The following is a 57,671-nucleotide window of genomic DNA, read 5'->3' on the forward strand; positions in this document are numbered from 1 at the left end:
CAGCGCGCCCGACAAGCGCACCCGGGCCCGAGCCCGGGCATGATCCACCGCCGAGCCCCCAGGCACGCACCCGTTCCGGTACGGACAGGACGCCGCGCCATTCCGTTGCGGCGGCAGGTCGGGAGACGGGGCAGCCAGCGTCCGACCGCGCAGCGCGCCCGACAAGCGCACCCGGGCCCGAGCCCGGGCATGATCCACCGCCGAGCCCCCAGGCACGCACCCGTTCCGGTACGGACAGGACGCCGCACCATTCCGTTGCGGCGACAGGACGCGAGACGGGGCAGCCAGCGGCCGACCGCGCGGCACGCCCGACAAGCGCACCCGGGCCCGAGCCCCGGCACGATCCGCCGCTGAACCCCCGGAGGGACGGGCACGGCGGTTCGAAAACGATCCACCGGGTTTTCATTGGCCCTTGCTGTGGCCTGCATCTCTCGCGTTTCCTCGGTACTGCAGAAACCCTCTTTCACCGAGTGAGGTCACCCCGTGTCCAGCACCCCCAGCTCCGCCCAGACTCCCGAGACCGGCACCGCGCGCGTGAAGCGCGGTATGGCCGAGCAGCTCAAGGGCGGTGTGATCATGGACGTGGTCAACGCCGAGCAGGCGAAGATCGCCGAGGACGCCGGTGCAGTCGCCGTCATGGCCCTGGAGCGGGTTCCCGCCGACATCCGCAAGGACGGCGGCGTGGCCCGGATGTCCGACCCGACGATGATCGAGGAGATCATCGAGGCGGTCTCCATCCCGGTCATGGCCAAGTCCCGCATCGGCCACTTCGTCGAGGCCCAGGTCCTGCAGTCCCTCGGCGTCGACTACATCGACGAGTCCGAGGTCCTCACCCCGGCCGACGAGGTCAACCACTCCGACAAGTGGGCCTTCACGACCCCCTTCGTCTGCGGTGCCACCAACCTGGGCGAGGCCCTGCGCCGCATCGCCGAGGGCGCCGCGATGATTCGCTCCAAGGGCGAGGCCGGCACCGGCAACGTCGTCGAGGCGGTCCGCCACCTGCGTCAGATCAAGAACGAGATCGCCAAGCTGCGCGGCTTCGACAACAACGAGCTGTACGCCGCCGCCAAGGAACTGCGCGCCCCGTACGAGATCGTCCGCGAGGTCGCCGAGCTCGGCAAGCTCCCGGTCGTGCTGTTCTCCGCCGGTGGCGTCGCCACCCCCGCCGACGCCGCGCTGATGCGCCAGCTCGGCGCCGAGGGCGTCTTCGTCGGCTCCGGCATCTTCAAGTCCGGCGACCCGGCCAAGCGCGCCGCCGCCATCGTGAAGGCGACCACCTTCTACGACGACCCCAAGATCATCGCGGACGCGTCCCGCAACCTCGGCGAGGCCATGGTCGGCATCAACTGCGACACCCTCCCCGAGGCCGAGCGCTACGCCAACCGCGGTTGGTAGTCACGTAGATGAGCGACACAACCCCTGTCATAGGCGTCCTGGCCCTCCAGGGCGACGTACGGGAGCACCTGATCGCCCTGGCCGCCGCCGACGCCGTGGCCAGGCAGGTCAGGCGCACCGAGGAACTCGCCGAGGTGGACGGTCTCGTCATCCCCGGGGGTGAGTCCACCACCATCTCCAAGCTGGCCGTCCTCTTCGGAGTGATGGACCCCCTTCGCGCACGCGTGCGTGCCGGTATGCCCGTCTACGGCACCTGCGCCGGCCTGATCATGCTCGCCGACAAGATCCTCGACCCGCGCTCGGGCCAGGAGGCGATCGGCGGCATCGACATGATCGTGCGCCGCAACGCCTTCGGACGGCAGAACGAGTCCTTCGAAGCCTCGCTCGACGTGAAGGGCGTTCCGGGCGATCCTGTGGAGGGCGTCTTCATCCGCGCCCCCTGGGTCGAGTCCGTCGGTGCCGAGACCGAGGTCCTCGCCGAACACGAGGGCCACATCGTCGCGGTCCGCCAGGGCAACGCGCTCGCCACGTCGTTCCACCCGGAACTGACCGGCGACCACCGCGTGCACTCGCTGTTCGTCGACATGGTGCGCGCGAACCTGGCTCCGGGGTCCTAGTAGGATCCCTGGGGTTCGTAAAGAGTTGGGTTACGCGAAGGAGACAGGCAGATGTCCGGCCACTCTAAATGGGCTACGACGAAGCACAAGAAGGCCGTGATCGACGCCAAGCGCGGCAAGCTCTTCGCGAAGATGATCAAGAACATCGAGGTCGCGGCCCGCACCGGTGGCGCCGATGTGTCCGGCAACCCGACGCTGTTCGACGCCATCCAGAAGGCCAAGAAGAGCTCGGTGCCGAACAAGAACATCGACTCCGCGGTCAAGCGCGGCGCCGGCCTCGAAGCCGGTGGCGCCGACTACGAGACGATCATGTACGAGGGTTACGGCCCCAACGGTGTCGCGGTGCTCATCGAGTGCCTCACCGACAACCGCAACCGCGCCGCCTCGGACGTCCGCGTCGCCATGACCCGCAACGGCGGGAACATGGCCGACCCCGGCTCCGTCTCGTACCTCTTCAACCGCAAGGGCGTCGTCGTCGTCCCCAAGGGCGAGCTGTCCGAGGACGACGTCCTGGGTGCCGTGCTCGACGTGGGCGCCGAGGAGGTCAACGACCTGGGTGAGGCCTTCGAGGTCATCTCCGAGGCCACCGACCTGGTCGCGGTGCGCAGCGCGCTCCAGGAGGCCGGTATCGACTACGACTCCGCCGACGCCAACTTCGTCCCGACCATGCAGGTCGAGCTCGACGAGGACGGTGCCCGCAAGATCTTCAAGCTGATCGACGCCCTGGAGGACAGCGACGACGTGCAGAACGTCTTCGCCAACTTCGACGTCAGCGACGAGGTCATGGAGAAGGTCGACGCGTAGCGCTGCCGCGAGCTGGGCCGAACAAGAGGCTCAACGGGCCGACGGGACACACCCGTCGGCCCGTCGCTTTGTCAGTGGGACCCGCTAGCCTGCACAAACAGGCGATCGAAGGGAGGGCTCGTGCGCGTACTCGGGGTGGACCCCGGACTGACCCGCTGCGGCGTCGGTGTCGTCGAAGGCGTCGCGGGCCGGCCGCTCACCATGGTCGGCGTCGGTGTCGTACGGACCCCGGCGGACGCCGAGTTGGCGCTGCGCCTCGTCGCCATCGAGCAGGGCATCGAAGCGTGGCTGGACGAACACCGGCCCGAATTCGTCGCCGTGGAGCGGGTGTTCAGCCAGCACAACGTGCGGACGGTGATGGGCACCGCCCAGGCCAGCGCCGTAGCCATGCTGTGTGCCGCACGCCGTGGCATCCCGGTCGCGCTGCACACCCCCAGCGAGGTCAAGGCCGCCGTCACCGGCAGCGGACGCGCCGACAAGGCCCAGGTCGGCGCCATGGTGACCCGGCTGCTGCGGCTCGACGCGCCGCCCAAGCCCGCCGACGCGGCCGACGCCCTCGCCCTCGCGATCTGCCACATCTGGCGGGGCCCCGCGCAGAATCGCCTCCAACAGGCCGTAGCCCAGAACCGACTTCAGCAGGCCGTAGCACTGCACGCGGCCAAGACTCCGAACGCATCGAAAGGCCGTACCGCATGATCGCCTTCGTCAGTGGCACGGTCGCCGCACTCGCTCCCGACGCGGCCGTGGTCGAGATCGGCGGTGTCGGCATGGCCGTCCAGTGCACGCCGAACACCCTGTCCACGCTCCGCCTCGGCAAGCAGGCCAAGCTCGCCACCTCGCTCGTCGTACGCGAGGACTCGCTCACGCTCTACGGCTTCGTGGACGACGACGAACGCCAGATCTTCGAGCTCCTCCAGACCGCGACCGGCGTCGGCCCGAGGCTCGCGCAGGCGATGCTGGCCGTGCACACCCCGGACGCGCTGCGCCGAGCCGTCGCCTCCGGGGACGAGAAGGCGCTGATGGCGGTGCCCGGCATCGGCAAGAAGGGTGCGCAGAAGCTGCTGCTGGAGTTCAAGGACCGGCTCGGCGCACCGGTGGGGTCCGCCCCGGCGATCGGCGCCCCGGTCACCAGCGGCTGGCGCGACCAGCTGCACGCGGCCCTCATCGGCCTCGGGTACGCCACCCGCGAGGCCGACGAGGCCGTGGCCGCCGTAGCACCGCAGGCCGAGGCCGCCGAAGGGGCGCCGCAGGTGGGGCAGTTGCTCAAGGCCGCCCTGCAGACCCTGAACCGCGCCCGCTAGGAGAACCGTCAGTGAACTGGGACGACACGACCGACGAGACCGCCGCCGAGCGGCTGGTGGGCTCGGTCGCCGACCGCGAGGACCAGGCCGTCGAGGCCGCCCTGCGCCCCAAGGACCTGGGTGAGTTCATCGGCCAGGAGAAGGTCCGCGAGCAGCTCGACCTGGTGCTGCGGGCCGCACGCGCGCGTGGCGCCACCGCCGACCACGTGCTGCTCTCCGGCGCCCCCGGCCTCGGCAAGACCACCCTCTCGATGATCATCGCGGCCGAGATGGAAGCCCCGATCCGCATCACCAGCGGCCCCGCCATCCAGCACGCCGGCGACCTCGCCGCGATCCTCTCCTCCCTCCAGGAGGGCGAGGTCCTCTTCCTCGACGAGATCCACCGCATGTCCCGGCCCGCCGAGGAGATGCTCTACATGGCGATGGAGGACTTCCGCGTCGACGTCATCGTCGGCAAGGGCCCCGGCGCCACCGCGATCCCGCTCGAACTCCCGCCGTTCACCCTGGTCGGCGCCACCACGCGCGCGGGACTGCTGCCACCCCCGCTGCGCGACCGCTTCGGCTTCACCGCGCACATGGAGTTCTACGAACCCACCGAGCTGGAGCGCGTCATCCACCGCTCGGCCAACCTCCTCGACGTGGAGATCGACCCCGCCGGCGCCGCCGAGATCGCCGGGCGCTCCCGCGGCACCCCCCGTATCGCCAACCGGCTGCTGCGCCGCGTACGGGACTACGCGCAGGTCAAGGCCGACGGCTACATCACCCGGGACATCGCAGGGGCGGCCCTCAAGGTGTACGAGGTCGACGACCGCGGCCTCGACCGGCTCGACCGCGGTGTCCTGGAAGCCCTGCTCAAGCTGTTCGGCGGCGGCCCGGTCGGCCTGTCCACGCTCGCGGTCGCCGTGGGGGAGGAGCGCGAGACCGTCGAAGAGGTCGCCGAACCCTTCCTCGTACGGGAGGGACTGCTGGCCCGCACCCCGCGCGGACGCGTCGCCACCCCCGCCGCGTGGGCGCATCTCGGCCTCACCCCGCCCCGCTCGTCAACGGGGGGAAACGGACAAGGGGACCTGTTCGGGGCGTGACGGCGGGGGCACTGGCCGGGTCAGGAACCCCGGTGCCATGCTGAGCGTTGTTCCATCAGCGTGGACTCGCTTAGACTCCGCCGATGCCGCCCTTGTGGGCGGCGCCGACCACCCCCATCCACCAGGCCGCTCACCGCCGCGGTCGTGCGAAGGAAATTCCGTCCCGTGAATATCGTGACCCTCCTCCCGTTCATCGTGCTCATCGGGGCCATGTTCCTGATGACCCGCTCTGCCAAGCGCAAGCAGCAGGCGGCCGCGTCGATGCGTAATGACATGCAGCCCGGCACCGGCGTCCGCACGATCGGGGGCGTGTACGCGACGGTCAAGGAAGTCAACGAGGAGACGGTCCTCCTTGACGCCGGCCCGGGCATCGAGCTTCTCTTCGCGAAGAACGCGATCGGCGCCGTCCTCACCGACGACGAGTACAACCGCATCGTCCACGGCATCGAGCACGACCTGAAGGACGACGCCGACATCGTCCCGGACGACGCCTCCTCCCTCACCGAGACCGACGAGCCCGCCGCCGACTCTTCCGACGACAAGCCCATCGACCTCGGCAAGAAGGACGCGGCCGACGAGCCGGCCGACGCCACCGAGGAGCCGGCTGAGGCCGCCGAGGCCAAGACGGACGAAGAGCCGAAGAAGACCGACGGCGACTCCGACGCGAAGTAGTTCACGTCCCGGGAGCGCGGCGCGACCCGCTCGCGCCCCGCGCACCCAGGGGACGTGCGTCGCTCGCACGGGATCCCGACACCATGTCATGGCCGCAGCCGCGCTGACCCGGCGCGGAGCGGCCCGAGAGGGAGTACGAGAAGGTGGCAGCACCTAAGAGGGGCCGTAGCGCGAGCGCCCAGAGCAAGCCAGGGCGCTCGCTGGCCCTCATCCTGATCGCCATCGTGGCGCTCACCGGTGGCATGTTCGCATCCGGGCACAACACTCCGCGTCTCGGCATCGACCTGGCCGGCGGCACGAGCATCACCCTGCGGGCGGTGGCCCAGCCCGGCGAGGCATCGTCGATCAACAAGACCAACATGGACACCGCGGTCGACATCATGAACCGCCGTGTCAACGGTCTTGGTGTCTCGGAGGCCGAGGTCCAGACCCAGGGCGACAAGAACATCATCGTCAACATCCCCAAGGGCACGAACTCGGAGGAGGCGCGGCAGCAGGTCGGTACGACCGCCAAGCTGTACTTCCGCCCGGTCCTGGCCACGGAGGCCTCCGTGGGCGCCGCGACGGCGACCCCGTCGCCGAGCGCGTCCGGCAGCGCCTCCAGCAGCCCGTCGAGCTCGGCGAGCCCGAAGACGACCGCCTCCTCGTCCAAGACCGGCTCCGGGACCCCGTCGGCCTCCGCCACCTCGCAGGGCCGTGCCCTCAGTGACGCCCTGAAGGCCGACGCCTCCTCGTCCGCGAGCCCCAGCGCCTCGGCCTCCGCCAGCACCACCCCGTCGGCGACCAGCAGCGCCGCCGCCAGCGCGGCGGCCGCCAAGCTGGAGGCCCAGTACACCGCGCTCGACTGCTCCAAGAAGTCGGTCCAGAACACCGCCGGCAAGAACGCCAAGGCCGAGGACGCGACCGTGGCCTGCGGCCAGGTCTCGGGTGTCTGGTACAAGTACGTGCTCGGCCCCGCCGCCGTGGACGGCACCGACGTCAAGAAGGCCGCGGCCGTCCTGAACACGACGACCGCCGCCGGCTGGCAGGTCACCATGGACTTCACCGGCAAGGGCGGCGACAAGTTCGCCAAGGTCACCGGTGAACTGGCGAAGAACACCGCCCCGCAGAACGAGTTCGGCATCGTCCTCGACGGCCAGGTCGTCTCCAGCCCGTCCGTCAGCTCGTCGATCACCGGCGGCAGCGCGGAGATCTCCGGCAGCTTCACCCAGGAAGAGGCCCAGAGCCTCTCCAACATGCTGTCGTACGGCGCCCTGCCGCTGACCTTCAAGACGGACAGCGTCACCACGGTGACCGCGGCGCTCGGCGGTGAGCAACTGCACGCCGGTCTGATCGCGGGCGCGATCGGCCTCGCGCTGGTCGTCATCTACCTGCTGATCTTCTACCGCGGTCTGTCGGTCATCGCGATCCCCTCGCTGCTGGTCTCCGCCATCCTCACCTACGTGATCATGGCGCTGCTCGGCCCGGGCATCGGCTTCGCGCTGAACCTGCCGGCCGTCTGCGGCGCGATCGTCGCGATCGGTATCACCGCGGACTCGTTCATCGTGTTCTTCGAACGCATCCGGGACGAGATCCGCGAGGGCCGCTCGCTGCGCCCGTCCGTCGAGCGGGCCTGGCCCCGCGCGCGGCGCACCATCCTGGTCTCCGACTTCGTGTCGTTCCTCGCCGCCGCGGTGCTGTTCATCGTCACCGTCGGCAAGGTCCAGGGCTTCGCGTTCACGCTCGGTCTGACCACCGTGCTCGACGTCGTCGTGGTCTTCCTCTTCACCAAGCCGCTGATGACGATCCTCGCCCGCCGGAAGTTCTTCGCGAACGGCCACAAGTTCTCCGGCCTCGACCCGAAGGCACTCGGCGCCAAGGCGCCCCTGCGCCGCACCCGCCGTCCCGCCGGTTCCGCCGCGGGCCCTGTCGACCCGAAGGAGGCGTGAGATGTCGAAGCTCGGCAACCTCGGCGCCCGACTGCACCGTGGCGAGGTCGGGTACGACTTCGTCGGCAATCGCAAGATCTGGTACGGCATCTCGATCCTGATCACCATCACGGCCATCCTCGGCCTGACGGTGCGCGGCCTGAACATGGGCATCGAGTTCCAGGGCGGCGCCGCCTTCACCACGCCGAAGAACATGAGCGCCTCGGTGAGCCAGGCGGAGAAGTATGCCGAGGACGCCTCCGGCCACGACGCGGTCGTCCAGAAGCTCGGCGACGGCAGCCTGCGCATCCAGATCGCCGGCATCGACACGGACCAGTCCGACAGCATCAAGAAGCAGCTGTCGAAGGACCTGAACGTCAGCTCCGAGAACATCGCCGCGGACCTGGTCGGCCCCAGCTGGGGTGACCAGATCGCCAACAAGGCCTGGGAGGGCCTGGCGATCTTCATGGTGCTGGTCGTGATCTATCTGGCGATCGCCTTCGAGTGGCGGATGGCGCTGGCCGCGCTCGTCGCCCTGATCCACGACATCACCATCACCATCGGCATCTACGCCCTGGTCGGCTTCGAGGTCACGCCCGGCACGGTGATCGGTCTGCTGACCATTCTCGGTTACTCGCTCTACGACACGGTCGTCGTCTTCGACAGCCTCAAGGAGCAGACCAAGGACATCACCAAGCAGACCCGGTGGACCTACAGCGACATCGCCAACCGGTCGATCAACGGCACGCTGGTGCGGTCCATCAACACCACGGTCGTCGCGCTGCTGCCGGTCGGGGCCCTGCTGTTCATCGGTGGCGGTTTCCTCGGCGCGGGTGTCCTCAACGACATCTCGCTGTCGCTGTTCGTCGGCCTCGCGGCCGGTGCGTACTCCTCGATCTTCATCGCCACGCCGCTCGTCGCCGACCTCAAGGAGGCCGAGCCGCAGATGAAGGCGCTCAAGAAGCGCGTCCTCGCCAAGCGTGCTCAGGCCGCCGCGCAGGGCGAGCCGGCCGAGCCCGAGGTCAGCGACCACTCGGACGACGACTACGACGACGAGCACGAGGACGCGGCGGTCGTGGGTCCGCGCACGCAGCCCGCGTCGCGTAACCGCGGCCGTGGCCGCCCCTCGGGGAAGCGTCGATGACGGACATTCAGGAGCTGCTGCTCAGCCGTATCCGCGATGTGGCCGACTACCCGGAGCCGGGCGTGATGTTCAAGGACATCACCCCGCTCCTGGCGGACCCGGCCGCGTTCACGGCACTCACGGACGCGCTCGCCGAGTTCGTCGTGAGCACCGGTGCGACGAAGGTCGTGGGCCTGGAGGCCCGCGGCTTCATCCTCGGCGCCCCGGTGGCCGTCCGCGCGGGCGTCGGCTTCATCCCCGTACGCAAAGCGGGCAAGCTCCCCGGAGCGACCCTCAGCCAGACGTACGACCTGGAGTACGGCTCCGCCGAGATCGAGGTGCACGCCGAGGACCTGAGCGCCGGTGACCGCGTCCTGATCGTCGACGACGTCCTCGCCACCGGCGGCACCGCCGAGGCCTCCCTCCAGCTGATCCGCAGGGCGGGCGCCCAGGTCGCCGGCCTCGCGGTCCTGATGGAACTGGGCTTCCTCGCGGGCCGAGCCCGCCTGGAACCGGCCCTGGACGGCGCCCCACTGGAAGCGCTGCTGGTGGTCTGAGCCCACAGCACGTCCTGCCGCGACTCGAGAACGGCCGCCCCGGTAACACCGGGGCGGCCGTTTCCGCGCTCGTCAGGGTCGCGGGGTTGTATCAATGCGCGGCTCCGCCGCGCGGACGCGACGATCCATGACGGTGCCGCGGTCGGCCGGGCGCCTCCGGCTCTCCGTCGCCCGCGTCCCCGAGCTGGGAGCGGGGGGGGGTGTATTCATGCACGGCTCCGCCGCGTGGCTACGACGACCCGTGACGGCGGCCGCCGTCGGCCGGGCGCCTCCGGCTCCCCGTCGTCCGCCCCGACCACCACCACCCCCCCCGCGTCGGGAGCGCGAGGCAGTATCAATGCGCAACCAATGCGCAGCTCCGCCGCGCGGGCCCGACGGGCGATGACGGCGCCACCGTCGGCCAGGAGCCGCCGCCCTCGTCCCTCCGCCCTCGTCCCCCGCCCCGAAACACCCCCGCCCGCCACCTTCAAGGCGCCCTCACGTCATCTCCGGAATGCCGGCGGCAGCCTCTCGTGTTTCAGCGGTAGACGGCCCTCACATCGGCCTGAAGGCGATCCCCGAGCCCAGGATCGCTACCATGGGCACTCCGGAGCCTGACCGGGGGACCCGGATCGCGCACGAGGAGTCCTCTTGGCAGACGAGGCCCAGCCCCTGACCGCCGCCAAGCCCGAGCCCACCCCGGGCCCCGCGGCGGAGCCCGCGCCCAGTGCGACGAACGCGCAGAGCGAACCGAGCGGGACGGCGGAGCATGCCCAGACGGCCCCCGCCGACAAGGCGGCCGAGCCCGCGCGTCCCAAGCCGGACCAGCCCGAGCGCCCGGCGGCTGCCCCCGCGCCCCGGCCCACGGCCGGTCAGCCCGCCCGCACCGGTGGCGGCTCCTCCAACCGCGTCCGCGCCCGCCTGGCCCGCCTCGGCGTGCAGCGCTCGAACCCGTACAACCCGGTCCTGGAGCCCCTGCTGCGGATAGTGCGCAGCAACGACCCGAAGATCGAGACGGCCACCCTCCGCCAGGTCGAGAGCGCCTACCAGGTCGCCGAGCGCTGGCACCGCGGCCAGAAGCGCAAGAGCGGCGACCCGTACATCACCCACCCGCTCGCCGTCACCACGATCCTCGCCGAGCTGGGCATGGACCCGGCGACCCTCATGGCCGGGCTGCTGCACGACACCGTCGAGGACACCGAGTACGGCCTCGACCAGCTCCGCCGCGACTTCGGCGACTCCGTCGCCCTCCTCGTCGACGGCGTCACCAAGCTCGACAAGGTCAAGTTCGGCGAGGCCGCGCAGGCCGAGACCGTGCGCAAGATGGTCGTCGCCATGGCCAAGGACCCGCGCGTCCTGGTCATCAAGCTCGCCGACCGCCTGCACAACATGCGCACCATGCGCTACCTCAAGCGCGAGAAGCAGGAGAAGAAGGCGCGCGAGACCCTCGAGATCTACGCGCCGCTCGCCCACCGCCTCGGCATGAACACCATCAAGTGGGAACTGGAGGATCTCGCCTTCGCGATCCTCTACCCCAAGATGTACGACGAGATCGTCCGGTTGGTGGCCGAGCGGGCACCGAAGCGTGACGAGTACCTGGCCATAGTGACCGACGAGGTCCAGACCGACCTGCGCGCCGCCCGTATCAAGGCGACGGTCACCGGCCGCCCGAAGCACTACTACAGCGTCTACCAGAAGATGATCGTCCGAGGTCGCGACTTCGCGGAGATCTACGACCTGGTGGGCATCCGCGTCCTCGTGGACACCGTCCGCGACTGCTACGCGGCCCTCGGCACCGTGCACGCGCGATGGAACCCGGTCCCCGGCCGGTTCAAGGACTACATCGCGATGCCCAAGTTCAACATGTACCAGTCGCTGCACACGACGGTGATCGGCCCCAACGGCAAGCCCGTCGAGCTCCAGATCCGTACGTTCGACATGCACCGCCGCGCCGAGTACGGCATCGCCGCGCACTGGAAGTACAAGCAGGAGGCCGTCGCCGGCACCTCCAAGGTGCGCGCGGAGACGCCCAGGACCACCGGCAAGGACGACCACCTCAACGACATGGCGTGGCTGCGCCAGTTGCTCGACTGGCAGAAGGAGACCGAGGACCCGGGCGAGTTCCTGGAGTCCCTGCGCTTCGACCTGTCCCGCAACGAGGTCTTCGTCTTCACGCCCAAGGGCGACGTGATAGCGCTGCCGGCGGGCGCCACCCCGGTGGACTTCTCGTACGCGGTGCACACCGAGGTCGGCCACCGGACCATAGGAGCACGGGTCAACGGGCGGCTCGTACCGCTCGAATCCACCCTGGACAACGGCGACTTGGTGGAGGTCTTCACCTCCAAGGCACCCGGTGCGGGCCCCTCCCGCGACTGGCTCGGCTTCGTCAAGTCGCCGCGCGCCCGCAACAAGATCAGAGCCTGGTTCTCCAAGGAGCGCCGCGACGAGGCGATCGAGCAGGGCAAGGACGCCATCGCCCGCGCGATGCGCAAGCAGAACCTGCCGATCCAGCGCATCCTCACCGGCGACTCCCTCGTCACGCTCGCGCACGAGATGCGCTACCCCGACATCTCCTCGCTGTACGCGGCGATCGGCGAAGGCCATGTCGCCGCGCAGAACGTCGTACAGAAGCTGGTGCAGGCGCTCGGCGGCGAGGAGGCGGCCACCGAGGAGATCGACGAGAGCGTGCCGCCGACGACCGGCCGGGGCCGCAAGCGCCGGTCGAACGCCGACCCCGGTGTCGTCGTCAAGGGCGTCGACGACGTGTGGGTCAAACTGGCCCGCTGTTGTACGCCCGTCCCCGGCGACCCCATCATCGGTTTCGTCACCCGGGGTAGCGGCGTATCGGTTCACCGCAGCGACTGCGTCAACGTGGAGTCACTGTCCCGCGAACCCGAGCGCATCCTGGAGGTCGAGTGGGCGCCCACCCAGTCCTCGGTCTTCCTGGTCGCCATACAGGTGGAGGCACTGGACCGCTCCCGGCTCCTCTCGGACGTCACCCGCGTCCTGTCCGACCAGCACGTCAACATCCTCTCCGCGGCCGTCCAGACCTCCCGCGACCGCGTCGCCACCTCCCGCTTCACCTTCGAGATGGGCGACCCCAAGCACCTGGGCCACGTCCTGAAGGCGGTCAGGGGCGTGGAGGGGGTCTACGACGTCTACCGCGTGACGTCGGCGCGCAACAAGTCGTAGCGGACACCACGCAGACGAAGAAGGGGCTCCCGTACGCGATGTACGGGAGCCCCTTCTTCATGCCCACGAGCCTACGACGTGTGCCTACGACCGTGTCAGCCGCCGAACTCCTGGAGGCCCTTCAGCGCCTGGTCCAGCAGGGCCTGGCGGCCGTCCAGCTCGCGCTGGAGCTTGTCCGCCCGGGAGGTGTTGCCCTGGGCGCGGGCCTGCTCGATCTGGCCCGTGAGCTTGTCCACGGCGGCCTGGAGCTGGCCGGTCAGACCCTCGGCACGCGCGCGTGCCTCCGGGTTCGTCCGGCGCCACTCGGTCTCCTCGGACTCCTGGAGGGCCCGCTCGATCGTGTGCATCCGGCCCTCGACCTTCGGGCGGGAGTCACGCGGCACATGACCGATGGCCTCCCAGCGCTCGTTGATCGAGCGGAAGGCCGCGCGGGCCGCCTTCAGATCGGTGACCGGCAGGAGCTTCTCGGCCTCTTCGGCCAGCTCCTCCTTGAGCTTCAGGTTCTCCGTCTGCTCGGCGTCCCGCTCGGCGAAGACCGAACTGCGGGCGGCGAAGAAGACGTCCTGGGCACCGCGGAAGCGGTTCCACAGATCGTCCTCGTGCTCGCGCTGGGCGCGGCCCGCCGCCTTCCAGTCGTTCATCAGCTCGCGGTAGCGCGCGGCCGTGGGACCCCAGTCCGCCGAGGCCGACAGACTCTCGGCCTCCGCGACCAGTTTCTCCTTGGTCTTGCGGGCCTCCTCGCGCTGCGCGTCCAGCGACGCGAAGTGCGCCTTGCGGCGCTTGGAGAAGGCCGACCGGGCGTGCGAGAAGCGGTGCCACAGCTCGTCGTCCGACTTGCGGTCCAGGCGCGGCAGACCCTTCCAGGTGTCCACCAGCGCGCGCAGCCGCTCACCGGCCGCCCGCCACTGGTCGGACTGCGCCAGCTCCTCCGCCTCGACGACCAGCGCCTCCTTGGAGTGCCGGGCCTCGTCGGACTGCTTGGCGCGCTGCTGCTTGCGCTCCTCGCGGCGCGCCTCGACGGTCTCCACGAGCTTGTCCAGCCGGACCCCGAGCGAGGCCAGGTCACCCACCGCGTGGTGGGCGTCGACCTGCTCACGGAGATGGTCGACGGCGGCCTGCGCGTCCTTCGCCGACAGATCGGTGGTCTTCACGCGCTTCTCGAGGAGGCCGATCTCGACAACCAGGCCTTCGTACTTGCGCTCGAAGTAGGCCAGCGCCTCCTCGGGGGAGCCGGCCTGCCAGGAACCGACGACCTGCTCGCCGTCGGCCGTACGCACGTACACGGTCCCCGTCTCGTCGACGCGGCCCCACGGGTCGCTGCTCACAGCGCCTCCTCCACATGATGCCTGCACAGGGCCTCTGTGCCCCCGGGCATCGTCCACAGTTTCGTCACGGCCAACATAGGCGACCGGCGGGTTGCCTGTCCGCATCCCGCGCGACCGAAATTTCGCTGTTGACGGTCAGGATTTAGTGACAGTCGCCTTGTTGATCACGACCGTCGCGTTCGGTGCTCCGTCGCCCGCGCCCGTGCTCTCACCGGCCGCCGCGATCTTGTTCAGGACCTTCATCCCGGAGGCCGAGATGGTACCGAACGGGGTGTAGCTGGCCGGAAGCGTACTGTCCTTGTACACGAGGAAGAACTGGCTGCCGCCGGTGTGCTTCTGACCGGTGTTGGCCATCGCGATCGTGCCCGCCGGGTAGATCCCGCCCTTGAGGCTGGTGTCCTTCAGGTTCTCGTCCGGGATCGTGTAGCCGGGACCGCCGCTGCCCGCGCCCGTCGGGTCACCGCACTGCAGCACGTAGATGCCGCTGGTGGTGAGCCGGTGGCACTTCGTGTGGTCGAAGTAGCCCTTGGCGGCGAGGAAGTCGAAGGAGTTGACCGTGTGCGGCGCGGCCTTCGTCTTCAGCGCGATGTCGATGTCGCCGCAGGTCGTCGCCAGCTTCATCGTGTACGCGGCCGACGTGTCGATCGTCATCGCCGGCTCTTTCTTCCAGGTCGCCGTCTTGATCTTGCCCGCGGCCGGCTTCGCGCACGGGTCCGGCGCCTTGCTCGTCGCCGAGGCGCTGGGCGTCACGTCCGCGCTCGCGTTCGACTTGTCGTCGTCGTTCTTCAGGACGCCGGTCGTGTAGAGCGCCACACTGCCGATCACGATCACGCCGAGCACCGACGCGATCACCGAGTTGCGCATACGCGCCTTGCGTCGAGCGGACGTACGCCGCTGCTGCTGCCGCAAGAACTTCTCCCGCGCGAGCTGCCGCTTCCGCTGTTCCTGGGTGACCACCGGATTCTCTCCTCATGCGTCTCGTACGTCGACTGGGACGCGTGCGTCTTGTGAGCCGACCGCCTGCGTGTGCCCCGTACCGTATATGGGTTCGCTGAGGATTCGGCAGCGCCGGTAGGCTCTGACCACTGACGCAGGGATCCTTATCCCCACCCGTATCGACACAACGAAGGACGATCGTGCTCATTGCCGGGTTCCCCGCCGGGGCCTGGGGGACGAACTGTTATCTCGTCGCCCCCGCCGCCGGTGAGGAGTGCGTGATCATCGACCCGGGCCATCTGGCCACCGAGGGAGTCGAGGAAGCGCTCAGGAAGCATCGGCTCAAGCCCGTCGCGGTCGTCCTCACCCATGGCCACATCGACCATGTGGCCTCGGTCGTCCCGGTGTGCGGCGCGCACGACGTGCCGGCCTGGATCCACCCCGAGGACCGCTACATGATGAGCGACCCCGAGAAGGCGCTCGGCCGCTCGATCGGGATGCCGCTGATGGGCGAGCTGACCGTGGGGGAGCCGGACGAGGTCAAGGAGCTGACCGACGGCGCGCGGCTGGAGCTGGCGGGCCTGGAGTTCTCGGTCGCGCACGCGCCGGGCCATACGAAGGGGTCGGTGACGTTCCGGATGCCCGAGAACACGGAGATCCCCTCCGTGTTCTTCTCCGGAGATCTGCTCTTCGCCGGCTCCATCGGACGCACCGACCTGCCCGGCGGCTCCCACGCCGAGATCCTCGACTCGCTGGCCCGTGTGTGCCTGCCGCTCGACGACTCGACCGTGGTGCTGTCCGGCCACGGCCCCCAGACGACCATCGGCCAGGAGCGCGCCACGAACCCGTATCTGCGGGAGGTGGCCTCCGGCTTCGGGAGCTCGGACGCTCCCCGACGAGGAATGTGACGAGAGACTTTCGTGAGCACCTTTCAGGCCCCCAAGGGCACGTACGACCTGATTCCGCCGGAGTCGGCCAAGTACCTCGCCGTGCGCGAGGCGATCGCGACCCCGCTGCGCAACTCCGGCTACGGCTACATCGAGACGCCCGGCTTCGAGAACGTCGAGCTGTTCGCGCGCGGTGTCGGTGAGTCCACCGACATCGTGACCAAGGAGATGTACGCCTTCGAGACCAAGGGCGGCGACCAGCTCGCCCTGCGCCCCGAAGGCACGGCCTCCGTACTGCGCGCGACACTTGAGGCCAACCTGCACAAGCTGGGCAACCTCCCCGTCAAGCTCTGGTACTCGGGCTCCTACTACCGCTACGAGCGCCCCCAGAAGGGCCGTTACCGCCACTTCTCCCAGGTCGGCGCCGAAGCGATCGGTGCCGAAGACCCGGCGCTGGACGCCGAGTTGATCATCCTGGCGGACCAGGCGTACCGCTCCCTGGGCCTGCGCGACTTCCGCATCCTCCTCAACAGCCTGGGCGACAAGGAGTGCCGTCCGGTGTACCGGGCCGCGCTCCAGGACTTCCTCCGTGGCCTCGACCTCGACGAGGAGACGCTCCGCCGCGCGGACATCAACCCGCTCCGGGTCCTCGACGACAAACGCCCGGATGTCCAGAAGCAGTTGACGGACGCGCCGCTGCTGCGCGACTACCTGTGCGACGCGTGCAAGGAGTACCACGAGGAGGTCCGCGAACTGATCACGGCCGCGGGTGTCTCCTTCGAGGACGATCCGAAGCTGGTCCGCGGCCTGGACTACTACACCCGTACGACCTTCGAGTTCGTCCACGACGGTCTGGGCTCCCAGTCCGCGGTGGGCGGCGGCGGTCGCTACGACGGCCTCTCCGAGATGATCGGCGGTCCCGCGCTGCCCTCCGTGGGCTGGGCGTTGGGCGTCGACCGTACGGTCCTCGCCCTGGAGGCGGAGGGCGTCGAACTCCAACTCCCCGCGTCCACCAGCGTGTTCGCCGTCCCGCTCGGCGAGGAGGCCCGCCGCGTCCTCTTCACCAAGGTCACCGAACTCCGCAAGCTGGGCATCGCGGCGGACTTCTCCTACGGCTCCAAGGGACTCAAGGGCGCGATGAAGAGCGCCAACCGCAGTGGGGCCCGCTACACGATCGTCGCCGGCGAGCGGGATCTCGCCGACGGGGTCGTGCAGTTGAAGGACATGGAGTCCGGGGAACAGTCGGCGGTCGGGGTGAACGAGATCGTGGCGGAGCTGGAGTCGAAGCTCGGCTGAGGACGGGGTTTCTTTCGCCCCCGCCGCCCCTACCCGTCCCATCCTTCTGGGGCTCCGCCCCAGGCCCCGCTCCTCAAACGCCGGAGGGGCTGAGTTGTCGCCGGCCGGGCCGGATTTTCAGCCCGTCCGGCGTTTGAGGACGAGGCCGTTCAGGCCGAAGCGGGGGTCTGGGGGCGGCAGCCCCCAGGGACGGGTAGGGGCGGCGGGGGCGAAGAATCCTCAGTCCAGCAACCCGTACCGCATCGCACTCGTCACCGCCGCCGTCCGGTCGTCCACCCCCAACTTCCCGAACACCCGCAGCAGATGAGTCTTCACAGTCGACTCCCCGATGTACAACCGCCGCCCGATCTCCGCGTTGGTGCACCCCTCCGCCACCAACCGCAACACCGCGATCTCCCGCGCGGACAACCGCGGCCGCTCCGGCTTGGTCCGCAACTGGTCGACCAACCGCGCTGCCACCGAAGGCGCCAACACGGTCTCGCCCCGCGCGGCGGCCCGTACCGCGTTCGCCAGTTCGCCCCGCGGCAGATCCTTCAGCAAATAGCCGGCCGCCCCCGCCTCCACCGCCCGCAGGATGTCCCGGTCGGTCTCGTACGTCGTGAGGACGATCACCCGGCACGGCAGCCCGGCCGCGCTCATCCGCACGATGGAGTCGACGCCTCCGCCGCCCGGCATGCGCAGGTCCATCAGTACGATGTCGGGCCGGAGTTCAGCGGCCAGTGCCTCCGCCTGCGGTCCGCTGGACGCGTCGGCGACGACGTCGAGGTCCGGTTCGGCGCTGAGCATGGCGCGCAGGCCCTCGCGTACGACGGGGTGGTCGTCGGCCAGGACGATCCGGATCATCGGGGACTCCTCACGGGTGATACGGGCGATGTCGGCGACACCGGGAGCCGGACCGTCACCGTCGTTCCCGCACCCGGCGCGCTGCGCACCACCGCCGTCCCGCCCACCTCCGCCGCCCGGGTCCGCAGTCCCGCCAGACCGTAACCGCCGTACACCGCACCGGGATCGAACCCGCACCCGTCGTCCCGTACGGACACGGTCAGCGTCTCGTCGGCGTACGTCAGCGCGAGGCTCACCGTCGCCGAACTCCCCGCGTGTTTGCGGGCGTTGGCGAGGGCCTCCTGGCAGGAGCGCAGGGCCACCACCTCGGGCCCGGCGGGCAACGCGCGTACCGGGCCGCTGACTTGGAGTGTCGCGTCATGGCGGGCGGCGAGCCGGCGCAGCGCGTCCTGGAGCGAGGCGCCCTCCAGGTCGGCCGGTGTGCCGCCGGTGACCAGGGCGCGGGCCTCGGCGAGGTTCTGCCGGGCGGTCTCGTCCATCAGGGCGAGATGGCGGCGGGCCTGCGGGAGGTCGTCGTCCAGCTCGGCCTCCACCGCCTGGACCAGCATCAGCAGGCTGGTGAAGCCCTGGGCGAGGGTGTCGTGGATCTCGCGGGCCATGCGTTCCCGCTCGGCGAGGGCACCGTGGGCCGAGGACAGGCGGGAGACCTCGTGGCGGCTCGCGTCCAGTTCGGCGATCAACTCGGCGCGCTCCTGGCTCTGTTCGATGACGCGGATGATCCAGGTGCCCAGCGCCATCGAGAAGACCAGGGTCACCAGCGCGAACACCGAGTTGAAGAACACGTCCTGGGCGCTGGGCCACCACAGCAGCGCCCAGCCGATCACCGGCGCGATGTTGATCACGGTCACCGCGATCAGCGCCCAGCGCAGCCGCAGCACCATGAAGCACGGCGGGACCAGCGCGAAGCCCATCAGCCGGGTCTCGCCGACCAGCACCGCGGAGGGCAGGAACAGCGCCATCTGCGCCACGAGGTAGCCGATGGCCCGGTGCTCGTCCGGTGGATCGCCCTGGAGCACCGGGCGTCCCACCCAGACGTAGAGCGGGACGAGGGGGGCGAGCAGTCCGGCCGCCACCACCCGCACCGGCCACCCCGGCTCGTCCGTGCCGAGCACGAACACCAGGGTGGCCAGCCAGATCAGGGCGAAGTACGTGTCCCAGAGCCGGAAGGAGCGGTCCCAGGTGTACGAGCCCGACGGTCCGTGCGGGGAGGTCATCCGTCGCGCCGGTTCTTCCACCGGAAGGTCAGCAGGCACAGCAGCAATCCTCCGACGCACCACGCCCCGAGCACCAGCGCGATCTTCCCGAACTCCCAGCTCCCGGCCTGCTCCAGCACCTGCGCCGACGAGGGCAGGAACACCCCGCGCAGCCCCTGGCACATCCACTTCAGCGGGAACAGGGCCCCGATGTTGAGCATCCAGTCCGGGATCGTGTCGATGGAGATGTACACCCCGGAGATGAACTGCAGGACCAGGAAGGGCAGGACGACCACGGAGGTCGCGCTCTTGCCGGACTTCGGGACCGAGCTGACCGCGATGCCGAGCAGGGCACAGGCCGTCAGACCGAGCACGAAGATCCACCCGAAGTCCAGCCACTTCACCGCCGACGAGGGCAGATCCACGTCGTAGAGGGTGGTGCCGACCAGGAGCAGGATCGCCGTCTCCATCAGGCCGGTGACCAGAACCAGCCAGATCTTGCCGAGGAAGTACGCGGCCGGCGGCATCGGTGTTCCGCGCAGCCGGCGCAGCACCTTCTCGTCGCGTTCGATCGCGATCGAGATGCCGAGGGACTGGAAACTCGTCGACATGATGCCGGCGGCCATCATGGCCGGGACGTAGAGCTGGGAGGCGTTGACGCCCGCGCCCCGGACGTCGTCCTTGAAGATCGACGCGAACAGGAACAGGAAGACGACCGGGAAGGCGAAGGTGAACACCACCTGGTCGCGCTGGCGGAAGAACTGCTTGAGTTCCAGCACGCCTCGCTGGAGACCGAGCCCCCAGGCGCTGGGCAGCCGTTCCTGGGAGGCCCGTGTCCGGGTCCGTACGGCCGTCGTCGTCGTGCTCATCGGGCGTCCTCCTGTCCGGTCAGCCGGAGGTAGACGTCCTCCAGGGTGGGGCGGTTCACCAGCAGCCCGGGGATCTCGCCGTCGAAGCGATGCATGAGCTCGGCTACGACCTTGGTGGGAGTGTCGGTGTGCTCCGCGCGCGGGGTGCCGTCGGGCTCGGTCCACTCGACGGTGGCTCCGGTGCCGTGGCGCTCGCGCAGCGCGGCCGGTTCGCCCTCGGCTACCACGTGGCCCTTGGCGACGATGGCGAGGCGGTCGGCGAGGTTCTCCGCCTCCTCCAGGTAGTGCGTCGTGAGGAGGATGGTCGTGCCCTCGTCGGCGAGCTTGCGGATCAGGTCCCAGAACTGGCGCCGGGCCGCCGGGTCGAAACCGGTCGTCGGCTCGTCCAGGAGCAGGAGTTCCGGGCCGCCGATCACCCCCAGGGCCACGTCGAGACGCCGGCGCTGGCCGCCCGAGAGCGCCTTGATCCGGCTGTCCACCTTGGCTTCGAGCCCCACCAGGCCGATGACCTCCTCCGGGTCGCGCGGCCGGGGGTAGTAGCGGGCGAAATGCCGTACGGTCTCGCCGACCGTCAACTCCGCGGGTGCCGATTCGTCCTGCCAGACGATGCCGACCCGTGAACGCCACGCGCGTGTGCCCGTCGCCGGGTCCGACCCGAGCACCGACACCTCGCCGGCGTCCCGGCCGCGGTTGCCCTGGAGGATCTCGACCGTGGTGCTCTTGCCCGCCCCATTGGGTCCGAGCAGCCCGAACACCTCTCCCGTACGGATTTCGAGGTCGATTCCGTCCACGGCGGTCACGTCCCCGTACTGCTTGCGCAGCCCTCGCACATCCACTGCGAGTTCGTTCGCCTGTGTTGTCATGCCACGAGCATCGTCCGGAATCGAGCGCTCAGGGACGACCGTGCGTACTTCCTTATGTCCACCGAACGGTGGACAGGCGGGTGCGTGCGGCACAATGGCCCTGCCCGAAGAAGGTCCAACTCTCAAGTGACGGATCGGCGTGATGAGCAAGACGACAGTGAAGGACGTCTCCACCGACTCCGAGCCGGAGCACACGGCGGCGGAACCGCGCACGGTGGGCAGCAGCCGCGCCTTCGCCGTGCTGCTGGTGATCACCGGAGCGGCCGGACTGCTCGCCGCGTGGGTCATCACGATCGACAAGTTCAAGATCCTTGAGGGCAAGCTCGCGGGCAAGACGTTCACCCCGAGCTGCAGCATCAACCCGATCGTGTCCTGCGGCAGCGTCATGGAGAGCAAGCAGGCGGCCGCCTTCGGCTTCCCGAACCCGATGCTCGGCCTGGTCGCCTACGGCATCGTGATCTGCGTCGGCATCAGCCTGCTGACCCGGGTCCAGTTCCCCCGCTGGTACTGGCTGACCTTCAACGTCGGCACACTCTTCGGAGTGGCCTTCTGCACCTGGCTCCAGTTCCAGTCGCTGTACCGGATCAACGCGCTGTGCCTGTGGTGCTCACTGGCCTGGGTCGCCACGATCACCATGTTCTGGTACGTCACCTCGTTCAACATGCGCAACGACTTCCTGAAGGTCCCGCGCCCGGTCAAGAACTTCCTGACCGAGTTCACCTGGGTCCTCCCGGTCACCCACGTCGGCATCATCGCCATGCTGATCCTGACCCGCTGGGGCACCCAGCTCTGGGCGTAATCCCGCCCCGACTGGATTGTCAGTGCGGTGACATAGGGTTTTGGACGTGGAGCCCGACCTTTTCACCGCCGCAGCCGAAGAACGCCAGGAGAAGGACCCGTCCAGCAGTCCCCTGGCGGTACGGATGCGCCCGCGCACCCTCGACGAGGTCGTGGGCCAGCAGCATCTGCTGAAGCCCGGCTCCCCCCTGCGCCGACTGGTCGGCGAGGGGGCGGGCGGCCCGGCCGGAGCGTCCTCGGTGATTCTCTGGGGGCCGCCCGGCACCGGTAAGACGACCCTCGCGTACGTCGTCTCCAAGGCCACCGACAAGCGGTTCGTGGAGCTGTCCGCGATCACCGCGGGTGTCAAGGAGGTCCGTGCGGTCATCGAGGGCGCGCGTCGCGCCACCGGGGGCTTCGGCAAGGAGACCGTCCTCTTCCTCGACGAGATCCACCGCTTCAGCAAGGCCCAGCAGGACTCCCTGCTCCCGGCCGTGGAGAACCGCTGGATCACCCTGATCGCGGCGACCACGGAGAACCCGTACTTCTCGGTGATCTCCCCGCTCCTGTCCCGCTCCCTCCTCCTCACCCTCGAACCCCTCACGGACGACGACCTGCGCGCCCTGCTGCGCCGGGCACTGTCCGACGAGCGCGGGCTCAGGGGCGCGGTCACCCTCCCCGAGGACAGCGAGAACCACCTGCTGCGCATCGCCGGCGGCGACGCCCGCCGCGCGCTGACCGCCCTGGAGGCCGCGGCCGGGGCCGCCCTCGACAAGGGCGAGCCGGACATCACCCTCCAGACCCTGGAGGAGACGGTCGACCGGGCCGCCGTGACGTACGACCGTGACGGCGACCAGCACTACGACGTGGCCAGCGCCCTCATCAAGTCCATCCGGGGCTCGGACGTCGACGCGGCCCTGCACTACCTGGCCCGCATGATCGACGCCGGCGAGGACCCCCGCTTCATCGCCCGCCGCCTGATGATCTCCGCGAGCGAGGACATCGGCCTCGCCGATCCGAACGCGCTGCCGATCGCGGTCGCCGCCGCCCAGGCCGTGGCGATGATCGGCTTCCCGGAGGCCGCGCTCACCCTCAGCCACGCCACCATCGCCCTCGCTCTGGCGCCCAAGTCGAACGCGGCGACCACGGCGATCGGCGCCGCCATGGAGGACGTGCGCAAGGGGCACGCGGGCCCGGTGCCGATGCATCTGCGGGACGGGCACTACAAGGGCGCGGCCAAGCTCGGGCATGCCCAGGGGTACGTCTATCCGCACGATCTGCCCGAGGGGATCGCCGAGCAGCGGTACGCCCCGGAGGAACTGAAGGACCGCGAGTACTACGAGCCGACCCGGCACGGGGCCGAGGCGCGGTACGCGGACGCCGTGGAGTGGACCCGGAAACACCTTGGTCGTAAGCGGTCCTGAGCAGCCTGTAGAATCCCTCGCAGTGCTGTGTCCCGTGCTGTCAGAACGGGACGGTCAGCCGGAGCCAGTCGGAGAACCCAGTTTTCGGACCGGCTCCAGGAGCGTCGCGCACCGTTCGAATGGTGTCGCGGGCAGCCCACCACCATCCGTCGCAAGGCGGGACCGGTCGGTGGGCCACTCGCGTGCTGCACGTAGTGCCCAGATCAGGGGAGCGGCTGCCCACCACGGTCCCGCAAGGGACTCGGCGGGTCTCCCCGGCTGCGGATGCGACCTCTCTCACCACCCTGACAAGCCGATAACCAGGAAAGAGACATCGTGGCGAATCAGTCCCGCCCCAAGGTCAAGAAGTCGCGTGCCCTCGGCATCGCGTTGACCCCGAAGGCCGTCAAGTACTTCGAGGCCCGTCCCTACCCGCCGGGTGAGCACGGTCGTGGCCGCAAGCAGAACTCGGACTACAAGGTCCGTCTGCTGGAGAAGCAGCGTCTGCGCGCGCAGTACGACGTGTCCGAGCGCCAGCTCGTCCGCGCCTACGAGCGTGCCTCCAAGGTCCAGGGCAAGACCGGTGAGGCCCTGATCATCGAGCTGGAGCGTCGTCTCGACGCGCTGGTCCTTCGTTCGGGCATCGCCCGCACGATCTACCAGGCCCGCCAGATGGTCGTGCACGGCCACATCGAGGTCAACGGCCAGAAGGTCGACAAGCCGTCCTTCCGCGTCAAGCCCGAAGACGTCGTCATGGTCCGCGAGCGCAGCCGCGCCAAGACGCTGTTCGAGGTCTCCCGCGCCGGTGGCTTCGCCCCCGACGGCGAGATCCCGCGCTACCTCCAGGTGAACCTCGGCGCCCTGGCGTTCCGCCTGGACCGCGAGCCGAACCGCAAGGAGATCCCGGTGATCTGCGACGAGCAGCTCGTCGTCGAGTACTACGCCCGCTGATCACCTCACGGACGTAGCACCACCCGCATCACGTCAGCCCGCCGTCTCCCCGCCCTTCCGGGTGGGCGAGGCGGCGGGTTTTCGCATGTCCACGCCCAGGGGTGCATGCCGTACGGGCCCGCGTGGCAGCGGTACGGCGCCGAGGGGCCGTCGCTGTCCCAACGCCCGCGCCACGGTGGCCTCCTGGCCGAGCCGCGCTCCGTCCCGTACGCACTCCGCGTACCGCTCGTCGCCCAGCCGCTCGCGGGCCATCGCCTCGCACAACTCGTGCGGCGCGTTGTAGTACGCCGAACCGAACAGCGGCAGACCCACCGACGGCCACATCCCGCCCGCCGCGCCCTGCAACAGCGCGGCCTCGGCGACGTCGCCCTCCGACGCCGTGACGAGGGCCAGCAGTTCGACCGCGAGCACCGAGCCCAGCAGATCGCGGAAGCCGTGCGCGCTGCCCAGGCAGTCCGCCAACAGGTCGCGCGCGAGCGGGAGTTCGCCCTCGCTCCAGGCGACGTAGGCCAGGACGTACAGCGCGTACGCCCGGGTCCACCGCTCGCCGTGGTCCTCGCACACCCGCCGGACGTCCTCGCACAGCTTCACCGCGTCCGCCAGATCGCCCTGGAACGCCCGCGTCATCGCCAGCTCGACCTGGCCCATCAGCACATTGCTGTTCAGCTCGCCGATCTGCTGATAGCGGGCGAGCGCCGAGCGCAGCAGGGCCTCCGCGCGCGGCATGTCGTCCGTGACCAACGCCAGGCAGCCGGTGCGGTGTTCGGCGTACGCGACCGCCGTGAGGTTCGCCGCGTGGTCGGCCTCCTCGCGGCACTCCTGGAGCGCGGCCAGCGCGGGCACGGTGTCGCCCTGGAGGATCGCCACATAGCCGAGCACCCACAGGGCCTTGAGCCGCGACTGGTCGTTGGCCGTGTCCTCGGCGTCCAGCTGCACGGCCTGCTCCAGCCAGTGCCGGCCCTCCGCGAGGCGCCCGCAGCCCGCCCAGTAGAACCACAGGGAGCCCGCCAGGTACTGGCCCAGATGCGTCTCGTCCGGCTCGGTCAGGCAGTACTCCAGGGCGCCGCGCAGATTCGGCAGCTCCGCCTCCACGCGCGCGGCGACCTCACCCTGGCGCGGCGAGAACCAGTCCAGCTCGCACCAAGTGGCAAGCCCCAGATACCAGTCGCGGTGCCGGCGCCGCAGCCGGGCCGCGTCCCCGGCCGCCTCCAGCCAGTCGGCGCCGTAGGCCCGGATCGTGTCGAGCATCCGGTAGCGCACGCCCGTCGGTGTCTCCTCGCGGACGACCACGGACTGCGCGAGCAGTTCGGACAGCACGTCGAGGACGTCGTCCGAGTGCAGTCCGTCGCCGCCGCACACGTACTCGGCGGCCTCCAGGTCGAAGCGCCCGGCGAACACCGAGAGCCGCGCCCACAGCAACCGCTCCTCGGGCGTGCACAGTTCATGGCTCCAGCCGATCGCCGTCCGCAGCGTCTGATGCCGGGGCAACGCGTCCCGGCGCCCACCGGCCAGCAGCCGGAACCGGTCGTCGAACCGCGCCAGCAACTCCCCGGGAGACAAGGCCCGCAGCCGCCCCGCCGCCAGTTCGACGGCGAGCGGAATCCCGTCGAGCCGCCGGCACAACTCCCGTACGTCCGGATCGTCCTCCCCGAGGACGACTCCTTGCTGCGCGGCCCGGTCGGCGAACAGCTCCACCGCCTCGTCCTCGCCCAACGGCGCCACCGCGACGACCCGTTCACCCGCCAGCTCCAACGGCCGCCGCCCCACCGCGAGCACCCGCAACCCCGGCACCCGCCCGAGCAACTCGGCCACCAACGAGGCACACACCTCCACCAAATGCTCGAACCCGTCGAGCACCAACAGCAGTTGACGCTCCGCCAGATGCGCGAGCAACGCCTCGCGCGGTAACCGCGCGGTGTGATCCGTCAGTCCCAGCGCCTCTACGACGGCGAAGTCCACGAGTTCCGGGTCGCGCACCGGCGCCAGCTCCACCCGCCACACCCCGTCCGGGAGCGTGGACCGGGCCGCCGCGTGGGCCGCGAGCCGGGACTTGCCGACCCCGCCGGGCCCGGTCACCGTGACCAGGCGCGAGGCGTCGAGTGCCCGCGCCAGTTCGGTGAGTTCGGCCGAGCGGCCCACGAACCGGTCGGGTTCGAGGGGCAGATTGCCGTGCGCGGTGGCGCCGCCGCGATGGGAAGCTCGCATGGAACACGGAGCGTACTGAACCGTATTCAGTCCGTACAATCGCTTCGCGCAACTCCACCGTGCGCGGGGCGCCAATGCGGTACGGACCGCCGCCCCCGGCGCGATAGGCTCGGCAGGAGTCATCAACAGGTGTTCATGAGAGCGGGTGTCAGGTGTCCGGTGGAGAGGTGGCCGGGATCCTGGTGGCCGTCTTCTGGGCGATCCTGGTCTCGTTCCTCGCCGTCGCACTGGTGAGGCTGGCCCAGACGCTCAAGGCGACCACCAAGCTGGTCGCGGACGTGACCGACCAGGCCGTGCCGCTGCTGGCCGACGCCTCCTCGGCGGTGCGCTCCGCGCAGACCCAGATCGACCGGGTCGACGCGATCGCCTCCGACGTCCAGGAGGTCACCTCGAACGCCTCCGCACTGTCCACCACCGTCGCCTCCACCTTCGGCGGCCCCCTCGTGAAGGTCGCGGCCTTCGGCTACGGCGTCCGCCGGGCCCTGGGCGGCCGCCGCGAGGACGTGCCCGCGCCGTCCGGGGCGTCCCGTCGTACGGTGATCGTGGGCCGTACCGTCCCGGCCGGACGGCGGGGCAAGCGCACCCGGAAGAAGGACTGACCGAGCGATGTTCCGCCGTACGTTCTGGTTCGGCACGGGCGTAGCCGCCGGTGTCTGGGCGACCACCAAGGTCAATCGCAAGCTGAAGCAGCTGACCCCCGAGCACCTCGCCGCGGTCGCGGCCAACAAGGCGCTCGAAGCGGGCCACCGGCTCAAGGACAGCGCGGTGCACTTCGCGCTCGACGTCCGCGCGGGCATGGCCCAGCGCGAGGCCGAACTCGGCGACGCGCTGGGGATCAACGCCCCGGTCGACCCCGAACTCCCCGGCGCCCGGCAGTACATGGCCATCGAGAACCGCGACACCCCCAGCTCTGTCGAAAGAAGCGACAGGACGACGTACTCGTACAACCGGAATGAGGACCACTGATGGAGTCGGCTGAAATCCGCCGCCGCTGGCTGAGCTTCTACGAGGAGCGCGGCCACACTGTCGTTCCCTCGGCGTCGCTCATCGCGGACGACCCGACTCTGCTCCTGGTCCCCGCCGGCATGGTCCCCTTCAAGCCGTACTTCCTCGGCGAGGTCAAGCCGCCGTGGCCGCGCGCCACCAGCGTGCAGAAGTGCGTGCGCACGCCCGACATCGAAGAGGTCGGCAAGACCACCCGGCACGGCACGTTCTTCCAGATGTGCGGCAACTTCTCCTTCGGCGACTACTTCAAGGAAGGCGCCATCACCTACGCCTGGGAGCTGCTCACCTCGCCCCAGGACAAGGGTGGTTACGGCCTCGACCCCGAGCGGCTGTGGATCACGGTCTACCTTGACGACGACGAGGCCGAGACGATCTGGCGCGACAAGATCGGCGTCCCGTCCGAGCGCATCCAACGCCTCGGCAAGAAGGACAACTACTGGTCGATGGGCGTCCCCGGACCCTGCGGCCCGTGCTCCGAGATCAACTACGACCGCGGCCCCGAGTTCGGCGTCGAGGGCGGCCCGGCCGTCAACGACGAGCGGTACGTGGAGATCTGGAACCTGGTCTTCATGCAGTACGAGCGCGGCGAGGGCATCGGCAAGGAGGACTTCGAGATCCTCGGCGAGCTGCCCAGCAAGAACATCGACACGGGCCTCGGCCTGGAGCGCCTCGCGATGATCCTGCAGGGCGTGCAGAACATGTACGAGATCGACACCTCGATGGCCGTCATCAAGAAGGCCACCGAGCTGACCGGCGTCGAGTACGGCGCCGCGCACGACTCGGACGTCTCGCTGCGCGTGGTCACCGACCACATGCGTACGTCCGTGATGCTCATCGGCGACGGCGTGAGCCCCGGCAACGAGGGTCGCGGCTACGTCCTGCGCCGCATCATGCGCCGCGCCATCCGCAACATGCGCCTGCTCGGCGCGAGCGGCCTGGTCGTCAAGGAGCTCATCGACACGGTCATCGCGATGATGGGCCAGCAGTACCCGGAGCTGGTCACCGACCGCCGGCGGATCGAGACCGTGGCCCTCGCCGAGGAGGCCGCCTTCGTCAAGACGCTGAAGGCCGGCACCAACATCCTCGACACGGCCATCTCCGACACCAAGGAGTCCGGCGGCAAGGTCCTCGCCGGCGACAAGGCGTTCCTGCTCCACGACACCTGGGGCTTCCCGATCGACCTCACCCTCGAAATGGCCGCAGAACAGGGCCTTTCCGTGGACGAGGACGGCTTCCGGCGCCTGATGAAGCAGCAGCGCGACCAGGCCAAGGCCGATGCCCAGGCGAAGAAGACCGGGCACGCCGGCGTCGGCGCCTACCGCGAGATCGCGGACAAGGCCGGCGAGACCGACTTCATCGGCTACGCGGACACCCAGGGCGAGTCCACCATCGTCGGCATCCTCGTCGACGGCGTCTCCTCCCCGGCCGCGACCGAGGGCGACGAGGTCGAGATCGTCCTCGACCGCACCCCCTTCTATGCCGAGGGCGGCGGCCAGATCGGCGACACCGGCCGGATCAAGGTCGAGTCCGGTGCCGTGATCGAGATCCGCGACTGCCAGAAGCCGGTCCCGGGCGTCTACGTCCACAAGGGCGTCGTCCAGTACGGCGAGGTCACCGTCGGCGCCAAGGCCGAGGCCGCGATCGACATCCGCCGCCGTACCGCCATCGCCCGCGCCCACTCGGCCACCCACCTCACCCACCAGGCGCTGCGTGACGCGCTGGGTCCGACGGCCGCGCAGGCCGGTTCCGAGAACCAGCCGGGCCGCTTCCGCTTCGACTTCGGTTCGCCGTCCGCGGTTCCCACCGCCGTGATGACCGACGTCGAGCAGAAGATCAACGAGGTGCTCGCCCGCGACCTGGACGTGCACGCCGAGATCCTCAGCCTCGACGAGGCCAAGAAGCAGGGCGCCATCGCCGAGTTCGGCGAGAAGTACGGCGAGCGGGTCCGCGTCGTGACCATCGGCGACTTCTCCAAGGAGCTGTGCGGCGGCACCCACGTCCACAACACCTCCCAGCTCGGTCTGGTGAAGCTGCTCGGCGAGTCGTCGATCGGCTCCGGAGTCCGTCGTATCGAAGCGCTCGTCGGTGTCGACGCCTACAACTTCCTCGCCCGTGAGCACACGGTCGTCGCCCAGCTCCAGGAGCTGATCAAGGGGCGCCCGGAGGAACTTCCGGAGAAGGTCTCCGCCATGCTCGGCAAGCTGAAGGACGCCGAGAAGGAGATCGAGAAGTTCCGCGCCGAGAAGGTGCTCCAGGCCGCCGGCGGTCTCGTCGACTCCGCCAAGGACGTGCACGGGATCGCCGTCGTCACCGGGCAGGTCCCGGACGGCACGACCCCGGACGACCTGCGCAGGCTGGTTCTCGACGTGCGCGGCCGGATCCAGGGCGGACGGGCCGCCGTCGTAGCCCTGTTCACGGTCAACAACGGCAAGCCGCTCACCGTCATCGCCACCAACGAAGCCGCCCGCGAGCGCGGCCTCAAGGCCGGTGACCTGGTGCGCGCCGCCGCCAAGACCCTCGGCGGCGGCGGTGGCGGCAAGCCGGACGTGGCCCAGGGCGGTGGCCAGAACCCGGCCGCCGTCGGCGACGCCGTCGACGCCGTCGAGCGCCTTGTCGCCGACTCGGCCAAGTAAGAAACGGCCGAGAACATGCGCAGAGGACGTCGACTCGCGATCGACGTCGGGGACGCCCGGATCGGGGTCGCCTCGTGCGACCCCGACGGGATCCTCGCCACTCCCGTCGAGACGGTCCCCGGCCGCGACATCCCGGCGGCGCATCGCCGGCTGAAGCAGCTCGTCGAGGAGTACGAACCGATCGAAGTCGTCGTCGGCCTCCCACGCTCGCTCAAGGGCGGCGAGGGACCGGCCGCCGTGAAGGTCCGGGCCTTCGCCCAGGAGCTGGCCACGGGCATCGCCCCGGTACCGGTCAGACTGTTGGACGAACGGATGACCACGGTGACGGCCAGTCAGGGACTGCGCGCCTCCGGCGTCAAGTCCAAGAAGGGCCGCTCGGTCATCGACCAGGCGGCCGCGGTCATCATCCTCCAGCAGGCACTGGAATCCGAACGGGTGTCAGGTAAACCACCCGGCGAGGGCGTCGAAGTGGTCATCTGATCGCGATACGGTAACGTTCCGCGCGATGCGATGGTGTTCGAACAGCCATGGCACAGCAAGAGGCGGTACGGGAGCCGGAGACCCAAGCGCCGCGACCGCCGCCTCGCGGCTCTAGGGGATCGATGACTGAGTATGGCCGGGGCCCAGGCTCCGAACCGTGGCATCCGGAGGACCCGTTGTTCGGGGACCTCGGATGGGAAGGACAGCAGCCCCAGGAGGGGCAGCAGTCCTCCTACGGCGGCCAGCCGCAGCACTATCCGGAACAGCCGCAGCAGCCGCAGTACGGCGACTGGGGTCACGGCCAGCAGGCGGATTACGGTCAGGCGCAGCAGCAGTACCAGGTCTACGACGAACAGGGCAACCCGCAGTACCCCGACCAGCAGCAGTGGGCGGACCATCAGCAGTACGCCGATCAGAGCCATCAGCAGTACGCCGGTCAGCAGCAGCAATACCAGCAGGGCGGCTGGGACGGCACCCACGCGCAGGGGCAGGTCCCGTACGCCGCGGACCCCGGCGACCCGTACGCGCTGCAGGCCGCCGCCTATGGCGAACAACAGCCTGATTTCTACGGCACGCCCGACGCGTTCCCGCCGCCGGAGCCGCCCGGCAAGCGCCGCACGGAACCCGAACCGGAGCAGACCGACTGGGACCCGGGCCCCGATCAGGGCGAACACGCGTTCTTCGCGGGTGGCGGCGACGACGATGACGAGGCCGACGACGACGAGCCGGAGGACGGGCGCGGACGCGGTGACCGCCGGGGCAAAGGCGGCAAGGGCAAGGGCGGCAAAGGCAAAGGCGGCAAGGAGAAGAAGCGCCGCAACGGCTGCGCCTGCCTGGTCGTCGTCATGGTGTTCGGCGGCGGCCTGGCCACGGTCACCTACTTCGGCTGGCAGTTCTACCAAAATCGTTTCGGCACGGCCCCCGACTACGCGGGCGACGGCACCGGTTCCGTGAGTGTCACCATCCCCAAAGGGGCGGGCGGCTACACCATCGGCCAGGAGCTGAAGAAACAGGGCGTCGTGAAGAGCGTCGACGCGTTCGTCGCCGCCCAGTCGCAGAATCCGGACGGGAAGAAGATCCAGGCGGGCGTCTTTCTGCTGAAGAAGGAAATGTCCGCCGCGGCCGCCGTCAAACTCATGCTCGACCCCGCGAGCCAGGACAACCTGATCGTCGCCCCGGGCTGGCGGGACTCCAAGGTCTACGACGCGATCGACAAGAAACTAGAGCTTTCCGCAGGTACCACCAAGGCCGTCGCGAAGAAGGAATACAAGAACCTCGGGCTGCCCAGCTGGGCGAACAGCAACAAGGACATCAAGGACCCGCTGGAGGGCTTCCTCTACCCGGGAACCTATGGCGCGGCAAAGGGCATGAAGCCCGAAGCGGTCCTCAAACAGCTGGTTGCCCAGGCCGTCGACAAATACAGCGCGATCGACCTTGAGGCGAAGGCCAAGGCGCTCAATCTGGAAAGCCCGCTGCAGGTCATCACGGTCGCGAGCCTCGTCCAGGCGGAGGGCAAGACGCACGAGGACTTCCGCAAGATGGCCGAAGTCGTCTACAACCGTCTCAAGACCACGAACACCGAGACAAACCGATACCTGCAATTCGACTCGACCTTCAATTATCTGAAGGGCCAGAGCAACATCCGTATCAGCGAGTCCGAGATCAACAGCAACAAGGACCCGTACAACACCTACACCCAAAAGGGCCTGCCGCCCGGTCCCATCGACAACCCCGGTGACGAGGCCCTGGCGGCGGCGCTGAATCCGACTCGCGACGGCTGGATCTACTTCGTGGCGACCGACGGCGAGAACAAGACCGAATTCGCCAAGACGTATGCCGAATTCCAGGCACTCAAGGACAAATTCAATGCCAGCTCGGGCAACTGACGCCCGCCGTGCCGCCGTGCTCGGTTCACCCATCGCCCACTCCCTCTCCCCGGTGCTGCATCGCGCGGCGTACGGGGAGTTGGGGCTCGACGGCTGGTCGTACGACCGCTTCGACGTCGACGAGGCGGGCCTGCCGGGCTTCTTCGAGGACCTGGGTCCGGAGTGGGCGGGCCTGTCGCTGACCATGCCGCTGAAGCGGGCGGTGATACCGCTGCTCGACGAGATCAGCGAGACGGCGGCGTCGGTGGACGCGGTCAACACGGTCGTGTTCACCGAGGACGGCCGGCGCGTCGGCGACAACACCGACATCCCCGGCATGGTCGCCGCCCTCCGCGAACACGGCATCGAACAGGTCGACTCGGCCGCGATCCTCGGCTCCGGCGCCACGGCCTCCTCCGCGCTCGCCGCCCTCTCCCGGATCTGCACCGGCGAGGTCGTCGCGTACGTCCGCAGCGAGGCCCGCGCCGCCGAGATGCGCCAATGGGGCGAGCGGCTCGACGTGGAGGTCCGCACGGCGGACTGGTCCGACGCGGCGGAGGGCCTGCGCGCCCCACTGGTCTTCGCCACCACCCCCGCCGGCACGACAGACACCCTCTCCTCCGCCGTACCCGAACGCCCCGCCACCCTCTTCGACGTCCTCTACGACCCCTGGCCCACCGACCTCGCGGCCCGCTGGTCCGGCTACGGCGGCGCGGTCGTCAGCGGTCTCGACCTGCTGGTGCACCAGGCGGTACTCCAGGTGGAACAGATGACGGGCTGTCGGCCGGCGCCGGTGAACGCGATGCGGAGGGCGGGGGAGAAGGCGCTGGCGGATCGCTGAGGTGGGTTTCGCGGGGTGGGTGAGAAGGCGGCGGCCGACTGCTGACCTCAGCTGGAAGGGCGGGCCGGCGGACCGTTGCCGCGGATGCGGCAATGCGGCGAGAGGCTGCGCCCGGCTGCCGACCCGGACCCCCTAGGGCATCCGGAAGCATTCCAGTCGGCGTTGCTCAACTCCCGGCCCAGCCCCCGTTACCGCAGTCGAAAAGCCCCCGACCCCTGCAAGGCACCCAAGCGCCCATCACCGCCCCCTGGCTTCACCCCACCCCCCGACAGCCCGGCGCGAAAACCCGCCCCCGCTCCAAGGCCCCGCGTCCGTTCCCTGGACCGCGGGCCAGGTGTATGCCCCGGACGTGGGAGGATCGGGGGCGGCGGGCCAGGGCCGCGCACCCGGTTTCGCCGTCGCCGTACGCGAGGACGCGCGTGCGCAGGGCAGTACCAGGGCGCGAGCATGAGGAGCACCGTTGAGCAGGTTGCGCTGGCTGACCGCGGGGGAGTCCCACGGCCCCGCACTCGTGGCGACGCTGGAGGGCCTTCCCGCCGGCGTGCCGATCACCACGGACATGGTGGCGGACCACCTGGCCCGGCGCCGGCTCGGCTATGGACGCGGTGCCCGCATGAAGTTCGAGCGTGACGAGGTCACCTTCCTCGGCGGTGTGCGGCACGGTCTCACCCTCGGTTCGCCGGTCGCCATCATGGTCGGCAACACCGAGTGGCCCAAGTGGGAGCAGGTCATGGCGGCCGATCCCATCGACCCGGAGATCCTGGCCGGGCTCGCCCGCAACGCCCCGCTGACCCGGCCGCGTCCCGGTCACGCCGACCTCGCCGGTATGCAGAAGTACGGCTTCGACGAGGCCCGCCCGATCCTGGAGCGCGCCTCCGCGCGGGAGACCGCGGCGCGGGTCGCGCTGGGCGCGGTAGCCCGGTCTTACCTCAAGGAGACGGCCGGGATCGAGATCGTCTCGCACGTCGTCGAGCTGGCCTCGGCGAAGGCTCCGCAGGGTGTCCTGCCCACGCCCGCCGATGTCGAGAGGCTGGACGCCGACCCCGTGCGCTGCCTGGACGCGGACGCGTCGAAGGCGATGGTCGCGGAGATCGACCAGGCCCACAAGGACGGTGACACCCTCGGCGGGGTCGTCGAGATCCTCGCCTACGGCGTTCCCGTGGGGCTGGGTTCGCACGTCCACTGGGACCGCAAGCTGGACGCCCGCCTCGCCGGTGCCCTCATGGGTATCCAGGCCATCAAGGGCGTCGAGATCGGCGACGGTTTCGAGCTTGCCCGTGTCCCCGGTTCGCAGGCGCACGACGAGATCGTGAGGACCGACGAGGGCATTCGGCGGGTCTCCGGGCGCTCCGGCGGTACCGAGGGCGGGCTGTCCACGGGTGAACTGCTGCGCGTGCGTGCCGCGATGAAGCCGATCGCGACCGTGCCGCGCGCCCTCCAGACCGTCGACGTGGTCACCGGTGAGGCCACCCAGGCCCACCACCAGCGCTCCGACGTCTCCGCGGTCCCCGCCGCGGGCATCGTCGCCGAGGCGATGGTCGCGCTGGTCCTCGCGGACGCCGTGGCCGAGAAGTTCGGCGGCGACTCGGTGCCCGAGACCCGCCGCAACGTCCGCTCGTACCTCGAGAACCTGGTGGTCCGGTGACCGCGACCCCGCTCGTCGTCCTGGTCGGTCCCATGGGCGTCGGCAAGTCCACCGTCGGGCAGCAGCTCGCCGAACGGCTCGGCGTCGTCTACCGGGACACCGACGACGACATCGTGGCCGCCGAGGGCCGCACGATCGCCGAGATCTTCGTCGACGAGGGCGAGCCGGTCTTCCGCGCGATCGAGAAGCGTGCCGTGCGGCAGGCACTCGCCGGGCACGAGGGCGTCCTCGCGCTCGGCGGCGGCTCGATCCTCGACGAGGACACGCGCGCGCTGCTCGCGACCCACCGCGTCGTCTACCTCTCCATGGACGTGGACGAAGCGGTCAAGCGCACCGGCCTCAACGCGGCCCGCCCGCTGCTCGCCATCAACCCGCGCAAGCAGTGGCGCGAACTGATGGAAGCCAGGCGCCACTTGTACGCCGAGGTCGCACAGGCCGTCGTACCGACCGACGGCCGCACCCCCGAGGACGTCACCCAAGCCGTCCTGGACGCACTGGAGTTGAAGGAAGCATGAGCGAGTCAGTGACGCGGATCCAGGTCGGCGGCACGGCGGGCAGCGACCCGTACGAGGTCCTGGTGGGCCGTCAACTCCTGGGCGAACTGGGCGGGTTGGTCGGTGACCGGGCCAAGCGGGTCGCCGTCATCCACCCCGAGGCGCTCGCCGAGACGGGTGACGCGCTGCGCGCCGACCTGGCCGGGCAGGGCTTCGAGGCCGTCGCCATCCAGGTGCCGAACGCGGAGGAGGCCAAGACCGCCGAGGTCGCCGCCTACTGCTGGAAGGCGCTGGGCCAGTCCGGCTTCACCCGCTCCGACGTCATCGTGGGCGTCGGCGGTGGCTCCACCACAGACCTGGCCGGATTCGTCGCCGCGACCTGGCTGCGCGGGGTCCGCTGGATCGCCGTACCGACGACCGTGCTCGCCATGGTCGACGCGGCGGTCGGCGGCAAGACCGGCATCAACACCGCCGAGGGCAAGAACCTGGTCGGCTCCTTCCACCCGCCGGCCGGTGTGCTCTGCGACCTCGCCGCGCTGGACTCCCTCCCGGTCAACGACTACGTCTCCGGGCTCGCCGAGATCATCAAGGCCGGCTTCATCGCCGACCCGGTGATCCTCGAACTCATCGAGTCCGACCCGGAGTCCGCCCGCACCCCGGCAGGACCGCACACCGCCGAGCTCATCGAACGCTCCATCAAGGTCAAGGCCGAGGTCGTCTCGGCCGACCTCAAGGAGTCGGGCCTGCGCGAGATCCTCAACTACGGCCACACCCTCGCGCACGCCATCGAGAAGAACGAGCGCTACAAGTGGCGGCACGGCGCCGCAGTCGCCGTAGGCATGCACTTCGCGGCCGAACTGGGCCGTCTCGCGGGCCGGTTGGACGACGCGACGGCCGACCGTCACCGCACGGTCCTCGAATCGGTCGGGCTCCCGCTCAGCTACCGCTACGACCAGTGGCCCAAGCTCCTGGAGACCATGAGGGTCGACAAGAAGTCCCGCGGCGACCTGCTCCGCTTCATCGTCCTCGACGGCCTCGCCAAGCCGACGGTCCTGGAGGGCCCCGACCCGGCCGTCCTGCTCGCCGCGTACGGCGAAGTGGGCGAGTAAGTCCCGCCCAAGACCCATCCACCCGATTTGCCTTACGGGGATGGGCACTTGGGCCCCTCCCCGGCCGTTCACCAAATGGCGGCCGGGGAAGGTACCGTTCGGTAGGGAGCGGGGTTTCGGGCCCGCTGCCAGCGCCAATTGCCTTGTACGAGACGGAGTGGCACCGGATGCAGCACGCAGTGGGGTCTCCGCTGCCGCCGCCCCACCAGCCGGGGCAGGGACCGACCGCCGGTTGGTCCCCGGCCGGACAGCACTCGGGCGGCCCGCACCACCCGGGCCCGGCACCCGTTCCACCCCCGCCACCGGCCCCGGGCTTCGCCCCCACCCCACCGGCCCCGCACACGCTCCCGCGCCGCGCACCGGACACCACCGGCCACGTCCAGCTCCCGCCGGGCGGCCCCGTGCCCATGCCCAGCGCCCCGCCCGCCACGGCGGCTCCCGACCCGACGTCCACGACCCTCGCGGTGCTGCTCATCGGCCCCGCCGGCGCGGGCAAGACGAGCGTCGCCAAGTACTGGGCGGACCATCGCCGGGTCCCCACGGCCCACATCAGCCTCGACGACGTCCGCGAATGGGTCCGCTCGGGCTTCGCCGACCCGCAGTCCGGCTGGAACGACCACTCCGAGGCGCAGTACCGCCTGGCCCGCCGCACCTGCGGCTTCGCCGCCCGCAACTTCCTCGCCAACGGCATCTCCTGCATCCTCGACGACGCTGTCTTCCCCGACCGCCCGGTCGTGGGCCTCGGCGGCTGGAAACGCCACGTCGGCCCCGGCCTCCTCCCGGTCGTCCTCCTCCCGGGCCTGGAGATCGTCCTGGAACGCAACGCCGAACGCTCCGGCAACCGCCGCCTCACCGACGAGGAGGTCGCCCGCATCCACGGCCGCATGGCCGGCTGGTACGGCTCGGGCCTCCCGATCATCGACAACTCCCAGATGGACGTACAGCAGACGGCCCAAGTGCTGAACGACGTCCTGGCACGATCAATAGCAAGCCCCCCGAGCTGGTAATCACCGGGAAGCCGTCCCACCCAGGGGCGCGGGGAACTGCGCGCTCAGCCCCCACGCAGCCGCTCCCGAAACTCATCCCGAGTCCCCCGAACGGCACCCTCCCAACCAGCACAATCCAGCCACCGCTCCTACGCTCATCTCATGTCAGAGGTCTACGCAGCCCGCCGAGCAAGGCTCAGGGAACGAGCCCAGGCCGGCGGCAGCCAATCCGCGCTGGTCACCAAGCCGGCGAACGTGCACTACTTGGCCGGCCCAGTCCCGCAGGGCACCGTCCTGCTCCTGGGCAAGCGCGAAGACCTCCTGGTCTGCACCGGCCCACCGGAAGAGCGCCCCGCAGAAGGCCGCCCCGACGAGGCCCTCCGCATCCACGCACTCTCCACCCCGGGCGGCGACCCCGCCGTAGCCGCCGCAGACCTCGCGACGGCGCACGGCGCGGAATCCATGGCCGTAGAGGAACACCACCTCACCGTGACCCGCCACCGAGCCCTCCGCTCGGTCGCGCCGACGCTGCGCCTCACCGACATCGGCGGCGCGGTCGAGCAGCTGCGGGTCGTCAAGGACGAGGCGGAGATCTCCTGTCTGAGAATCGGCGCCGAGATCGCCGACCAGGCCCTCGGAGAGCTGCTGGAGTCGATCCTCGTCGGCCGCACCGAACGCCATCTCGCCCTCGAACTGGAGCGACGGCTCGTCGACCACGGCGCGGACGGCCCGGCCTTCGCCACCTCCGTCGCCACCGGTCCGCACTCGGGGAAACGCGGCCACCGGCCGACCGATCGCCGGGTCGAGGAAGGAGATTTCCTTTCTGTCTGCCTCGGCGCCACCTATCGCGGATACCGCTGCGAGATCGGCCGTACGTTCGTCATCGGCACCTCTCCCGCGGACTGGCAGATCGAGCTCTACGACCTCGTCTTCGCCGCCCAGCGCGCCGCACGGGAGTCTCTGGCCCCCGGTGCCGCCTACCGCGATGTGGACCGCGCGGCCCGCCAGGTACTGGACTCCGCAGGGCATTCCGAGGGCCTCGCGGCCCTCACCGGGCACGGTGTCGGGCTCGAAATCGACGAGGAGCCGCAGTTGGCCCCCGCGGCCATGGGTAAACTGGACGCTTGCGTGCCGGTCACCGTCGAACCGGGGGTTCACCTCCCGGGCCGGGGCGGTGTCCGGATCGATGACACGCTCGTCGTACGCCCTGAGGCGGACGGCGGACCCGAGCTACTCACCATCACGACCAAGGAGCTGCTCGCGCTCTAGCTTTCCGAGCTGTGCGCGTGCCCCGGGGTCGTCCACGTCAGTCCAGGAGATTCCGCAACCGTGGCTTCCACGAACGACCTCAAGAACGGCCTGGTGCTCAAGCTCGACGGGGGCCAGCTCTGGTCCGTCGTCGAGTTCCAGCACGTCAAGCCCGGCAAGGGCCCTGCCTTCGTGCGCACCAAGCTCAAGAACGTGCTCTCCGGCAAGGTCGTCGACAAGACGTTCAACGCCGGCGTCAAGGTCGAGACGGCCACTGTCGACAAGCGCGACATGCAGTTCTCGTACATGGACGGCGAGTACTTCGTCTTCATGGACATGGAGACCTACGACCAGCTCATGGTCGACCGCAAGGCCGTCGGCGACGCCGCCAACTTCCTGATCGAGGGCTTCACCGCCACGGTCGCCCAGCACGAGGGCGAGGTGCTCTTCGTCGAGCTGCCGGCCGCCGTCGAGCTGGTCATCCAGGAGACCGAGCCCGGCGTCCAGGGCGACCGCTCCACCGGTGGCACCAAGCCCGCCACCCTGGAGACCGGCTACCAGATCCAGGTCCCGCTCTTCATCACCACCGGTGAGAAGATCAAGGTCGACACCCGCTCGAGCGACTACCTCGGCCGGGTGAACAGCTAACCGTGGCTGCCCGCAATACGGCCCGCAAGCGCGCCTTCCAGATCCTCTTCGAGGGCGACCAGCGCGGAGTCGGCGTCACCACGGTCCTCGCGGACTGGATCCGGCTCTCCCGGGACGACACCCGGCAGCCGCCGGTCAGCGAGTACACGATGGAGCTGGTCGAGGGGTACGCGCAGCACGCGCGCCGCATCGACGAGCTCATCGCGCAGTACTCGGTCGGCTGGACGCTCGACCGCATGCCCGTGGTGGACCGCAACATCCTGCGCCTCGGCGCCTACGAGCTGATCTGGGCCGACGAGACCCCGGACGCGGTCGTCCTCGACGAGATGGTGCAGCTGGCCAAGGAGTTCTCGACGGACGAGTCGCCCTCGTTCGTCAATGGCCTGCTGGGCCGTTTCAAGGACCTGAAGCCCTCGCTGCGCCGCGACGAGGCGTAAGCAGTACGAGAGCAGTACGGGCACAAGCCGTACGAGAGCAGTACGAGAGTCGGTCCGGAGCAGGACGAGAGTCCGTCCGGAAAACGCCGGAGGGCCCGCAGCGCGACCGCTGCGGGCCCTCCGGCGTTCCCGTACGCATGAGGCCCCTGAGGCCCGCAGAAAGCCGCCGGGGGGGGGGGGGCCGGGGGGGGGGGGGCCCCCCCCCCCCCCCGGGGGGGGGGGGGGGGGCCCCCCCCCCCCCCCCCCCCCCCCGGGGGGGGGGGCGGCGGCCCCCCCCCCCCCCCCCCCGGGCGCCACGTTTCTGCTCAGGCGTGGAGCGGCTCGGGCGGAGCTGCTCAGTTCTCCTCGTGGGAGACCGCGCGACGCGCGTCCGCGTCCAGCACGCCCCAGCTGATCAGTTGCTCGGTGAGGACCGAGGGGGACTGGTCGTAGATGACGGCGAGTGTGCGCAGGTCGTCCTGGCGGATCGAGAGCACCTTGCCGTTGTAGTCGCCGCGCTGGGACTGGATCGTCGCCGCGTAGCGCTGCAGCGGGCCGGCCTTCTCGGCGGGCACGTGGGCCAGCCGCTCCAGGTCGAGGACCAGCTTCGGCGGCGGCTCGGCGGCCCCGCCCGGCGTGGTGCCCGGCAGCAGCTCCTGCACCGGAACCCCGTAGAAGTCCGCCAGCTCGGCGAGGCGCTGCACGGTCACGGCACGGTCGCCGCGCTCGTACGACCCGACCACGACCGCCTTCCAGCGTCCCTGTGACTTCTCCTCGACACCGTGGAGGGAAAGGCCCTGCTGGGTGCGGATGGCCCGGAGCTTGGCCCCGAGCTGTTTGGCGTATTCGCTGGACATATAGCTCCCGGACACTGTGTCGACGCGGTTGCAGTGTTTCCGCCCCGCGCGGCTGGTAACTCACTGTGAGGTTACGCAGCGTTACGCTCCCGCGTCAAGCCGAATGGTCCGCACCGGCTCTTCCGTGGTAGCGCTGTCCGATTACGCCATAGGGGTGATCTGGGGTGTCGCCCGGGCCTGCTAACGTGGATGGCGCAAATCCGACGTCCTTTAAGGTCCGTCCCGTGAGGCGGAGAAGGAGGTCCGTTTCTTATGGACACCCAGCAGCAGTACGACTCCGATGCCCGGCCCGTTCTTGAGGCCCCGGACATCGCGCGGGTCCTGACCCGCATCGCCCACGAGATCGTCGAGCGCGCCAAGGGCGCCGACGACGTGGTGCTCCTCGGCATCCCGACCCGCGGCGTCTTCCTCGCCCAGCGGCTCGCCGTCAAACTGGAGGAGATCACCGACCGCAAGATCCCGGTCGGCTCCCTCGACATCACGATGTACCGCGACGACCTGCGCATGCACCCGCCGCGCGCGCTGGCCCGCACCGACATCCCCGGTGACGGCATCGACGGCCGCCTGGTCGTCCTCGTCGACGACGTGCTCTTCTCCGGCCGCACCATCCGCGCCGCCCTCGACGCCCTGAACGACATCGGGCGCCCGCGCGCGGTGCAGCTCGCGGTCCTGGTCGACAGAGGCCACCGCGAACTGCCCATCCGCGCCGACTACGTCGGCAAGAACCTCCCCACGTCGCTGCGGGAGACGGTCAAGGTCCAGCTCGCCGAGGAGGACGGTCGCGACACCGTGCTGCTCGGCGCCAAGCAGACCCCGTAGCGGGCCGAGGGGCGTACGCCGGTTCGGTGTGCCCCCGTCTGCCCGGAATCTGCCTCTTTCGCGAACTGCCTTACGGAGCCTGACAGATGCAGCGTCATCTCATCTCGGCCGCCGACCTCTCCCGCGACGACGCCGTCCTGATCCTCGACACCGCCGAGGAGATGGCCCGGGTCGCCGACCGGCCGATCAAGAAACTGCCGACCCTGCGCGGCCGTACCGTGGTCAACCTCTTCTTCGAGGACTCCACGCGCACGCGTATCTCCTTCGAAGCCGCCGAGAAGCGCCTCTCCGCCGACGTCATCAACTTCACCGCCAAGGGGTCGAGCGTCTCCAAGGGCGAGTCCCTGAAGGACACCGCCCAGACCCTCGAAGCCATGGGCGTCGATGCCGTGGTCATCCGGCACGGCGCCTCCGGAGCGCCGTACCGGCTCGCCACCTCCGGGTGGATCGACGCGGCCGTCATCAACGCCGGGGACGGCACCCACCAGCACCCGACGCAGGCCCTGCTCGACGCGTTCACCATGCGCCGCCGGCTGGTCGGCCGGGACGCCGGGCTCGGGCGGGACCTGGCCGGCAAGCGCATCACGCTCGTCGGCGACATCCTGCACAGCCGCGTCGCCCGCTCGAACGTCGACCTGCTGCACACCCTCGGCGCCGAGGTCACCCTGGTCGCCCCGCCCACCCTGGTGCCGGTCGGCGTCGAGGCCTGGCCCTGCGAGGTGTCGTACGACCTCGACAGCACGCTCTCCAAGTCCGACGCGGTGATGCTGCTGCGCGTGCAGCGCGAGCGCATGAACGCGGCGTTCTTCCCGACCGAGCGCGAGTACTCGCGGCGCTACGGCCTCGACGGCGACCGGATGGCGAAGATGCCCGAGCACGCGATCGTGATGCACCCGGGGCCGATGGTCCGGGGCATGGAGATCACCGCCGAGGTCGCCGACTCGGACCGCTGCACCGTCGTCGAGCAGGTCGCAAACGGAGTCTCCATCCGGATGGCCGTGCTCTATCTGCTTCTGGGCGGCAACGAACCCGCCGTCAGCCACGCCCGTATCGAGGAGAAGTAAGTCACATGAGCAAGATCCTGATCCGTGGTGCGAAGGTCCTCGGCGGCGAGCCGCAGGACGTACTGATCGACGGGGACACCATCTCCGAGGTGGGCGTCGGGCTCGGCGCCGAGGGTGCCGAGGTCGTCGAGGCCGGCGGGAAGACCCTCCTCCCTGGTCTCGTCGACCTGCACACCCACCTCCGCGAGCCCGGCCGCGAGGACTCCGAGACCGTCCTGACCGGTACCCGTGCCGCCGCGAGCGGCGGCTACACGGCCGTGTTCGCCATGGCCAACACCTTCCCCGTCGCCGACACCGCCGGTGTCGTCGAGCAGGTCTACCGGCTCGGCCAGGAGCACGGCTACTGCGATGTGCAGCCCATCGGCGCCGTCACGGTCGGCCTGGAGGGCAAGAAGCTCGCCGAGCTGGGCGCCATGCACGAGTCGGCGGCCGGGGTCACCGTCTTCTCCGACGACGGCAAGTGCGTCGACGACGCGGTGATCATGCGCCGCGCCCTGGAGTACGTGAAGGCCTTCGGCGGAGTCGTCGCCCAGCACGCCCAGGAGCCCCGGCTCACCGAGGGCGCCCAGATGAACGAGGGCGTCGTCTCGGCCGAACTCGGGCTCGGGGGCTGGCCGGCGGTGGCCGAAGAATCGATCATCGCCCGGGATGTCCTGCTCGCCGAGCACGTCGGCTCCCGCGTCCACATCTGCCACCTCTCGACCGCCGGGTCCGTCGAGATCGTCCGCTGGGCCAAGTCCCGGGGCATCGACGTGACCGCCGAGGTCACCCCGCACCACCTCCTCCTCACGGATGAGCTGGCGCGCTCCTACAACCCGGTCTTCAAGGTCAACCCGCCGCTGCGCACCGAGCGCGATGTGCTGGCCCTGCGCGAGGCCCTCGCCGACGGCACGATCGACATCGTCGCCACCGACCACGCCCCGCACCCGCACGAGGACAAGGACTGCGAGTGGGCCGCCGCCGCCATGGGGATGGTCGGCCTGGAGACCGCGTTGTCAGTGGTGCAGGAGACCATGGTGGACACCGGGCTCCTCACCTGGGCCGGGGTCGCCGAGCGCATGTCCGTCAAGCCCGCCGAGATCGGGCGGGCGGTGGGGCACGGCCGTCCCGTCTCGGCTGGTGAGCCCGCCAACCTCACGCTCGTCGACACGGAATACCGTGGGCCGGTGGACCCCGCGGGCTTCGCTTCGCGCAGTCGCAACACCCCGTACGAGGGGCGTGAGCTGCCGGGCCGTGTGACGCACACCTGGCTCCGGGGCAATGCCACGCTCGTCGACGGGAAGCTCACGTGACACCTCTGCAACTGACCCACCTCGCGGCCGGGGAGAAGTCCGCCCCGGTGACCGACTGGGCGGCCCGTATCGGCTGGCTCGTCGGCCTCGCGCTGTTCATCGCGCTCGTCTACTGGCTGATGCGCGAGGGCTGGAAGTGGCGCGGCACCCTCCAGGGAGACCTGCCCGAACTGCCCACGTCGCCGGAAGAGGTGGGTGAGGCGAAACTGGCTGTGTTGTCGATGAGTGGCCGCTACCACGGCTCCACCACCGCCGGGCAGTGGCTCGACCGCATCGTGGCGCAGGGCCTGGGCACCCGCAGCCGGGTCGAACTGACCCTGACGGAGGCCGGCCTGGATGTCGTACGACCGGGAGCCACCGACTTCTTCATCCCGGCAGGGGCGCTGCGTGAGGCCCTGCTCGGCAAGGGCATCGCCGGGAAGGTCCTCAGCGAGGGCGGCCTGCTGATCGTGACGTGGGCACACGGCGACCGGCTGATCGACTCCGGGTTCCGCTCGGACCACGCGGCCGAGCACACGGAGTGGGTCGACACCCTGAACAGCATGATCAACAAGAGTCTCGAGACGACCGACACGGAAGGCGCACGATGACCACCTCCATCCAGGGAGCGGCCTCGAAGAGGCAAAAGGCAGTTCCCGCCGTACTCGTCCTGGAGGACGGCCGGATCTTCCGCGGCCGTGCCTACGGGTCCGTGGGGGTGACCTTCGGCGAGGCCGTGTTCTCCACCGGCATGACCGGCTACCAGGAGACCCTCACCGACCCGTCGTACCACCGCCAGGTCGTCGTGATGACCGCCCCGCACATCGGCAACACCGGGGTCAACGACGAGGACCCCGAGTCGGCCCGCATCTGGGTCGCCGGTTACGTGGTGCGCGACCCCGCGCGCGTGCCGTCCAACTGGCGCTCCCGCCGCTCCCTCGACGAGGAACTGCGCAACCAGGGTGTCGTCGGGATCTCCGGCATCGACACGCGCGCGTTGACCCGTCATCTGCGCGAGCGCGGCGCGATGCGCGTCGGCATCTTCTCCGGCGCCACGCTGCCCGACGAGGACACCATGCTCGCCGAGGTGCGCGAGGCCCCCGAGATGACGGGCGCCAACCTGTCGGCGGAGGTCGCCACCAAGGAGACGTACGTCGTCCCCGCGATCGGTGAGAAGAAGTACACCGTCGCCGCCGTCGACCTCGGCATCAAGGGCATGACCCCGCACCGCATGGCCGAGCGCGGCATCGAGGTGCACGTGCTCCCGGCCACCGCGACCGTCGAGGACGTGTACGCCGTCCGGCCCGACGGCGTGTTCTTCTCCAACGGCCCGGGCGACCCGGCCACCGCCGACCACCCGGTCGCCGTCATGCAGGCCGTCCTGGAGCGCGGCACCCCGCTCTTCGGCATCTGCTTCGGCAACCAGATCCTCGGCCGCGCGCTCGGCTTCGGCACGTACAAGCTGAAGTACGGCCACCGGGGCATCAACCAGCCCGTGCAGGACCGCACGACCGGCAAGGTCGAGGTCACCGCGCACAACCACGGCTTCGCCGTGGACGCGCCCCTCGACAAGGTCTCCGAGACCCCCTACGGCCGCGCCGAGGTCTCCCACGTCTGCCTGAACGACCAGGTGGTCGAGGGGCTGCGGCTGCTCGACCGGCCGGCCTTCAGCGTCCAGTACCACCCCGAAGCGGCAGCCGGCCCGCACGACGCCGCCTACCTGTTCGACCGCTTCACATCTCTCATGGAGGGCCAGCGTGCCTAAGCGCTCCGATATCCAGTCCGTCCTGGTCATCGGCTCCGGCCCGATCGTCATCGGCCAGGCCGCCGAGTTCGACTACTCCGGCACCCAGGCCTGCCGCATCCTGCGCGCCGAGGGCATCCGCGTCATCCTGGTCAACTCCAACCCGGCGACGATCATGACCGACCCGGAGATCGCCGACGCCACCTACGTCGAGCCGATCACCCCGGACTTCGTCGAGAAGATCATCGCCAAGGAGCGGCCGGACGCCCTGCTGCCCACCCTGGGTGGACAGACGGCGCTCAACACCGCGATCTCGCTGCACGCGGCCGGGACCCTGGAGAAGTACGGCGTCGAGCTGATCGGCGCCAACGTCGAGGCCATCAACAAGGGCGAGGACCGCAACCTCTTCAAAGAAGTCGTCGAGGCCGTACGCCAGAAGATCGGGCACGGCGAGTCCGCCCGCTCGGTCATCTGCCACTCCATGGACGACGTGATCGCGGGCGTCGACACGCTCGGCGGCTATCCGGTCGTCGTCCGCCCCTCCTTCACCATGGGCGGCGCGGGCTCCGGCTTCGCGCACGACGAGGAGGAGCTGCGCCGCATCGCGGGCCAGGGCCTGACCCTCTCGCCGACCACCGAGGTCCTCCTTGAGGAGTCCATCCTCGGCTGGAAGGAGTACGAGCTGGAACTGATGCGCGACAAGAACGACAACGTCGTGGTCGTCTGCTCCATCGAGAACTTCGACCCCATGGGCGTGCACACCGGCGACTCGATCACCGTCGCCCCGGCGATGACGCTGACCGACCGCGAGTACCAGAACCTGCGGGACGTCGGCATCGCGATCATCCGCGAGGTCGGCGTCGACACCGGCGGCTGCAACATCCAGTTCGCGATCGACCCGGTCGACGGCCGGGTGATCGTCATCGAGATGAACCCGCGCGTGTCCCGTTCCTCGGCTCTCGCCTCCAAGGCGACCGGCTTCCCGATCGCCAAGATCGCCGCGAAGCTGGCCGTCGGCTACACCCTCGACGAGATCCCGAACGACATCACGCGCGAGACCCCGGCCTCCTTCGAGCCGACCCTCGACTACGTCGTCGTGAAGGCCCCGCGTTTCGCCTTCGAGAAGTTCCCGTCAGCGGACTCGACGCTGACGACCACCATGAAGTCGGTCGGCGAGGCCATGGCCATCGGCCGCAACTTCACCGAGGCCTTCCAGAAGGCGCTGCGCTCCCTGGAGAAGAAGGGCAGCCAGTTCACCTTCGTCGGCGAGCCCGGCGACAAGACCCGGCTCCTCGAAGAGGCCGTACGGCCCACCGACGGCCGGATCAACACCGTCATGCAGGCCATCCGCGCGGGCGCCACCCAGGAGGAGGTCTTCGCGTACACGAGGATCGACCCCTGGTTCGTCGACCAGCTCTTCCTCATCCACGAGACCGCCGACGAGCTGGCCGCCGCCGACAAGCTCGACCCCGAACTGCTCGCCGAGGCCAAGCGGCACGGCTTCTCCGACCAGCAGATCGGCGAGATCCGCGGCCTGCGCGAGGACGTCGTCCGCGAGGTCCGGCACGCGCTGGGCATCCGCCCGGTCTACAAGACGGTCGACACCTGCGCCGCCGAGTTCGCCGCGAAGACGCCGTACTTCTACTCGTCCTACGATGAGGAGAACGAGGTCGCCCCGCGCGAGAAGCCCGCGGTCATCATCCTGGGGTCGGGCCCCAACCGTATCGGCCAGGGCATCGAGTTCGACTACTCCTGCGTCCACGCCTCCTTCGCGCTCAGCGACGCGGGCTACGAGACCGTGATGGTCAACTGCAACCCCGAGACCGTCTCCACGGACTACGACACCTCCGACCGCCTGTACTTCGAGCCGCTCACGCTCGAGGACGTGCTGGAGATCGTCCACGCGGAGCAGCAGGCGGGCCCGGTCGCGGGCGTGATCGTGCAGCTCGGCGGCCAGACCCCGCTCGGTCTCGCCCAGGCACTCAAGGACAACGGCGTCCCGATCGTCGGCACGCCCCCCGAGGCGATCCACGCCGCCGAGGACCGCGGCGCCTTCGGCCAGGTCCTCGCGGAGGCGGGCCTGCCCGCCCCCAAGCACGGCACGGCGACCACCTTCGTGGGCGCCAAGGCCATCGCCGACGAGATCGGCTACCCGGTCCTCGTCCGCCCCTCGTACGTCCTCGGCGGACGCGGCATGGAGATCGTCTACGACGAGACCCGCCTGGAGTCGTACATCGCCGAGTCCACGGAGATCAGCCCCTCGCGGCCGGTCCTGGTCGACCGCTTCCTGGACGACGCGATCGAGATCGACGTGGACGCGCTCTACGACGGCCAGGAGCTGTATCTCGGCGGTGTCATGGAGCACATCGAGGAGGCCGGCATCCACTCCGGGGACTCGGCGTGCGCCCTGCCGCCGATCACCCTGGGCGGCTTCGACATCAAGCGCCTGCGGGCTTCAACGGAGGCCATCGCCAAGGGCGTCGGCGTCCGCGGACTGATCAACATCCAGTTCGCGATGGCCGGCGACATCCTCTACGTCCTGGAGGCCAACCCGCGCGCGTCCCGCACGGTCCCCTTCACCTCGAAGGCGACCGCGGTACCGCTCGCCAAGGCCGCCGCCCGCATCTCGCTCGGCGCGACCGTCGCAGAACTGCGCGCCGAGGGGCTGCTCCCGGCCCACGGCGACGGCGGTGAACTCCCGCTGGACGCACCGATCTCCGTCAAGGAGGCCGTCATGCCGTGGTCGCGCTTCCGCGACATCCACGGGCGTGGCGTCGACACGGTCCTCGGCCCGGAGATGCGCTCCACCGGCGAGGTCATGGGCATCGACTCCGTCTTCGGCACGGCGTACGCCAAGTCCCAGGCGGGCGCCTACGGCCCGCTGCCCACCAAGGGCCGCGCGTTCATCTCGGTCGCCAACCGCGACAAGCGCTCGATGATCTTCCCGGCCCGCGAACTGGTCGCCCACGGCTTCGAGTTGCTCGCCACCTCCGGCACCGCCGAGGTCCTCAGGCGCAACGGCCTGAACGCCACGGTCGTCCGCAAGCAGTCCGAGGGCGTCGGCCCGAACGGCGAGAAGACCATCGTCCAGCTCATCCACGACGGCGAAGTCGACCTCATCGTCAACACCCCGTACGGCACCGGAGGCCGCCTCGACGGCTACGAGATCCGTACGGCGGCCGTGGCCCGGTCGGTCCCGTGCCTGACGACGGTCCAGGCGCTCGCCGCCGCCGTCCAGGGCATCGACGCCCTCAACCACGGTGACGTGGGCGTGCGTTCGCTTCAAGAACACGCAGAACACCTGACCGCGGCCCGCGACTAGCGCTGAAGAGGGGGACACCGGAAACGGTGTCCCCCTCTTCATGAGGACACCATGTACAAGATCTTCTTCAGTCTCGTCTTCAAACGGATGGACCCGGAGCAGGCGCACCACCTCGCCTTCCGCTGGATCCGGCTCGCCGTCCGCATCCCCGTACTGCGCACCTTCGTCGCCGCCGCCCTCGCGCCCCGGTTCGAGGAGCTGCGGACCGAGGCGTTCGGGCTGCGCATGCACGGCCCGTTCGGGCTCGCGGCCGGGTTCGACAAGAACGCGGTCGCGATCGACGGCATGTCGATGCTCGGCTTCGACCATGTCGAGATCGGCACGGTCACGGGGGAGCCGCAGCCCGGCAACCCCAAGAAGCGGCTGTTCCGCCTCGTGCCGGACCGCGCGCTGATCAACCGCATGGGCTTCAACAACGAGGGCTCCGCGGCCGTGGCGGCCCGACTGGCGGCTCGTGAGGCGGTCTTCCGGACCGTCGTGGGCGTCAACATCGGCAAGACCAAGGTCGTACCCGAGGAGGAGGCCGTCGGCGACTACGTGAAGTCGACCGAGCGACTCGCCCGGCACGCCGACTATCTCGTCGTCAACGTGTCGTCTCCCAACACGCCCGGGCTGCGCAACCTCCAGGCGACCGAGGCGCTGCGTCCGCTGCTCACCGCCGTCCGTGAAGCCGCCGACCGCGCGGTGACCGACCGCCGCGTCCCGCTCCTGGTGAAGATCGCCCCGGACCTCGCGGACGAGGACGTGGACGCGGTCGCCGACCTCGCCGTGGAACTCGGCCTGGACGGCATCATCGCCACGAACACCACCATCGCGCGCGAGGGCCTCGGTCTGACATCCGAACCCGAACTCGTCAAGGAGACCGGCGGACTCTCCGGCGCGCCCCTGAAGGCTCGCTCCCTGGAGGTACTGCGCCGCCTCTACGCGCGCGTGGGCGACCGCATCACCCTCGTGGGCGTCGGCGGCATCGAGAACGCGGAGGACGCCTGGCAGCGCATCCTCGCCGGTGCCACGCTCGTGCAGGGCTACAGCGCCTTCGTCTACGAAGGGCCCTTCTGGGGCCGCGCCATCCACAAGGGCCTCGCCGCGCGCCTGCGCACGAGCCCGTACGCCACCCTGGCCGACGCGGTCGGCGCCGACGTAAGGAAGCCGGTATGAGCCCCCTGGAACCCTTCGGTGCACGCCTGCGCCGTGCCATGGACGAACGCGGCCCGCTCTGCGTCGGCATCGACCCGCACGCCTCGCTGCTCACCGAGTGGGGCCTGAACGACGACATCGCCGGCCTGGAGCGGTTCAGCCGCACGGTCGTCGAGGCGCTCGCCGACCGGGTCGCCGTCCTCAAGCCGCAGAGCGCCTTCTTCGAGCGCTTCGGCTCGCGCGGGATCGCCGTCCTGGAGAAGTCCGTCGAGGAGGCGCGGGCGGCCGGCGCGCTGGTCGTGATGGACGCCAAGCGCGGCGACATCGGCTCGACCATGGCCGCGTACGCCGAGTCCTTCCTCCGGAAGGACTCCCCGCTGTTCTCCGACGCGCTGACCGTCTCGCCGTATCTCGGCTACGGCTCGCTCGCCCCGGCGATCGAACTGGCGCGGGAGAGCGGCGCCGGCCTCTTCGTGCTCGCGCTGACCTCCAACCCGGAGGGCGGCGAGGTGCAGCACGCGGTCCGCGCGGACGGCCGGAACATCGGAGCGACCATGCTGGCCCATCTGGCCGCCGAGAACGCGGGAGAGGAGCCGCTGGGCTCCTTCGGGGCCGTCGTCGGCGCCACGCTGGGCGACCTGTCGTCGTACGACCTCGCCGTCAACGGTCCGATCCTCGCGCCCGGCATCGGGGCGCAGGGGGCCACTCCGGCCGATCTCCCGGGCGTCTTCGGGAGGGTGCTGCGCAATGTCGTGCCGAACGTGAGCCGAAGTGTTCTACGTCACGGTCCCGATGCGGGAGCGCTTCAGACGGCCTCGGATCGCTTCGCGGAGGAGATCCGCGTCGCCTTTGCGACCGTCTGAGGTGTTCGAACGGGTCGATCGAGTCCTCCGATGAGTGGCTCGACGACCGGCTCCGGAGTGACTTGAGTCTGAATACATCCTCAAATCCGGGGCGTTATGTCGGAAATGTCCGGCCTGGCGCAGGCTGACCAGGACTTTTCCTCTGTTCTCGCTGACTCTGGCGTCCCTGGCCGCTAGTCTCCGAGCAGAGTCAACGGGCAAGCGTGTTGCTCGTAGCTCCCCAGGTGTGGGGCGACTAGGTTCCTCACCGGTCCGTATCCGACAGTTCGACATCCGAGGTGACGTAGGCGTGGCTCTTCCGCCCCTTACCCCTGAACAGCGCGCAGCCGCGCTCGAAAAGGCCGCCGCGGCTCGCCGGGAGCGGGCCGAGGTCAAGAATCGACTCAAGCACTCCGGCGCCTCCCTGCATGACGTGATCAAGCAGGGCCAGGAGAACGACGTCATCGGCAAGATGAAGGTCTCCGCCCTGCTTGAGTCCCTGCCCGGCGTGGGCAAGGTCCGCGCCAAGCAGATCATGGAGCGACTCGGTATCTCCGAGAGCCGCCGTGTCCGTGGCCTTGGTTCCAACCAGATCGCCTCCCTGGAGCGTGAGTTCGGCAGCACTGGTTCCTGAGTCCGGATACTCCGGACCAGGAGTCCCGGGCATACCGGGATTGCTGGAATAATCGCTGCATGGCTGCAACATTCCGGGGGACGACCCCCGAGCCCCCGGACGTACGTCCGCGGCTGACCGTGCTCTCCGGCCCCTCTGGGGTCGGCAAGAGCACGGTCGTCGCCCATATGCGCAAGGAACACCCCGAGGTGTGGCTCTCGGTGTCGGCGACGACCCGTAGGCCGCGCCCCGGCGAGAAGCACGGTGTCCACTACTTCTTCGTCTCCGACGAGGAGATGGACAAGCTGATCGCCAACGGTGAGCTGCTGGAGTGGGCCGAATTCGCCGGCAATCGCTACGGCACACCGCGTGACGCCGTACTCGAGCACCTGGAGTCCGGCGTCCCGGTGCTGCTGGAGATCGATCTCCAGGGCGCCCGGCAGGTCCGCGAGTCCATGTCCGAGGCCCACTCGGTGTTCCTGGCTCCCCCTTCCTGGGAGGAGCTGGTGCGCAGGCTCACCGGACGGGGCACCGAGCCGCCCGAGGTGATCGAGCGCCGCCTGGACGCGGCCAAGATCGAGCTGGCGGCGGAGCCCGAGTTCGACGCGACCCTGGTCAACACCTCCGTCGAGGACGTAGCACGCGAGCTGCTAGCCTTGATGGAAGTTGTGTGATCGTTTATCCGATCTCATCCCACCTTTCGGAAGGCAGAGCGTGTCCTCTTCCATCACCGCTCCCGAGGGCATCATCAACCCTCCGATCGACGAGCTCCTCGAGGCCACCGACTCGAAGTACAGCCTCGTGATCTACGCCGCCAAGCGCGCCCGTCAGATCAACGCGTACTACTCCCAGCTCGGCGAGGGCCTGCTTGAGTACGTCGGTCCGCTCGTCGACACGCACGTCCACGAGAAGCCGCTCTCCATCGCCCTGCGCGAGATCAACGCGGGTCTGCTGACCTCCGAGGCCGTCGAGGGCCCCGCGACCTGATCCGCAGAGCTTTATCCACAGAGCTTTATCCACAGGCCCGGCAGCGACTGTCGGGCCTGTGGTGTGTCATGGAGTCGTACGCATCGCACGAGTCGCACGCAGGTTTCCGAGTTCGGGGAGAGACGGTGGACAAGCCCAAGGTCGTTCTGGGAGTCAGCGGTGGCATCGCCGCCTACAAGGCGTGCGAACTGCTGCGCAGACTGACGGAGTCGGGCCATGACGTCCGTGTCGTGCCCACCGCGGCCGCCCTGCACTTCGTCGGCGCGGCCACCTGGTCCGCGCTCTCCGGGCACCCCGTCTCGACCGAGGTCTGGGACGACGTCCACGAGGTCCCGCACGTGCGCATCGGCCAGAGCGCCGACCTGGTGGTGGTGGCACCGGCGACGACGGACATGCTGGCGAAGGCGGCCCACGGCCTGGCCGACGACCTCCTCACCAACACCCTGCTCACCGCCCGCTGTCCGGTCGTCTTCGCGCCCGCCATGCACACGGAGATGTGGGAACACCCGGCCACCCAGGAGAACGTGGCGACACTGCGCCGCCGAGGCGCCGTGGTGATCGAACCGGCCGTCGGCCGGCTGACCGGCGTCGACACCGGCAAGGGCAGGCTGCCCGACCCCGCCGAGATCTTCGAGGTCTGCCGCCACGTTCTGAGAAGGCACAGTCTCGCGCGGGGCGTCACCGAGCCCGACCTCAAGGACCGGCATGTCGTCGTCAGCGCCGGTGGTACCCGCGAGCCGCTCGACCCGGTCCGCTTCCTCGGCAACCGCTCCTCCGGCAAGCAGGGCTACGCCCTCGCGCGCACCGCCGCCGCCCGGGGCGCCCGGGTCACGCTGATCGCCGCGAACACGGGACTGCCGGACCCGGCGGGCGTGGACGTCGTCCCGGTCGGGACCGCCGTACAGCTGCGGGAGGCGGTGCTGAAGGCCGCCGCGGACGCGGACGCGGTCGTCATGGCCGCGGCGGTCGCGGACTTCCGGCCGGCCGAGTACGCGGCCGGGAAGATCAAGAAGAAGGACGACAAGGAGCCCGACCCGATCGTCCTGGTGCGGAATCCGGACATCCTCGCGGAGATCTCCGCCGATCGGGCCCGCCCCGGACAGGTGGTCGTCGGGTTCGCCGCCGAGACGGACGACGTCCTCGCCAACGGCCGTACCAAGCTGGCGCGCAAGGGGTGCGATCTGCTGGTGGTGAACGAGGTGGGGGAGCGCAAGACGTTCGGTTCGGAGGAGAACGAGGCGGTGGTGCTGGGTGCCGACGGCAGTGAGACCGCCGTCCCCCACGGTCCGAAGGAAGCGCTGGCCGAGATCGTGTGGGATCTGGTCGCACACCGTCTCTCCTGATTTGTTTCAGCCATCTGTCAGTTCGCTGAAACCTGACATTCGTGCGTGGCGGCTCTGGCCAACGGCACTCGGCATTCGGCAAAATGCGCGTGCCGCAGGTCACAGGGTTTCCCGAGAGGCGAGACAGGGGGACCGTCTGCCGACCGCGACCGATAAACTGTTCTCGGACGACGTCGGGCGCAGCTCCCGTCCGTCCGCCAATGATCAGCCAGCAGCCGCTGCAACCTCAGGGAGCGTTGTGTCCCGTCGTCTTTTCACCTCGGAGTCCGTGACCGAAGGTCACCCCGACAAGATCGCTGACCAGATCAGCGACACCATTCTCGACGCGCTTCTGGCGGAGGACCCGACCTCCCGGGTCGCCGTCGAGACGCTGATCACGACCGGCCTGGTGCACGTGGCCGGTGAGGTCACCACCAAGACCTACGCGCCCATCGCACAGCTCGTCCGCGACAAGATCCTGGAGATCGGCTACGACTCCTCCAAGAAGGGCTTCGACGGCGCCTCCTGCGGTGTCTCGGTGTCGATCGGTGCGCAGTCCCCGGATATCGCGCAGGGTGTCGACACGGCGTACGAGAACCGTGTGGAGGGCGACGACGACGAGCTCGACAAGCAGGGCGCGGGCGACCAGGGCCTGATGTTCGGCTACGCGACGGACGAGACGCCGACGCTGATGCCGCTGCCGATCTTCCTCGCGCACCGCCTCGCGAAGCGCCTCTCCGAGGTCCGCAAGAACGGGACCATCCCGTACCTGCGCCCCGACGGCAAGACCCAGGTCACCATCGAGTACGACGGCGACAAGGCCGTCCGCCTCGACACCGTGGTCGTCTCCTCGCAGCACGCCTCGGACATCGACCTGGAGTCGCTGCTCGCCCCCGACATCCGCGAGTTCGTGGTCGAGGCCGAGCTGAAGGCGCTGGTGGAGGACGGCATCAAGCTCGACACCGACGGCTACCGCCTCCTGGTGAACCCCACCGGCCGCTTCGAGATCGGCGGTCCGATGGGTGACGCGGGCCTGACCGGCCGCAAGATCATCATCGACACGTACGGCGGGATGGCCCGCCACGGTGGCGGCGCGTTCTCGGGCAAGGACCCGTCGAAGGTGGACCGCTCCGCGGCGTACGCGATGCGCTGGGTCGCGAAGAACGTCGTGGCGGCGGGTCTCGCCTCGCGCTGCGAGGTCCAGGTTGCGTACGCGATCGGCAAGGCCGAGCCGGTGGGTCTGTTCGTCGAGACGTTCGGTACCGCGAAGGTGGACACGGACCGGATCGAGAAGGCGATCGACGAGGTCTTCGACCTCCGTCCGGCCGCCATCATCCGCGACCTGGACCTGCTGCGCCCGATCTACGCCCAGACCGCGGCGTACGGCCACTTCGGCCGCGAGATCCCCGACTTCACGTGGGAGCGCACCGACCGCGTGGACGCGCTGCGCAAGGCCGCGGGCCTGTAGTCCGTCAGTCCGCGATTGCCGTTACGAGGCCCGGTTTCCCTTCGGGGGAGCCGGGCCTCGGCGTTTCGTCAGGGCGGGGGTTTCATCATCCGAAGCAGTCGTCGTTTGCCGGGTTCGCTGGATCAGCGGCGGATGCCGTGTGCCGCCACGACGAGTGCCGTCGCTGTGACGGCCGTGATGACCGCCGTCGCGTGGGTGTAGGCCAGGGTGTCGCCGGTGACGGCTGCCTGGAAGCCGTGCAGGGCCCAGTAGCCGGGTGTCGCGGGGGCGACCGTGGAGACCCAGTGGGGGAGGACGGTGAGGGGGACCAGGCAGCCGCTGAGGCAGCTGATCGTGAGGGCGCCGATGTCGGAGGCGGCGGCCAACTGGCCCTGGTTGCGGGCGTGTACGCCGAGTGCCAGGCCGCAGGAGGTGACGCACAGCGCCCAGAGGAGGGCCAGCAGGGGGAGGCGCCAGGTGCCGGCGGTGAGGGGGAAACCGAGCGCCGCGGTCGCGAAGAGGAACAGCACCGTCTGCTGGACCAGGAACAGCGCGACCAGCGGGAGGGACTTGCCGGCCAGGATCGCGGCGGGCGTCGCCGGGCCGGATCGCAGGCGGTCCCAGGTGTGCCAGGCGCGTTCGGAGAGCAGGAGTTGGCCGGCCACGTCCAGGGCGAGCAGGGTGAACATCACCGCGATGCCCGGGGCGGCCTGCACGATGCCCGGTGTTCCGGGGGTGGCAAGGCGGTCGTAGACCGGGTGGAGCACGGTCAGCAGCACCAGGGACATGACGGTGTAGGCGAGGGGGGTCCCGGGGTCCCGTACGAGCAGGACGAGGGTGTGGCGGGTCAGCACAAAGGTGTGGTGGACGGCCCCTGCCGGTGCCGGTTCAGGCTGCATCGTGGGTCTCCGTGGGGAGTTGGTGGGCGTCGAGGCTGCGGTAGAGGTCGTCGAGCGACGGTTCGCGGATCGCCGCCGAGCGGACGCGTGCGGTGTCGGGGCCGAGGTCGCGGAGGAGCCGGGCCAGTGCCCGGGCCGGGTCCGTGGTGCTGAAACGCAGTTCCCCGGGGGCGGTCGAGGACCGGGCCAGATGCTCCGGTACGGCGCCGGTGAATGTCACGGTGACCTCGCCGGGCAGGCCGTCGAGGAGGTCGGCGCGGTGTCCGCGGGCGATCACCCGGCCGGACGCGGCCACGGCGAGCGTGGCGTCCAGGTGCTCCAACTCCGGTAGGTAGTGGGTGGTGTAGCAGACGGCGGCGCCTTCGTCGGCGCGGGTCCTGACGAGTCGTAGCAGCGCTTCGCGGGTGGTGGGGTCGGCGCCGACGGTGGGTTCGTCGAGCAGCAGCACGCGGGGGCGGGGGAGGAGGACCGTGGCCGCCTGGGCGCGGCGCTGTTGGCCGCCGGAGAGTGTCGCGATCGGTCGGTCGAGTACGTCGGTGAGGACCAACTCCTCGGCTACGGCGACCAGTTCGGTGTTCAGTCGGGTGCGGTGGAGGCCGGCCAGACCGCCGAAGAGACGGAGGTTCTGGCGCAGGGTGGCGGTCGGGTAGAGGGCCGACTCCTGGGGCGCCAGGCCGATCAGGTTCCGTGCGGAGCGAGGGGCGGTGGCGAGATCCACGCCCGCCACGAGGACCGAGCCCGCGTCGGGCCGCTCCAGACCCGCGACCGTGCGGGCGAACGTGGTCTTGCCCGCGCCGTTGTGGCCGATCAGAGCGCAGATCTCGCCGGGCTCTATCCGCAGGTCGAAGCCGTCGAGGGCCTGGACGGGCCCCCAGCGTTTGTACAGACCGCCGACGGTCAGCATGGCCGCTCCCCTCGATATATACAACGTATACGTATACTCTGTATACGTAGCTTCGAGGGAGGATGTCAAGTGACACCACGGCGCATCAGTCGTGATCAAGTGCTGGACGTGACATGGGAGTTGGCCACCCGCAAGGGGCTGTCGGCTGTCACCATGCGGGCCGTCGCGCAGGAGCTCGACGTGAACCCGATGACGCTCTACCGGCACGTCGGCGACAAGCAGGGACTCCTCGACGGCCTCGTGGAGCGGTTGTTGCTGGAGATCGACGTGCCCGGTCCCGGACTCGACTGGCGCGAGCAACTGCGCCTGCTCGCCCGCAACATGAGGGCCACCGCCCGGCGCCACCCCGATCTGTTCCTGCTGCTCTTCCAACGGCCGGCCGTGACACCGGAGGCCGTCGGGCCCCGCAACGCGGTCTACGGCGCCCTGCGCGCCGCCGGTCTCCCGGAGGAGGGGATTCCGCGGGCCGAGCGGCTGCTGTCCACGTTCATGCTCGGGTTCGCCGCCTCGGAGGCCGGGGGCCGGTTCAAGGACGGCGACCCGGACGAGGACATGGCCTACGCGGAGGACCTCGTCGTCCAGGTCCTCGCCGAGGCCCGGAAGATCAAGTGAGTGCGGCGGCCGGCGGCCGTTGTCAGTCGGGTTTGGTAAGAATGCAAGGGTGAGCAGCGCGGACGGGGAACGGGACGGCGGGGCGGCGGGTGCGCCGCCCGAGCAGCTTGCGCTGATTCGGGAGAGTGTGCGGCAGGCCAAGGGGCCCAAGGCGAAGCCGCGGACGTGGCGGGGGGCCGCGCTGGCCGGGGAGTTGCCGGTCGCGCGGGTGCTCGTCGACAAGGGTGTCCTGCACCTTGATCGGTATTTCGACTACGCGGTGCCCGAGGAACTCGACGCCGACG

At 69.8% G+C, this 57,671-nt stretch carries 54 protein-coding genes (1 of these 54 only partly in view); 44 read left to right on the forward strand and 10 right to left on the reverse strand.

Annotated features, from left to right (window positions below):
* Positions 1–483: 483 nt before the first annotated feature.
* The 11 genes from pdxS (at position 484) to ACIRRY_RS42535 (ending at position 12,629) form a co-directional block, all read left to right on the forward strand.
* The gene (gene pdxS, locus ACIRRY_RS42485) at positions 484–1,395 is read left to right on the forward strand and encodes a pyridoxal 5'-phosphate synthase lyase subunit PdxS (protein WP_401952368.1); all 912 of its coding nucleotides are present in this window, start codon (positions 484–486) and stop codon (positions 1,393–1,395) included.
* Between the two features lie 8 nt (positions 1,396–1,403).
* Entirely contained in the window at positions 1,404–2,012 is a 609-nt protein-coding gene (gene pdxT / locus ACIRRY_RS42490) for a pyridoxal 5'-phosphate synthase glutaminase subunit PdxT (RefSeq protein WP_403984126.1), read from the forward strand.
* Between the two features lie 51 nt (positions 2,013–2,063).
* Positions 2,064–2,816, forward strand: coding sequence for a YebC/PmpR family DNA-binding transcriptional regulator (locus tag ACIRRY_RS42495; RefSeq protein WP_403984128.1), 753 nt, complete (start codon positions 2,064–2,066; stop codon positions 2,814–2,816).
* 120 nt (positions 2,817–2,936) lie between these two features.
* Positions 2,937–3,512, forward strand: coding sequence for a crossover junction endodeoxyribonuclease RuvC (gene ruvC, locus ACIRRY_RS42500; RefSeq protein ID WP_403984130.1), 576 nt, complete (start codon positions 2,937–2,939; stop codon positions 3,510–3,512).
* Positions 3,509–4,117 (forward strand): Holliday junction branch migration protein RuvA, encoded by a 609-nt coding sequence (ruvA, locus tag ACIRRY_RS42505; RefSeq protein WP_403984132.1) that lies wholly within the window; start codon positions 3,509–3,511, stop codon positions 4,115–4,117. The genes ruvC and ruvA overlap by 4 nt, the downstream gene beginning before the upstream one ends.
* Before the next feature lie 11 nt (positions 4,118–4,128).
* Complete coding sequence (gene ruvB / locus ACIRRY_RS42510; protein WP_403984134.1) at positions 4,129–5,199, forward strand: Holliday junction branch migration DNA helicase RuvB; 1,071 nt, start codon at positions 4,129–4,131, stop codon at positions 5,197–5,199.
* 165 nt (positions 5,200–5,364) lie between these two features.
* Positions 5,365–5,871, forward strand: coding sequence for a preprotein translocase subunit YajC (gene yajC, locus ACIRRY_RS42515; RefSeq protein WP_403984136.1), 507 nt, complete (start codon positions 5,365–5,367; stop codon positions 5,869–5,871).
* Positions 5,872–6,014: 143 nt separating this feature from the next.
* Complete coding sequence (secD, locus tag ACIRRY_RS42520; protein ID WP_403984137.1) at positions 6,015–7,799, forward strand: protein translocase subunit SecD; 1,785 nt, start codon at positions 6,015–6,017, stop codon at positions 7,797–7,799.
* 1 nt (position 7,800) lies between these two features.
* Entirely contained in the window at positions 7,801–8,922 is a 1,122-nt protein-coding gene (secF, locus tag ACIRRY_RS42525; RefSeq protein ID WP_403984139.1) for a protein translocase subunit SecF, read from the forward strand.
* On the forward strand, positions 8,919–9,458 hold the full coding sequence (locus ACIRRY_RS42530) for an adenine phosphoribosyltransferase (RefSeq protein WP_403984141.1): 540 nt from the start codon (positions 8,919–8,921) through the stop codon (positions 9,456–9,458). The genes secF and ACIRRY_RS42530 overlap by 4 nt, the downstream gene beginning before the upstream one ends.
* 630 nt (positions 9,459–10,088) lie before the next feature.
* Complete coding sequence (locus tag ACIRRY_RS42535) at positions 10,089–12,629, forward strand: RelA/SpoT family protein (protein WP_403984143.1); 2,541 nt, start codon at positions 10,089–10,091, stop codon at positions 12,627–12,629.
* A gap of 95 nt (positions 12,630–12,724) precedes the next feature.
* Here the strand turns inward: ACIRRY_RS42535 and ACIRRY_RS42540 are convergent, their stop codons facing one another.
* Entirely contained in the window at positions 12,725–13,954 is a 1,230-nt protein-coding gene (locus tag ACIRRY_RS42540) for a DUF349 domain-containing protein (protein WP_403984145.1), read from the reverse strand.
* 135 nt (positions 13,955–14,089) lie between these two features.
* Positions 14,090–14,911, reverse strand: coding sequence for a peptidylprolyl isomerase (locus tag ACIRRY_RS42545; protein WP_403984147.1), 822 nt, complete (start codon positions 14,909–14,911; stop codon positions 14,090–14,092).
* Positions 14,912–15,090: 179 nt separating this feature from the next.
* Between ACIRRY_RS42545 and ACIRRY_RS42550 the strand changes: the two genes are divergently transcribed.
* Positions 15,091–15,798 carry an MBL fold metallo-hydrolase gene (locus tag ACIRRY_RS42550; RefSeq protein WP_403984149.1) on the forward strand — a complete coding sequence of 236 codons (708 nt, stop codon included), beginning with the start codon at positions 15,091–15,093 and terminating at the stop codon, positions 15,796–15,798.
* 12 nt (positions 15,799–15,810) lie between these two features.
* Complete coding sequence (gene hisS / locus ACIRRY_RS42555; protein ID WP_403984151.1) at positions 15,811–17,073, forward strand: histidine--tRNA ligase; 1,263 nt, start codon at positions 15,811–15,813, stop codon at positions 17,071–17,073.
* Positions 17,074–17,292: 219 nt separating this feature from the next.
* Here hisS and ACIRRY_RS42560 read toward each other — a convergent pair whose 3' ends face one another.
* From ACIRRY_RS42560 to ACIRRY_RS42575, 4 genes are read right to left on the reverse strand one after another with little or no spacing between them, the layout of a single operon-like run.
* The gene (locus tag ACIRRY_RS42560) at positions 17,293–17,916 is read right to left on the reverse strand and encodes a response regulator (protein ID WP_403984153.1); all 624 of its coding nucleotides are present in this window, start codon (positions 17,914–17,916) and stop codon (positions 17,293–17,295) included.
* On the reverse strand, positions 17,913–19,130 hold the full coding sequence (locus ACIRRY_RS42565) for a sensor histidine kinase (protein ID WP_403984155.1): 1,218 nt from the start codon (positions 19,128–19,130) through the stop codon (positions 17,913–17,915). Before ACIRRY_RS42565 ends, ACIRRY_RS42560 begins: the two co-directional genes overlap by 4 nt.
* Complete coding sequence (locus ACIRRY_RS42570) at positions 19,127–19,978, reverse strand: ABC transporter permease (protein ID WP_403984157.1); 852 nt, start codon at positions 19,976–19,978, stop codon at positions 19,127–19,129. Before ACIRRY_RS42570 ends, ACIRRY_RS42565 begins: the two co-directional genes overlap by 4 nt.
* Positions 19,975–20,841, reverse strand: a complete 867-nt coding sequence (locus ACIRRY_RS42575) for an ABC transporter ATP-binding protein (protein ID WP_403984159.1) — start codon at positions 20,839–20,841, stop codon at positions 19,975–19,977. Before ACIRRY_RS42575 ends, ACIRRY_RS42570 begins: the two co-directional genes overlap by 4 nt.
* 142 nt (positions 20,842–20,983) lie before the next feature.
* Between ACIRRY_RS42575 and ACIRRY_RS42580 the strand changes: the two genes are divergently transcribed.
* From ACIRRY_RS42580 to rpsD, 3 genes are all read left to right on the forward strand, one after another.
* A complete protein-coding gene (locus tag ACIRRY_RS42580; protein ID WP_403984161.1) occupies positions 20,984–21,640 on the forward strand; it encodes a vitamin K epoxide reductase family protein in 657 nt (218 codons plus the stop codon).
* Positions 21,641–21,686: 46 nt separating this feature from the next.
* Positions 21,687–23,042 carry a replication-associated recombination protein A gene (locus tag ACIRRY_RS42585; protein ID WP_403984163.1) on the forward strand — a complete coding sequence of 452 codons (1,356 nt, stop codon included), beginning with the start codon at positions 21,687–21,689 and terminating at the stop codon, positions 23,040–23,042.
* 315 nt (positions 23,043–23,357) lie between these two features.
* The gene (gene rpsD, locus ACIRRY_RS42590; RefSeq protein WP_403984165.1) at positions 23,358–23,972 is read left to right on the forward strand and encodes a 30S ribosomal protein S4; all 615 of its coding nucleotides are present in this window, start codon (positions 23,358–23,360) and stop codon (positions 23,970–23,972) included.
* Positions 23,973–24,005: 33 nt separating this feature from the next.
* Here the strand turns inward: rpsD and ACIRRY_RS42595 are convergent, their stop codons facing one another.
* Positions 24,006–26,177 (reverse strand): ATP-binding protein, encoded by a 2,172-nt coding sequence (locus tag ACIRRY_RS42595; protein ID WP_403984167.1) that lies wholly within the window; start codon positions 26,175–26,177, stop codon positions 24,006–24,008.
* A gap of 152 nt (positions 26,178–26,329) precedes the next feature.
* Here ACIRRY_RS42595 and ACIRRY_RS42600 point away from each other — a divergent pair, with 152 nt between their 5' ends.
* The 13 genes from ACIRRY_RS42600 to nusB all read left to right on the forward strand — a co-directional run bounded on the left by ACIRRY_RS42600 (position 26,330) and on the right by nusB (position 39,568).
* A complete protein-coding gene (locus tag ACIRRY_RS42600; protein WP_200686476.1) occupies positions 26,330–26,776 on the forward strand; it encodes a DUF948 domain-containing protein in 447 nt (148 codons plus the stop codon).
* A 7-nt stretch (positions 26,777–26,783) separates the two neighbouring features.
* On the forward strand, positions 26,784–27,143 hold the full coding sequence (locus ACIRRY_RS42605) for a hypothetical protein (protein ID WP_403984169.1): 360 nt from the start codon (positions 26,784–26,786) through the stop codon (positions 27,141–27,143).
* Positions 27,143–29,815 (forward strand): alanine--tRNA ligase, encoded by a 2,673-nt coding sequence (alaS, locus tag ACIRRY_RS42610; RefSeq protein ID WP_403984171.1) that lies wholly within the window; start codon positions 27,143–27,145, stop codon positions 29,813–29,815. The genes ACIRRY_RS42605 and alaS overlap by 1 nt, the downstream gene beginning before the upstream one ends.
* Positions 29,816–29,830: 15 nt before the next feature.
* Positions 29,831–30,295 carry a Holliday junction resolvase RuvX gene (gene ruvX, locus ACIRRY_RS42615; protein WP_403984173.1) on the forward strand — a complete coding sequence of 155 codons (465 nt, stop codon included), beginning with the start codon at positions 29,831–29,833 and terminating at the stop codon, positions 30,293–30,295.
* A 122-nt stretch (positions 30,296–30,417) separates the two neighbouring features.
* Positions 30,418–32,181: an endolytic transglycosylase MltG gene (gene mltG / locus ACIRRY_RS42620; protein ID WP_403984175.1), complete on the forward strand. Its 1,764-nt coding sequence runs from the start codon at positions 30,418–30,420 to the stop codon at positions 32,179–32,181.
* Positions 32,162–33,001, forward strand: coding sequence for a shikimate dehydrogenase (locus tag ACIRRY_RS42625; RefSeq protein WP_403984177.1), 840 nt, complete (start codon positions 32,162–32,164; stop codon positions 32,999–33,001). Before mltG ends, ACIRRY_RS42625 begins: the two co-directional genes overlap by 20 nt.
* Positions 33,002–33,461: 460 nt before the next feature.
* Complete coding sequence (gene aroC, locus ACIRRY_RS42630; protein ID WP_403984179.1) at positions 33,462–34,646, forward strand: chorismate synthase; 1,185 nt, start codon at positions 33,462–33,464, stop codon at positions 34,644–34,646.
* Complete coding sequence (locus ACIRRY_RS42635; protein WP_403984181.1) at positions 34,643–35,161, forward strand: shikimate kinase; 519 nt, start codon at positions 34,643–34,645, stop codon at positions 35,159–35,161. Before aroC ends, ACIRRY_RS42635 begins: the two co-directional genes overlap by 4 nt.
* A complete protein-coding gene (gene aroB, locus ACIRRY_RS42640) occupies positions 35,158–36,249 on the forward strand; it encodes a 3-dehydroquinate synthase (RefSeq protein WP_403984183.1) in 1,092 nt (363 codons plus the stop codon). Before ACIRRY_RS42635 ends, aroB begins: the two co-directional genes overlap by 4 nt.
* 167 nt (positions 36,250–36,416) lie before the next feature.
* Complete coding sequence (locus tag ACIRRY_RS42645; RefSeq protein WP_403984185.1) at positions 36,417–37,256, forward strand: Pro-rich N-terminal domain-containing protein; 840 nt, start codon at positions 36,417–36,419, stop codon at positions 37,254–37,256.
* Between the two features lie 141 nt (positions 37,257–37,397).
* Entirely contained in the window at positions 37,398–38,504 is a 1,107-nt protein-coding gene (locus ACIRRY_RS42650) for an aminopeptidase P family protein (RefSeq protein ID WP_403984187.1), read from the forward strand.
* Positions 38,505–38,564: 60 nt separating this feature from the next.
* A complete protein-coding gene (gene efp / locus ACIRRY_RS42655; RefSeq protein WP_019059745.1) occupies positions 38,565–39,131 on the forward strand; it encodes an elongation factor P in 567 nt (188 codons plus the stop codon).
* A gap of 2 nt (positions 39,132–39,133) precedes the next feature.
* The gene (nusB, locus tag ACIRRY_RS42660; RefSeq protein ID WP_043683949.1) at positions 39,134–39,568 is read left to right on the forward strand and encodes a transcription antitermination factor NusB; all 435 of its coding nucleotides are present in this window, start codon (positions 39,134–39,136) and stop codon (positions 39,566–39,568) included.
* A gap of 335 nt (positions 39,569–39,903) precedes the next feature.
* Here the strand turns inward: nusB and bldD are convergent, their stop codons facing one another.
* Positions 39,904–40,404, reverse strand: coding sequence for a transcriptional regulator BldD (gene bldD, locus ACIRRY_RS42665; RefSeq protein ID WP_019059743.1), 501 nt, complete (start codon positions 40,402–40,404; stop codon positions 39,904–39,906).
* Positions 40,405–40,656: 252 nt separating this feature from the next.
* Between bldD and pyrR the strand changes: the two genes are divergently transcribed.
* The 13 genes from pyrR (at position 40,657) to metK (ending at position 54,993) form a co-directional block, all read left to right on the forward strand.
* A complete protein-coding gene (gene pyrR / locus ACIRRY_RS42670; protein ID WP_200685902.1) occupies positions 40,657–41,223 on the forward strand; it encodes a bifunctional pyr operon transcriptional regulator/uracil phosphoribosyltransferase PyrR in 567 nt (188 codons plus the stop codon).
* A gap of 86 nt (positions 41,224–41,309) precedes the next feature.
* Positions 41,310–42,287, forward strand: coding sequence for an aspartate carbamoyltransferase catalytic subunit (locus ACIRRY_RS42675; protein WP_403984189.1), 978 nt, complete (start codon positions 41,310–41,312; stop codon positions 42,285–42,287).
* A gap of 5 nt (positions 42,288–42,292) precedes the next feature.
* Entirely contained in the window at positions 42,293–43,579 is a 1,287-nt protein-coding gene (locus ACIRRY_RS42680) for a dihydroorotase (protein ID WP_403984191.1), read from the forward strand.
* Positions 43,576–44,169, forward strand: a complete 594-nt coding sequence (locus ACIRRY_RS42685) for a hypothetical protein (RefSeq protein WP_403984193.1) — start codon at positions 43,576–43,578, stop codon at positions 44,167–44,169. Before ACIRRY_RS42680 ends, ACIRRY_RS42685 begins: the two co-directional genes overlap by 4 nt.
* The gene (gene carA, locus ACIRRY_RS42690) at positions 44,166–45,323 is read left to right on the forward strand and encodes a glutamine-hydrolyzing carbamoyl-phosphate synthase small subunit (protein WP_403984195.1); all 1,158 of its coding nucleotides are present in this window, start codon (positions 44,166–44,168) and stop codon (positions 45,321–45,323) included. The genes ACIRRY_RS42685 and carA overlap by 4 nt, the downstream gene beginning before the upstream one ends.
* Positions 45,316–48,624, forward strand: a complete 3,309-nt coding sequence (carB, locus tag ACIRRY_RS42695) for a carbamoyl-phosphate synthase large subunit (RefSeq protein ID WP_403984197.1) — start codon at positions 45,316–45,318, stop codon at positions 48,622–48,624. The genes carA and carB overlap by 8 nt, the downstream gene beginning before the upstream one ends.
* A gap of 51 nt (positions 48,625–48,675) precedes the next feature.
* On the forward strand, positions 48,676–49,782 hold the full coding sequence (locus ACIRRY_RS42700; protein ID WP_403984199.1) for a quinone-dependent dihydroorotate dehydrogenase: 1,107 nt from the start codon (positions 48,676–48,678) through the stop codon (positions 49,780–49,782).
* Complete coding sequence (gene pyrF, locus ACIRRY_RS42705; RefSeq protein WP_403984201.1) at positions 49,779–50,624, forward strand: orotidine-5'-phosphate decarboxylase; 846 nt, start codon at positions 49,779–49,781, stop codon at positions 50,622–50,624. Before ACIRRY_RS42700 ends, pyrF begins: the two co-directional genes overlap by 4 nt.
* Before the next feature lie 289 nt (positions 50,625–50,913).
* Positions 50,914–51,237, forward strand: coding sequence for an integration host factor (locus tag ACIRRY_RS42710; protein ID WP_019059734.1), 324 nt, complete (start codon positions 50,914–50,916; stop codon positions 51,235–51,237).
* A gap of 59 nt (positions 51,238–51,296) precedes the next feature.
* Positions 51,297–51,890 carry a guanylate kinase gene (gene gmk / locus ACIRRY_RS42715; RefSeq protein ID WP_403984203.1) on the forward strand — a complete coding sequence of 198 codons (594 nt, stop codon included), beginning with the start codon at positions 51,297–51,299 and terminating at the stop codon, positions 51,888–51,890.
* Between the two features lie 40 nt (positions 51,891–51,930).
* Positions 51,931–52,203 carry a DNA-directed RNA polymerase subunit omega gene (gene rpoZ, locus ACIRRY_RS42720; protein WP_019059732.1) on the forward strand — a complete coding sequence of 91 codons (273 nt, stop codon included), beginning with the start codon at positions 51,931–51,933 and terminating at the stop codon, positions 52,201–52,203.
* A 125-nt stretch (positions 52,204–52,328) separates the two neighbouring features.
* The gene (gene coaBC / locus ACIRRY_RS42725) at positions 52,329–53,546 is read left to right on the forward strand and encodes a bifunctional phosphopantothenoylcysteine decarboxylase/phosphopantothenate--cysteine ligase CoaBC (protein ID WP_403984205.1); all 1,218 of its coding nucleotides are present in this window, start codon (positions 52,329–52,331) and stop codon (positions 53,544–53,546) included.
* Between the two features lie 238 nt (positions 53,547–53,784).
* Positions 53,785–54,993: a methionine adenosyltransferase gene (gene metK / locus ACIRRY_RS42730; RefSeq protein WP_403984207.1), complete on the forward strand. Its 1,209-nt coding sequence runs from the start codon at positions 53,785–53,787 to the stop codon at positions 54,991–54,993.
* 122 nt (positions 54,994–55,115) lie between these two features.
* Here metK and ACIRRY_RS42735 read toward each other — a convergent pair whose 3' ends face one another.
* Entirely contained in the window at positions 55,116–55,871 is a 756-nt protein-coding gene (locus ACIRRY_RS42735) for an ABC transporter permease (RefSeq protein WP_403984209.1), read from the reverse strand.
* A complete protein-coding gene (locus tag ACIRRY_RS42740; protein WP_403984211.1) occupies positions 55,861–56,775 on the reverse strand; it encodes an ABC transporter ATP-binding protein in 915 nt (304 codons plus the stop codon). Before ACIRRY_RS42740 ends, ACIRRY_RS42735 begins: the two co-directional genes overlap by 11 nt.
* A 69-nt stretch (positions 56,776–56,844) precedes the next feature.
* On the opposite strand from ACIRRY_RS42740, the gene ACIRRY_RS42745 reads away from it, so the two are divergent.
* Together ACIRRY_RS42745 and ACIRRY_RS42750 are read left to right on the forward strand one after the other, a co-directional pair.
* Positions 56,845–57,387 (forward strand): TetR/AcrR family transcriptional regulator, encoded by a 543-nt coding sequence (locus ACIRRY_RS42745; RefSeq protein WP_403984213.1) that lies wholly within the window; start codon positions 56,845–56,847, stop codon positions 57,385–57,387.
* 49 nt (positions 57,388–57,436) lie between these two features.
* Positions 57,437–57,671, forward strand: partial view of a primosomal protein N' gene (locus tag ACIRRY_RS42750; protein WP_403984215.1) — the 5' end (the start) only. It continues 1,913 nt past the right edge of the window; 235 of the gene's 2,148 nt are visible here — the first part of the coding sequence; its start codon is at positions 57,437–57,439; its stop codon lies beyond the right edge, outside the window.

The sequence above is a fragment of the Streptomyces sp. NPDC101776 genome (assembly GCF_044766845.1).
Taxonomy (GTDB): domain Bacteria; phylum Actinomycetota; class Actinomycetes; order Streptomycetales; family Streptomycetaceae; genus Streptomyces.

Bases quoted from the DNA above. Each gene is read 5' to 3' on its own strand.
- pyrR (WP_200685902.1), top strand. From the start codon at position 40,657: ATGGACACCCAGCAGCAGTACGACTCCGATGCCCGGCCCGTTCTTGAG.
- bldD (WP_019059743.1), bottom strand. From the start codon at position 40,404: ATGTCCAGCGAATACGCCAAACAGCTCGGGGCCAAGCTCCGGGCCATC.
- carA (WP_403984195.1), top strand. From the start codon at position 44,166: ATGACCACCTCCATCCAGGGAGCGGCCTCGAAGAGGCAAAAGGCAGTT.
- ruvA (WP_403984132.1), top strand. From the start codon at position 3,509: ATGATCGCCTTCGTCAGTGGCACGGTCGCCGCACTCGCTCCCGACGCG.
- pdxT (WP_403984126.1), top strand. From the start codon at position 1,404: ATGAGCGACACAACCCCTGTCATAGGCGTCCTGGCCCTCCAGGGCGAC.
- ACIRRY_RS42650 (WP_403984187.1), top strand. From the start codon at position 37,398: ATGTCAGAGGTCTACGCAGCCCGCCGAGCAAGGCTCAGGGAACGAGCC.
- ACIRRY_RS42645 (WP_403984185.1), top strand. From the start codon at position 36,417: ATGCAGCACGCAGTGGGGTCTCCGCTGCCGCCGCCCCACCAGCCGGGG.
- secF (WP_403984139.1), top strand. From the start codon at position 7,801: ATGTCGAAGCTCGGCAACCTCGGCGCCCGACTGCACCGTGGCGAGGTC.
- ACIRRY_RS42595 (WP_403984167.1), bottom strand. From the start codon at position 26,177: ATGCGAGCTTCCCATCGCGGCGGCGCCACCGCGCACGGCAATCTGCCC.
- ACIRRY_RS42560 (WP_403984153.1), bottom strand. From the start codon at position 17,916: ATGATCCGGATCGTCCTGGCCGACGACCACCCCGTCGTACGCGAGGGC.
- ACIRRY_RS42565 (WP_403984155.1), bottom strand. From the start codon at position 19,130: ATGACCTCCCCGCACGGACCGTCGGGCTCGTACACCTGGGACCGCTCC.
- ACIRRY_RS42625 (WP_403984177.1), top strand. From the start codon at position 32,162: ATGCCAGCTCGGGCAACTGACGCCCGCCGTGCCGCCGTGCTCGGTTCA.
- ACIRRY_RS42580 (WP_403984161.1), top strand. From the start codon at position 20,984: ATGAGCAAGACGACAGTGAAGGACGTCTCCACCGACTCCGAGCCGGAG.
- alaS (WP_403984171.1), top strand. From the start codon at position 27,143: ATGGAGTCGGCTGAAATCCGCCGCCGCTGGCTGAGCTTCTACGAGGAG.
- ACIRRY_RS42570 (WP_403984157.1), bottom strand. From the start codon at position 19,978: ATGAGCACGACGACGACGGCCGTACGGACCCGGACACGGGCCTCCCAG.
- aroB (WP_403984183.1), top strand. From the start codon at position 35,158: ATGAGCGAGTCAGTGACGCGGATCCAGGTCGGCGGCACGGCGGGCAGC.
- ACIRRY_RS42680 (WP_403984191.1), top strand. From the start codon at position 42,293: ATGAGCAAGATCCTGATCCGTGGTGCGAAGGTCCTCGGCGGCGAGCCG.
- ACIRRY_RS42675 (WP_403984189.1), top strand. From the start codon at position 41,310: ATGCAGCGTCATCTCATCTCGGCCGCCGACCTCTCCCGCGACGACGCC.
- ACIRRY_RS42740 (WP_403984211.1), bottom strand. From the start codon at position 56,775: ATGCTGACCGTCGGCGGTCTGTACAAACGCTGGGGGCCCGTCCAGGCC.
- mltG (WP_403984175.1), top strand. From the start codon at position 30,418: ATGACTGAGTATGGCCGGGGCCCAGGCTCCGAACCGTGGCATCCGGAG.
- ACIRRY_RS42735 (WP_403984209.1), bottom strand. From the start codon at position 55,871: ATGCAGCCTGAACCGGCACCGGCAGGGGCCGTCCACCACACCTTTGTG.
- ruvX (WP_403984173.1), top strand. From the start codon at position 29,831: ATGCGCAGAGGACGTCGACTCGCGATCGACGTCGGGGACGCCCGGATC.
- ACIRRY_RS42605 (WP_403984169.1), top strand. From the start codon at position 26,784: ATGTTCCGCCGTACGTTCTGGTTCGGCACGGGCGTAGCCGCCGGTGTC.
- ACIRRY_RS42575 (WP_403984159.1), bottom strand. From the start codon at position 20,841: ATGACAACACAGGCGAACGAACTCGCAGTGGATGTGCGAGGGCTGCGC.
- ACIRRY_RS42495 (WP_403984128.1), top strand. From the start codon at position 2,064: ATGTCCGGCCACTCTAAATGGGCTACGACGAAGCACAAGAAGGCCGTG.
- pyrF (WP_403984201.1), top strand. From the start codon at position 49,779: ATGAGCCCCCTGGAACCCTTCGGTGCACGCCTGCGCCGTGCCATGGAC.
- ACIRRY_RS42700 (WP_403984199.1), top strand. From the start codon at position 48,676: ATGTACAAGATCTTCTTCAGTCTCGTCTTCAAACGGATGGACCCGGAG.
- gmk (WP_403984203.1), top strand. From the start codon at position 51,297: ATGGCTGCAACATTCCGGGGGACGACCCCCGAGCCCCCGGACGTACGT.
- ACIRRY_RS42530 (WP_403984141.1), top strand. From the start codon at position 8,919: ATGACGGACATTCAGGAGCTGCTGCTCAGCCGTATCCGCGATGTGGCC.